Source organism: Citrobacter sp. Cpo090 (genome assembly GCF_030332665.1).
GTDB lineage: Bacteria > Pseudomonadota > Gammaproteobacteria > Enterobacterales > Enterobacteriaceae > Citrobacter > Citrobacter portucalensis.
Window position 1 is genome coordinate 229,707 of record NZ_JAOWHK010000030.1, and the last position, 57,671, is coordinate 287,377.

The following is a 57,671-nucleotide window of genomic DNA, read 5'->3' on the forward strand; positions in this document are numbered from 1 at the left end:
ATGGGGCTGTACCCGGCGGCATTCTTTGTGTGTTTACTGGGGCAAGTGTTACTGCAGCGTTCGTCTGAAAACGCGCTGTCTGGAGAATCCTAACTCACCAGCCTGCGCGTATCGATATGCTGCAACAATATAGACAACAGCAAACTTCCAGCCAGTGTGGCGCTGAAAATCCACAACATATCGAGCGGTGGCCAGTTTTTGAGTTCAATTCCGTTGGTGCGTAGTGCGTGAATGATCAGCGCATGAAAACCATAAATGCCCAATGAATGGCGAGAAATAAGGCCCAGTAGCGGCAGAGTACGTGTGCTGAGCGTATTTTTGACCAGCGTCAGGAGTGAAACGGCGCAAATAAATACCACCGGGCCGCAGTAAAGGTACCAGGTGTCGGCAAAATTGCCTCGCCAGCGCAGTTCATGCAATGTGCCACGAGAAATAATAAATACCGCGGTAATGAACAACGCCGCACAGAGCCAACTGAGCGCACGTTTTTGCGTATCCATCATGCCAATCGCCCGGCCCAGCATGCCGTACAGGATGTAATAGAAGGTGTCGCCGCTGATGTACAGGTTGATGGGCAGCCACTCAAAGCCGCCGATTTTTTGCGAGACGGTATTGGGATTGGCAATCACGCCAATCACCACCATGAGCGCCAGCAGCATCTTGCCGCTGATATTTTTCACCTGTATCAGTGGTGAAACCAGGTAGATGACGGCGATCGCGAAGAAAAACCACAGGTGATAGAACACCGGCTTTTGCAGCAGGTTCTTCAGCGACAGCTCAGCGTTGATCGAGGTAAACATCAGTATATAGGCCAGCGCCACGCTGCTGTAAAACAGAATGCAGAGCGCGATGCGCAGGAAATGGCGCGGTTTGGCGCTACGCTCACCAAAGAACAGATAGCCCGAAATCATAAAGAACAGCGGAACGCTGACGCGAGAGGCTGAATTGAGCACGTTAGCCAGATCCCAATTCAACGGGCTGACGCTTTGCGCATTGGTGATGTACCAGGTTGTGGTGTGGATCATCACGACCATTAAACAGGCTATCCCGCGCAGGTTATCAATCCAGAAAATTTTGGGCTGCATCAGTTCCTCTGTGTCCATTAAAAAAAGTCTGACCGATATTTTGCGAACGTAGCTCACTGGAATAATCCGAGTTCTTACGCTAAAGCTTGAGATGGTCTGATGAGATTCTCAAAATAGGATCTGTTTCCAGACACTAATAATAAGACTGACCAGCAAACCAGGCGGTAATAAAATGATGATGAAGTATTTCTTTCCCGCGATCGCTGCCCTTTTGCTGGTAGCGTGCGCTGACACACAACCGTCTGCACCTGCGCAGAAAGCGCAAAAGGTTAAGGTCAGTGCCACACGTTCGCTGGATATGGAGTCATTGTGCAAAAATGAGGCGGCGCAACGCTATAACACTGGCGCACAGAAAATTGATATCTCCGGCCTGGAACAATTCCAGGGCAGCTATGAGATGCGTGGTTCTACCTTCCGTAAAGAGAGTTTTGTCTGTTCTTTTGATGCAGACGGGCAGTTTTTGCACCTTTCCATGCGCTAAGTTCCCCCTTTTTCCCGTTTCGTACTGTATATCTTGCAGCCAGCGGGTATACTGATCGCTTCCTTTAAATCCACACGTATCCAGCACGAAATAATATGCAAAAGTTTGATACCAGGACCTTCCAGGGCTTGATCCTGACCTTACAGGATTACTGGGCTCGCCAGGGCTGCACCATTGTTCAACCATTGGACATGGAAGTCGGCGCGGGAACATCTCACCCAATGACCTGCCTGCGTGCGCTGGGGCCGGAACCGATGGCGACTGCTTATGTGCAGCCTTCTCGTCGTCCGACCGATGGCCGCTATGGCGAAAACCCGAACCGCTTACAGCACTACTATCAGTTCCAGGTAGTGATTAAGCCTTCTCCGGACAACATTCAGGAGCTGTACCTGGGTTCTCTGAAAGAGCTGGGTATGGACCCGACCATTCACGATATCCGTTTCGTGGAAGATAACTGGGAAAACCCGACGCTGGGTGCCTGGGGTCTGGGTTGGGAAGTGTGGCTGAACGGTATGGAAGTGACGCAGTTCACCTACTTCCAGCAGGTTGGTGGTCTGGAATGTAAACCAGTAACCGGGGAAATTACCTACGGTCTGGAACGTCTGGCCATGTACATTCAGGGCGTAGACAGCGTTTACGACCTGGTCTGGAGCGACGGCCCGCTGGGTAAAACCACGTACGGCGACGTGTTCCATCAGAACGAAGTGGAGCAATCCACCTACAACTTCGAATACGCCGACGTGGACTTCCTGTTCACCTGCTTCGAGCAGTACGAGAAAGAAGCGCAGCAGTTGCTGGCGCTGGAAAATCCGCTGCCGCTGCCTGCGTATGAACGTATTCTGAAAGCCGCCCATAGCTTCAACCTGCTGGATGCGCGTAAAGCCATCTCCGTCACCGAGCGTCAGCGCTATATCCTGCGCATTCGCACTCTGACCAAAGCAGTGGCAGAAGCTTACTACGCTTCCCGTGAAGCCCTTGGCTTCCCGATGTGCAACAAAGACAAATAAGAGGCGGCCATGTCTGAGAAAACTTTTCTGGTGGAAATCGGCACTGAAGAGCTGCCACCAAAAGCACTGCGCAGCCTGGCTGAGTCCTTTGCTGCAAACTTTACCGCGGAGCTGGATAACGCTGGCATCGCGCACGGCAACGTTGAGTGGTTCGCCGCGCCGCGTCGTCTGGCGCTGAAAGTCGCGAATCTGGCGGAATCTCAACCCGATCGCGAAGTTGAAAAACGCGGTCCGGCCATTGCCCAGGCGTTTGACGCTGAAGGCAAACCGAGCAAAGCGGCAGAAGGTTGGGCACGTGGCTGCGGCATCACGGTTGATCAGGCTGAGCGTCTGACTACCGACAAAGGCGAATGGTTGCTGTACCGTGCGCATGTGAAAGGCGAAAGCGCTGAAGCACTGCTGCCGAACATGATTGCCACGTCACTGGCGAAGCTGCCGATCCCGAAACTGATGCGCTGGGGCGCGTCTGACGTCCACTTCGTGCGTCCGGTTCACACCGTGACCCTGCTGCTGGGCGACAAAGTGATCCCGGCAACGATTCTGGGCATTCAGTCCGATCGCGTGATCCGTGGACACCGCTTCATGGGCGAGCCGGAATTCACCATCGATTCTGCCGATCAGTACCCGGAAATCCTGCGTGAGCGCGGCAAAGTAATTGCGGATTACGCTGAGCGTAAAGCGAAAATCAAAGCCGATGCTGAAGAAGCGGCGCGTAAGATTGGCGGTAACGCTGACCTGAGCGAAAGCCTGCTGGAAGAAGTCACCTCGCTGGTGGAATGGCCGGTAGTGCTGACTGCGAAGTTCGAAGAGAAATTCCTCGCAGTTCCGTCTGAAGCGCTGGTACACACCATGAAAGGTGACCAGAAGTACTTCCCGGTTTACGCGAACGACGGCAAACTGCTGCCGAACTTTATCTTCGTTGCCAACATCGAATCGAAAGATCCGATCCAGATTATCTCCGGTAACGAGAAAGTCGTTCGTCCGCGTCTGGCGGATGCCGAATTCTTCTTCAATACCGACCGTAAAAAACGTCTGGAAGACCATTTGCCGCGTCTGCAAACCGTGCTGTTCCAACAGCAACTGGGTACGCTGCGCGACAAGACTGACCGTATCCAGGCGCTGGCGGGCTGGATTGCTGGTCAGATTGGCGCTGATGTTAACCACGCGACGCGTGCTGGCCTGCTGTCCAAGTGCGATCTGATGACCAACATGGTCTTCGAGTTCACCGACACCCAGGGTGTGATGGGCATGCACTACGCGCGTCACGATGGTGAAGCGGAAGATGTAGCCGTGGCGCTGAACGAACAGTATCAGCCGCGTTTTGCCGGTGATGACCTGCCGTCGAACCCGGTAGCTTGTGCCGTGGCGATTGCCGACAAGATGGACACCCTGGCGGGTATCTTCGGTATTGGTCAGCATCCGAAAGGCGACAAAGACCCGTTTGCGCTGCGTCGTGCTGCGCTGGGTGTGCTGCGTATTATCGTTGAGAAGAACCTGAATCTGGATCTGCAAACTCTGACCGAAGAAGCGGTTCGTCTGTATGGTGACAAGCTGACCAACGCGAATGTGGTGGATGACGTTATCGACTTTATGCTCGGCCGCTTCCGTGCCTGGTATCAGGACGAAGGTTACACCGTCGACACCATTCAGGCCGTACTGGCGCGTCGTCCGACTCGTCCGGCTGATTTTGACGCACGTATGAAGGCGGTTTCGCACTTCCGTACGCTGGAAGCCGCGTCCGCGCTGGCTGCTGCGAACAAACGTGTATCGAACATCCTGGCGAAGTCTGAAGAGACGCTGAATGACCGCGTGAATGCGGCGACGCTGAAAGAGCCGGAAGAAATTGCGCTGGCAATGCAGGTTGTCGTGCTGCGCGATAAGCTGGAGCCTGTCTTCGCTGCCGGTCATTACCAGGAAGCGCTGGTTGAGCTATCGGCGCTACGTGAACCGGTCGATGCGTTCTTCGAGAAAGTGATGGTTAACGTGGAAGATAAAGATCTGCGTATTAATCGCCTGTCTATGCTCGAAAAACTGCGTGAGCTGTTCCTGCGCGTAGCGGATATTTCTCTGCTGCAGTAACGGCCCTGAGCTGACTTAGAAAATGCCGGATGGCGGCTTCGCCTTATCCGGCATTTTTTTATGTTATTAGCGCAACTGCAATTTTGTCAGACAGGTCTGACTGTCTTCCATCGTCTTAATAGGATACTCCGCCGTTTTACCGTTGTAGCTCACTGCGATGGTGCCTTCCATATTGCGCGGTAGCCATACCCCGACAAAGCCATTACGGCCGCTCTTCATCGCTTTTTGTACCACCACATCACCCTTGTTATCCGTCACTTTGACATTGAATGTCTTCTCCGGCATTTCGCCCTGGCAGCCAGAAAGGCTGTGGTTGAAGCAAGGATGTGTTTGCCATTCATACGGGGCAAACGACAGATAGAACTTGTCACCGAGCGGCAGGGTATAAACCTGATCGCCCGAAGAGAGCTTCAGCTCGGTGCTGGTGATGGACGCTGAGTACGGCAGCGGGCGGCTCTGCGGCGACCGATCAATCGTCTCTACGATTTGTTCGACGGATTTCCCGCTGAGCCCGTGTTCGGCCAGGAAAGTGGCTTCTGGGGTAGCCGCGAACGCAGTACCGGTGGTGAGCAAACCTAAAATCAGTAGCAGTGAGGATTTCGACATAGCTTCAATTCCTTGTGAAAGTTGTGGAATATAGACTGGCTCACTATAAAGCTTGCCCTTAGGGAAAGGTCAAAGGGACGACGGGTAAAGTAATGCAAAGAAGCGTTTGGGTGGGGAGTCTTACGAAGTACGGATAAAAAAAATCCCCGCCGTTTGGCAGGGATTCAGAATTTTGAGCTTTTTAAGCTTACAGGCTGGTTACGTTGCCAGCTGCCGGGCCTTTAGCGCCGCTTTCGATGGTGAAGGAAACTTTCTGACCTTCGTCCAGAGATTTGTAGCCATCGTTCTGGATAGCAGAGAAGTGTACGAACACGTCTTTAGAACCATCGTCAGGAGTGATGAAGCCGAAACCTTTGTCAGCGTTGAACCATTTTACGATACCAGTCATTTTACCGGACATAGTGTATTACCTTTTAAAAAATAAGTGTGCCTTTCGGCGATATGGCGTGCTTTACAGATTTTTTAACAGTAAAGGAAATGCTCACTACGAAGGGTATCAACGATAACTCTTGAAGGGACTTGCCTTACTAACTGCTGTAATGGTCTGTACGTCAAACCGTTGAGGGCATTAACTCATTTTACGCATGTGGATGCAACTACTATTTTCTTTTTTGTGGATAACCTTCGTAAAGGAACGGCCCTGTTACAGGGCCGTTCTTAAGAAGAATTGAAAAATAGTTCAATCCATCAGTTGCTTACTTAATCTTGGATCTGCCTGAATCAGGCGCATTAACTTCAATTCAGTAGTGGAAGGCTTTACGCGTTTAGACTCCCATTCATGAACCATCGCGACTGTCACACCCATCACTCGGGCAAAATCATCTGTTTTTAAACCTGTCCCTCGTCGTAACTGTTCAAATTCGGTGAAAGGGTTGGTTTTTTGCGGCAGAGTGACCGTCTGCGATACATCTTTAAAAACAATCTGCTCCAGACTGCTTAGCAGTTCAAACATAGGATCTTTGTATTCCATTGAGAACTCCTACAAATCACACAGCGGGATCGTGAATTTCTTCGAAGCTCATTAAGAGTAGTCGGAAAAAATGAAGCCGGATTTAAGGTTTGTGTGATGGATTCGTTTCAGCGGATCGCAGGTGATAATCTTTTGCTGGCTAACGAACTGATAAAGGTCGGGATCTCCGAACGATCGATTCCGATTGTAAAGATGACTAAAATATGACGCCGAGTGGAAAATGCAGCATTGTTTAGCAAAACGAACGGTGGCGGGAACGGTTATTTTCCCCCACAAGATTACGCGGAAAGGGTATCTTGCGGGGCTGACCTGGACTATCCTTGTCAACGTCAGGCACGCGGGTGTCGTTGTGCGCATTTTTGGGTGAAAGGAGTATTAAAATGGCGACAGGTAAGTCCTGCTCTCGCTGGTTTGCGCCTGTTTTGGCGCTTTTAATGGTAGTTGGCCTGAGTGGGTGTTTTGATAAAGAAGGCGATCAACGCAAAGCGTTTATCGATTTTCTGCAGAATACTGCAATGCGTAGCGGAGAGCGTTTACCAACGCTGACCGCCGATCAGAAAAAACAGTTTGGCCCGTTTGTGTCCGATTACGCGATTCTGTATGGCTATTCGCAGCAGGTTAATCAGGCGATGGACTCCGGTCTGCGTCCGGTGGTTGATAGCGTAAATGCGATTCGTGTTCCTCAGGATTATGTGACTCAGCGTGAACCGCTGCGTCAGGCAAATGGTGCGCTGGGCGTGTTAGGGCAACAGTTGCAGAATGCGAAACTGCAGGCGGATGCTGCACATGGCGCGCTGAAGCAGGGCGAAGATCTGAAGCCGGTCTTTGATCAGGTGTACAACAAAGTTGTTACTGCCCCAGCAGAAGCCTTACAGCCGCTGATCCCTGCCGCGCAAATTTTCACGCAGCAGTTGGTGCAGGTCGGTGATTTTGTGGCGCAGCAGGATACGCAGGTGAGCTTTGTCGCCAACGGTATCCAGTTCCCAACGTCACAGCAGGCAAGTCAGTACAATACGCTGATTGGCCCGTTGGCTGCTCAGCATCAGGCATTTAATCAGGCCTGGACTGCTGCGGTGAATGCCGCTCAGTAATGAAGGTGCTGTAATACATGGAAGGCCGGGTGAGCATAAGCGCTACCCGGCCTTTTGTTTATGATGCGACCTGCGGGTTTACGCAGTTCTTCTCAACGCGTCCTTGCAGCGCATCGATTAAGTTATCCACCGCACAGGCCGCCATGTTGTAGCGCGTTTCGTGCGTGGCTGAACCAATGTGCGGTACGGCTACCACGTTGGGCAGTGACAGCAACGGTGAGTCTACCGATAATGGCTCTTGCTCAAACACATCCAGACCTGCGGCATGAATTTCGCCGTTTTGCAGGGCGGCAATCAACGCTTTTTCATCGACCACCGGGCCACGTCCGGCGTTAATGAAAATGGCGGAAGACTTCATTTTGGCAAACTGCTCGGTACTGAACAGATGATGCGTTTCGTCGGTTAACGGCAGGATCAGGCAGACAAAATCAGACTCCTGCAACAGCGTATCGAGGTCGCAGTAACGTGCATTGAAGCGTTCTTCTGCTTCCTGATGATGACGGCGCGCATTATAGAGAATCGGCATGCTAAAGCCGAAATGCGCACGTTGTGCCAGCGCCAGCCCAATGCGGCCCATACCGACAATCCCCAGCGTTTTGTGGTGTACATCGGTACCAAACCAGTCCGGTCCGATACTTTTGGTCCATTCGCCGACCTTTACCCGTTCGGCAACTTCCACTACGCGGCGAGCGGTACTTAACACCAGCGCCATTACCGTATCGGCGACGGTTTCCGTCAGTACGGTTGGCGTGTGCATCAGCAGCACCTTACGTGCGTTGAGGGCATCGACGTCGAAGTTGTCATAGCCTACGGAAATCGTGGAGGTCGCACGCAGCCTGGGCATTTTCTCCAGCAGAGCGGTATTGACGGCTTCACTGGAGCCCAGTAGACCTTCTGCATTGGCAAAAGCGTCGGCGTGCTGTGTGACCGTTTCCGGGCGCAGGTTAGGCACCTGAGTCACAGTAAAATGCTCTTCCAGGCGATGCAGTAAATCGTCAGGTAACGCTTTATAGAGAATAATGGACGGCTTCATGCGAATCTCCGTAAGTTAAAATTTAAGCGTGGCGTGCGCCAACCGGAATTTGGGAATTATTAGCAGGCTTAACAATCAAAGTTAGCCACACTGAGACAAAAAGCGCTACCCCCATAAAAATGTACGAGGCGGACGGGCTGCCGGTTGCGCCATTGAGGTAGCCGACAAACCATGAACCAAAGAATGAGCCCAGCGCGCCCATGCTGTTGATCAGCGCCATTGCTCCACCGGCGACGTTGCGCGGCAGCATTTCCGGGATGATGGCGAAGAAGGGACCGTAGGGGGCGTACATTGCCGCGCCTGCAATAACCAACAGCGTGTAAGAAATCCAGAAGTGGTCTGCGCCCACGGCCCAGGAGCCGATAAACGCGAACGCCGCGATCAGTAACAGTGGCCAGACAAACAGCTTACGATTTTGTAGTTTATCGGAGGCCCAGGAAACGAGGATCATCGCCGCCGTTGCCGCCAGATACGGTACGGATGACAGCCAACCAACTTCCACCATCCCCAGGTTTGCGCCGCCGTTGCGGATAATCGACGGCAGCCACAGGACAAAACCATAGACGCCAATACTCCAGGCGAAATACTGCATACACAGCAGGATGACGTTTCGTGAGCGGAAAGCCTCGCTGTAGTTACGTACGGCTTTGATGCCTTGCTGCTCTTTTTCCAGTTGTGCCTGAAGGGCGGCTTTTTCAGATTCTGACAGCCAACCGACCTGAGATGGTTTGTCTTTTACCAGCACCCACCAGCAGAACGCCCAGATGATGGCCGGGAAGCCCTCGATGATGAACATTTCTCGCCAGCCCAGCGCCTGAATCAGGTAACCGGAAACCACGGACATCCACAGGACGGTGACCGGATTACCGAGGATCAAGAAAGTGTTTGCGCGCGAGCGTTCAGATTTCGTAAACCAGTTGCTGATGTAAATCAGCATTGCCGGCATCACGGCGGCTTCAACGACGCCAAGAATAAAGCGGATGGCGGCAAGCATTGGAATATTGCTGACCATCCCGGTTAATGACGCACATGCGCCCCAGAGGATCAGACAGACAAAAATCAGTTTTCGTACGCTGCGGCGTTCAGCGTAAATTGCGCCCGGGATCTGAAAGAAGAAATAGCCGAGGAAAAACAGCGCGCCCAGCAGGGAAGAGATCCCTTTGGTAATGCCGAGGTCCTCGTTGATACCGGCGGCGGAGGCGAAGCTGAAGTTCGCGCGGTCAAGGTACGCCAGGCTATACGTGATAAACACGATTGGCATGATGTACCACCAGCGTTTTGCTGCATTAGTTGAGCTATTCATAGACTGCCCTCTGGTTATGCTGATACGCCGCCTCTGTATGTAGGGTACAGAGTTGGCCGGGAGTTTATTCCCCTAATTGTTCACGTGTGGGTAATCCTTCGCTGTCGCCCTGAACCTGAATGGCCAGTGCGCCAATTTTATTGCCGCGGGTCACCGCCTGATGCAACGAGCGGCCTTCCAGCAGGGCGCTAATAACGCCCACGGCAAAGCCATCGCCTGCGCCGACCGTATCGACCACGTTGTCGACTTTTACCGGTGCAACACAGCCTTGTTCGCCGCTGGCGGTTTTGTACCAGGCGCCATCAGCCCCGGTTTTCACGATCACGGCCTTCACTCCGTGGCGCAGATAAAAGTCGGCGATAGCTTCAGGCGTTTGCTGACCGGTTAAAATCATGCCCTCTTTTAACCCTGGTAAAACCCAGTCCGCCTGGAATGCCAGTCGGTTCAGTTTTTCCACCATCTCGGCTTCACTTTTCCACAGCACGGGGCGCAAATTCGGGTCGAACGAGATGGTCTTCCCCTGGGCCTTCATGGTGCGGGCGGTATGCGCCAGAAGCTCATAGGAGCTGGCGGAAAGCGCTGCTGCTACGCCGCTCAGGTGCAGGTGGCGCGCGCTGGCGAAATAGGCCTCGTGATAATCCTCAACGCTGAGGCGGCTGGCAGCGGAACCTTTGCGGAAGTATTCCACTATGGGATCGGTTCCATTTCCGACCTTAGATTTAAGCTGAAAGCCGGTAGCGTAACGCCCATCCCGGGTGACTCCCTGCGCATCTATCCCTTCTTTTTCCAGCGACTTAACGATAAAACGTCCAAAACTGTCGTTGCCTACACGGCTCACCCAACCAACCTTCAGGCCCAGACGGGCAAGACCGGTCGCCACGTTGAGCTCCGCGCCTGCAACGCGCTTGATAAACTGCTCCACATCCGCCAGTTCGCCGGTTTGCGTGGCGACAAACATCGCCATCGCTTCACCAATAGTGACCACATCCAGTGAATTTTTCATGCGTTACTCCTCGCGTAACAGCTCGACGTAGCGGCGGGTAACCGCCGCCAAATCCTGCCCTTCCAGGGGAAACTCAATGCCGCGCGGGACATCGTTGGGTAGCGTTTTTAGCAGCGCCAGCCAGCGCGGTTCGGCGGCATCAGGCGGTACGGCGCGGTAGCTGTTGCGATGTGCAACGGCGGCTTTAACATGGATATAGCCAACGGTTGACGCCAGGTTCTGCGCCGCCTGCTCCGGGGAGTCACCCACCCACAGCCAGTTGCCCATATCGAAGGTTAAGGATATCGGAAGGTTTTGCATCTGACAGGCTTCGTTAAAGCGCTGCATCGGCTGCAGGCGTCCGCAGGTGGTCTGATCGTTCTCGACAACCAGCTCCATTCCGCTGTTGTCCAGCCATTGGCGTAGAACGTCGAACTGTTCGGTATGGGAAAAATGGCCGAGGGAGACTTTTAACCACAGCGCCTGCAAGGCCTGCGCTTCCTCAAGTAGTTCTGGAAGACGGGGGTTGAGGTTACCGTCCTCAAGGAACAACGGTTCAGGCGCTGAGTAACAGGCCAGCAGGCCGAAGATTTCGATCGCAGAGGCCATCGTTGACAGCGTTTTCAGCTCGGCCTCGGTTAATAGCTCGCGGCGGATTTCGACGCCGTCAGCACCGGCTTCAGCGATAATGGGCAGCATTGCCGTTTGCCCACCTGCGGCCCGTACCTCGTCGTGGCCGTAAGCGGCGGTGACCACCATAATTTTTCTTTTCATGGAAACTCCAGACTAGCGTTCTTGTTATAACGCTAGATGGAACCGGTTCCAAAGAAAAGCCCATGATGTCGAATTTATGATCACCATCACGAAGGTAATTTAACGGGCGGTAGAGCCGCGCACGATCAGCTCGCCGGAGAAAACCTGTTCCTGAACGGCAGCGGAGCCGCCATCGATCCGGCGCACAACCTGCTCAACGGCGGTGTAACCAATCTGCCAGGTGGGTTGTTTCAACGTGGTAATACCTACGCCCGCCAGCTCTGCCCATTCCAGTTCGTCAAAGCCGAGCAAGCCAATGTCGCTCCCCCAGTTAAGGCCAATGCGTTTCAGTGCGCGGGCAACCTGCAATGTGAGGGCTCCGTTGGCAGAGATAACGGCTTTACGCATTCCCCGATGCTGCTGGTGAAACTGTCGCAGGGTGTCGTCCAGTTGCTTATTGTCCGTGAGCGGAACTTCGGCATTTTGCGCGATAACGCCGGGGTATTGCGCGAGCGTTGTGCGAAAAGCGCTCAGGCGTTCGCGGCGAGTATTCACCATGCCGAGTGGTTCGCTGAGGAACAGGATGGCTTCAAAACCTTGCTCGACCAGATGTTCCGTGGCAACCGTTGCCGCCTGGGTGTTATCCAGCCCGACCATATCACAGGCGAAATCGGGAATTTTACGGTCAATCAGCACCATCGGCAGCGCAGACTGTTGCAGGCGATTCAGCCCCTCTTCGCGCATCCCGACGGCGTTGACCACAATCCCTTCGACCTGGTAGCTGCGCAGCAGGTCGAGATAATGCAGTTCCTGATCCACTTCGTTGTTGGTGTTACACACCAGCGGGGTAAAGCCTTTATCGCGACAGGCGGCTTCAATGCCGCTTAGCACGTTGACAGAGTAGGGATTGGTAATATCGGCGATGATCAGGCCAATCAGTCGGGTACGACCGTGTTTCAGGCCTCTTGCCATCAGGCTGGGACGGTAGTCGAGATCGGCAATGGCTTGTTCAATGCGGGCCAGCAGCGCGTCGGAAAGCAGGTGCTTTTCACCGTTGAGATAACGTGAAATGCTGGTCTTGCCGGTTTTTGCGGCTTTCGCCACATCGCTGATGGTTGCCCGTGTTGATTTGCTCATCGCTGATTTCCCTGAATTTGGTGACAACACCTTAACGCGAAAATCAACGATGGCAAGTGCTTCATGCCGGATGGATACGGTCTACCTCCATCCGGCACAAAACGTTACTGGATCGGGCTTAAGGTAATCTCTACGCGACGGTTTTGCGCTTTACCTTCCGTCGTGCTGTTGCTGGCGATCGGATTTGCCGGGCCCATACCCTGAGTACGGATACGGTTAGCAGCGACCCCTTGAGTGATCAAGGCGCTGGCAACGGAGTCTGCGCGTTGCTGCGACAGACGCATATTCAGATCCTGGCTGCCGGTGCTGTCGGTGAAGCCCAGCACGTTGACGGCGGTTTTATTGTACTCTTTCAGTACCATCGCCACGCCGGTCAGGGTGTTGGCACCCGCAGGTTTCAGGTTGGCGCTACTGCTGTCGAAGGTGACGTTGTTTGGCATGTTCAGAATGATGTTATCGCCACTGCGCGTCACACTGACGCCCGTTCCCTGCATTTTTTCGCGCAGTTTTGCTTCCTGCACATCCATGTAATAGCCGATACCACCGCCAACGGCTGCGCCAGCCGCTGCGCCAATCAGTGCGCCTTTGCCGCGATCTTTCTTCGAAGAAGAGAGTGCGCCAATGCCCGCGCCGACCAGAGAGCCAATACCTGCGCCAATGCCGGATTTACCCGCTTCGCGTTCGCCGGTGTAAGGGTTTGTTGTGCAGCCAGAAACCGCCAGAGCGCCGCTCACGATGGCAGCAATAACAAATACACGTTTCTTCATCTTAATTCCTTAATGACTTTTTCTTCTTTGCCACAGCGACCGTGGCGGTTGATTATGACGTGTGAACATGAAGAAAATTCCAGGGAAGACTCTTAAATTTGTAAGTAACATTGAACGGCATAATAAATAAGCCGTCACATCGCATTCAGGAGCGCCATCTTGGCTAATTCACCCGCACATTACTCGGTATTAACCGCCGCCCACTGGGGACCAATCCTCGTCGACACCGATGGTGAGACGGTTTTCTCCTCGCGTGGCGCGCTGCCCACCGCTCATCCCAACTCTTTGCAAACCGTGGTGCGCGACCAGGTTCACAGTAAAACTCGGGTACGTTTTCCGATGGTGCGTAAAGGGTTTCTCGCCTCGCCGGAGAACCCACAGGGCGTACGTGGGCAGGATGAATTTGTTCGCGTCAGTTGGGACGACGCGCTGAATCTTATCCATACGCAGCATAAACGCATCCGTGACAGCTACGGTCCGGCCTCGATTTTTGCCGGTTCGTACGGCTGGCGCTCCAACGGCGTGTTACACAAAGCGGCGACCCTGCTACAGCGTTATATGGCGCTGGCGGGCGGTTATACCGGGCATCTGGGGGATTATTCGACGGGGGCTGCGCAGGCGATCATGCCGTACGTGGTGGGCGGTAACGAAGTTTACCAGCAGCAAACCAGCTGGCCGGTGGTGCTGGAGAACAGCGAGGTGGTGGTGTTATGGAGCGCCAATCCGCTGAATACCCTGAAGATTGCCTGGAACGCGTCCGATGAGCAGGGCCTCGCGTACTTTGAGGCATTGCGCGACAGCGGTAAACGGTTGATCTGTATCGATCCGATGCGATCGGAAAGCGTCGATTTCTTTGGCGATAAGATGGAATGGATTGCCCCGCATATGGGGACCGACGTGGCGCTGATGCTGGGCATCGCGCATACGCTGGTGGAAAACGGCTGGCATGACGAGGACTTTCTCGCCCGGTGTACCACCGGATATGACCGTTTTGCCGACTATCTGCTGGGTAAATCTGACGATGTTGCAAAAACGGCAGAGTGGGCGGCTGATATTTGTGGCATTCCGGCGGAGAAGATACGCGAACTTGCGGCGATATTTCACCAAAACACCACCATGCTGATGGCAGGATGGGGGATGCAGCGCCAACAGTATGGCGAGCAGAAACACTGGATGATCGTCACCCTGGCCGCCATGCTCGGACAAATCGGGACGCCAGGCGGCGGTTTTGGACTGTCGTACCATTTTGCCAACGGCGGTAACCCAACGCGCCGGGCTGCGGTGCTGGCTTCAATGCAGGGTAGCGTTAAAGGCGGCACCGACGCGGTAGATAAAATCCCGGTGGCGCGAATTATCGAAGCGCTGGAGAACCCCGGCGGTTTTTACCAGCACAACGGCATGGACCGCCATTTCCCGGACATCCGCATGTTGTGGTGGGCGGGCGGGGCTAACTTCACCCATCATCAGGACACTAACCGTTTAATTCGCGCCTGGCAGAAACCGGAGCTGGTGGTCATCTCGGAGTGTTTCTGGACCGCCGCAGCAAAGCATGCCGATATTGTGCTGCCAGCAACCACCTCTTTTGAGCGTAATGATTTGACCATGACCGGCGACTACAGCAACCAGCACCTGGTGCCGATGAAGCAGGTTGTGCCGCCGCAGGACGAAGCACGAAATGATTTTGATGTTTTTGCCGAGCTGAGTGAGCGCTGGGAAAAGGGCGGATATGACCGGTTCACCGAAGGTAAAAGTGAACTGGCGTGGCTGGAGACTTTTTACAATATTGCCGGGCAACGTGGGGCCAGTCAGCAGGTGACATTGCCGCCTTTCGCCGAGTTTTGGCAGCGCAACGCCCTGATCGAAATGCCGGAAAATGCTGCCAGCGCGCAGTTTATCCGTTTTGCGGATTTTCGCCGCGACCCGCAGACGCATCCGCTGAAAACGGACAGCGGCAAAATTGAAATCTACTCCGCGAGGATTGCCGGTTACGGCTACGCGGACTGTGCGGGGCACCCGATGTGGCTGGAGCCGGATGAGTGGTTCGGTAACGCCAAACCGGACCAGCTACAGCTGCTTTCCGCCCATCCGGCGCACCGTTTGCATAGTCAGCTTAACTACAGTGCGCTACGTGAACAGTACGCGGTAGCGGATCGTGAGCCGATAACGATCCATCCGCAGGATGCCCACGCGCGCGGCATTGCGGATGGCGATACGGTCAGGGTGTGGAACCTGCGTGGGCAAGTTCTGGCGGGCGCGGTGGTGACGGCGGGTATTAAACCCGGCGTCATCTGTATTCATGAAGGCGCCTGGCCTGATTTGGATCTCGCAGCGAATGGTATTTGTAAAAATGGCGCCGTCAACGTGCTGACCAAAGATCTCCCCAGCTCGAAGCTGGGGAATGGCTGCGCGGGTAACACCGCGCTGGCGTGGCTTGAAAAATACAGCGGACCCACGTTGACGCTTACGGCGTTTGATCCGCCTGCCAGCCCATAATCCACGTGGGATGGTGAGTCTCTTCCTGCCATGCGCTGTCTTCAATGCGAAAACCCAGCGCATGGTAGAAGTTCACCGCTGATTGATTCTTCTGGTAGACCTCCAGGCTGAGTATCGAAAAGCGCTGCTGGACATGCTGCACCAGCGCTTTGCCGATCCCGCTTCTGATGGCGGCTGGCGCGACAAATAGCGCGCCGAGAAAGCGGTCGTCAATGACGCTGGCAAAGCCTTTAAGCTCGCCTTCTTCTTCCCACACCCAGGTTTGCGCGGCTGGCAGATAAACATCCCGCACGATGGATTCACTTTCGCGCCAGTAGCGCTCTTCGATAAACGGATGGGCATGGATTGTGCTTTCCATCCACAGCGTCAGAATCGCCGGTAGATCTTCAGCCTTTGATTCACGAATCATGTTGTTCTCCCGGATAACAGATGCAGCTGGTGACATGGTCGTTGACCAGGCCGCATGCCTGCATAAAGGAGTAACAAATGGTGGTGCCGACAAACTTAAATCCGCGTTTTTTTAACGCTTTAGACAGCGCGTCTGACGCAGGCGTGGAGGTGGGAATATCGCTCAGGTTGGCAGCGCGGGTCACTTGTGGTTGGTTATCAACAAATGACCAGACGAATTCGCTAAACGATTCTCCGTTTTGCGCCATCGTCAGAAAGGCGCGAGCGTTGCCGATAATGGCCTGAATTTTTCCGCGATGACGAATAATGCCGGCATCCAGTACCAGCCTTTCCACATCCTCTTCGGTCATGGCCGCCACTTTTTCCGGGTCAAAATGGTGGAAAGCGTGGCGATAATTTTCCCGTTTCTTTAGCACGGTAATCCACGATAAACCGGCCTGCTGGCCCTCAAGGCAGATCATTTCGAACAGCTTTTTACCATCGGTTTCGGGGACGCCCCATTCCTTGTCGTGGTAGGCAATGTAAAGTGGGTCCTGGCTGACCCATCCGCAACGCTGCATATTCTTCCTCGCTGTTTTTACTGGCGTAAAAATTTCATTCGGCCCGCCTTGACGCGCCAGCTAAAAAGACAATATTTAATACAGGGCCTGATGGGCCCGATATCCTTCACACAATGACAATAATATCGCCGAATTCGGCTCTTTTCTGGAGTCGCGTTGATGATTATAAGAAACAGTAGTGGTCGCCAAAGGTTAACTCTGGCGAGCGTCGTAGTTTGTGCGCTGTCCACCAATACAGCATATGGCTGGCAACAAGAATATATCGTTGATGCTATGTCAGGGCATACGGCTGAACGTTATACATGGGACAGCGATCACCAACCACGTTATAACGACATTCTGGAAGAACGTATTCGCTCTACTCAAAACGTGGCGGGGCCCGTGGTGAATCTGGCGGATGAGACGCCTATGGATGCGACCAGCGGCATGAGTATGGGCTGGAACTTCCCGCTTTCAAGGCAGGTGACAACTGGTCCGGTTGCCGCGCTGCATTATGACGGTTCAACCACATCTTCTTACAACGAATTTGGCGATAGCGCGACGACGGTAACGCAGAACGATCCGCTGTGGCATGCCAGCGTGAGCTCGTTGGGCTGGCGAGTCAATTCGCAGTTCGGTGATGTGCGACCGTGGGCGCAAATCAGCTATAACCAGCAGTTTGGAGAAAATATCTGGAAGGCGCAGTCGGGTCTCAGCCGCATGTCGGCAGCGGGTCAGGACGGTAACTGGGTGGATGTCACCGTCGGTGCGGATATGCTGTTGAACCCGCACATGGCGGCTTACGCAGCACTTTCGCAGGCGGAAAACAGTATCAACAACAGCGACTATATGTACACCATGGGAGTGAGCGCCAAATTTTAACGTAAGCAATCATCAAATAAACATCTTGATTACATGTTGAGATCAACAATCACACGCACTCCAGCGATAGCGTGTACTAACTCATGCGATAAAATTCAGTAGCCCAACTTTTTGTCTCGTCATTCATTCCGCATTCCAGGCATTTCATTCCGTCCTGGCGGCATTTCATGCCGTTTTCCCCTGGTCATAAAAGCGCTTCGGTATGGTTGTTGGCAGAGAATTTCCCATTTTGTTTATGCAGGAAGACTGCCATGAAAACTTCTGATTATCAGCGTACCCGCTGGCTGACACTGATCGGCACCATCATTACCCAATTTGCCTTAGGTTCTGTTTATACCTGGAGCCTGTTTAACGGTGCGCTCTCTTCTAAGCTTGATGCGCCGGTGAGTCAGGTTGCCTTTTCCTTTGGCCTGTTGAGCCTCGGGCTGGCGATTTCTTCTTCCGTAGCCGGGAAACTGCAGGAACGTTTTGGCGTGAAACGCGTCACCATGGCCTCCGGTATTTTACTCGGTGTGGGCTTCTTCTTAACAGCCCACTCTGACAGCCTGATTATGCTGTGGCTGAGCGCCGGTGTGTTAGTCGGTCTGGCGGATGGCGCAGGCTACCTGTTAACACTTTCCAACTGCGTAAAATGGTTCCCGGAGCGTAAAGGGCTGATTTCTGCCTTCGCTATCGGTTCTTACGGTCTTGGCAGCCTCGGTTTTAAATTCATCGACAGCCAACTGTTGAGCACCGTGGGTCTGGAAAAAACCTTCATGATCTGGGGCGCGATTGTGCTGGTCATGATCGTCTTTGGTTCCACGCTGATGAAAGACGCGCCGAATCAGGAAGTGAAAACGAAAAATGGCGTGGTTGAGAATGACTACACCCTGGCGCAGTCCATGCGTAAACCGCAGTACTGGATGCTGGCGGTTATGTTCCTGACGGCGTGTATGAGTGGGCTGTATGTGATTGGCGTGGCGAAAGATATCGCACAAAGCCTGGCGCATATGGATGTGGCAACGGCGGCAAATGCGGTTACCGTCATTTCTATCGCTAACCTGTCCGGTCGTCTGGTTCTGGGGATTCTGTCCGATAAAATCTCTCGTATTCGCGTTATCACCATTGGGCAGGTCGTTTCGCTGGTGGGTATGGCGGCACTGCTGTTTGCTCCGCTGAATGATGTGACCTTCTTTACGGCGATTGCCTGTGTAGCATTTAACTTTGGCGGTACCATCACAGTGTTCCCGTCACTGGTGAGCGAGTTCTTCGGTTTGAACAACCTGGCTAAAAACTACGGTGTCATTTACTTAGGTTTCGGTATCGGCAGTATTTGTGGTTCCATCATCGCCTCGCTGTTCGGCGGTTTCTATGTGACCTTCTGCGTTATCTTTGCGCTGTTAATTATCTCGCTGGCACTCTCCACCACCATCCGCCAGCCACAGCGTAGCGTATATACCGAGGCGCACGCCTAAACCTATTAGTAGTCTGATTAATATCTGGCGCATATATTTACAAAAATATATGCGCCATTTGCATTCTCCATAAGCACTTTTTCACCCTCCTGTGGTCTACTTACCCGCGCCCGTAGACATTTCACCTCTGCTGTTGTCGCATTTTCCCCTGCCTGGTCTGTTTGACTACTGCACAGGGTGTTTTTATCCCGATTCCCAGGGTTTGTTTGCATGAGATACATTAAGTCGATGACGCAGCAGAAACTCAGTTTCCTGCTGGCAATCTATATCGGTTTGTTTATGAACTGTGCTGTATTTTTCCGTCGCTTTAGCGGATATGCACACGAGTTTACCGTCTGGAAAGGACTCTCTGCGGTTGTTGAATTAGCCGGCACTGTGCTGGTGACCTTCTTTTTACTACGGCTTCTCTCTTTATTTGGTCGGCGTGCCTGGCGTGTCCTGACAACCTTAGTGGTACTGTGCTCTGCCGGTGCCAGCTATTACATGACCTTCCTGAATGTGGTAATTGGTTACGGTATTATTGCCTCCGTAATGACCACGGATATTGATTTATCGAAAGAAGTTGTTGGCTGGCATTTTATCGTGTGGCTGGTTTCGGTCAGCATTTTACCGTTGGTTCTGATTTGGAGTAATCGCTGCCGCTATACCCTGATGAAACAGATCCGTACGCCCGGCATGAGATGGCGTAGCGTAGCGGTAGTTTTACTGGCCGGTCTGATGGTATGGGCGCCGATTCGCCTGCTGAGCATGCAACAGAAAAGCGTTGAGCGGGAAACGGGGATCGATTTACCCAGCTATGGCGGCGTGGTGGCGAACTCTTATTTGCCGTCAAACTGGCTTTCCGCGCTGGGTCTGTACGCCTGGGCACAGGTGGATGAATCTTCAGACAATAAATCGTTGATGAACCCGGCGAAGAAGTTTACCTATGTTGCCCCCAAGAACCTCGATGACACCTATGTGGTCTTTATAATCGGCGAAACGACCCGCTGGGATCATATGGGGATTTTTGGCTATGAACGCAATACCACGCCAAGGCTTGCCCAGGAGAAAAATCTGGCCGCCTTCCGTGGATATTCCTGTGATACGGCAACCAAACTTTCGCTGCGTTGCATGTTTGTGCGTGAGGGTGGGGCAGAAGAAAACCCGCAGCGTACCCTGAAAGAGCAAAACGTCTTTTCCGTGCTCGGCCAGTTAGGGTTCAAGACAGATCTCTACGCGATGCAAAGCGAGATGTGGTTCTACAGTAACACCATGGCGGAGAACATCGCCTATCGTGAGCAGATTGGCGCAGAGCCGCGTAACCGCGGCAAGAACGTTGACGATATGCTGTTGATTACCGAGATGCAGCAGTCTCTGCAAAATAATGAAGATGGTGGCAAGCATCTGATTATTCTGCATACCAAGGGCTCGCATTTTAACTACACCCAGCGCTATACCCGTGAATATGCACAGTGGAAGCCGGAGTGTGTCAATGTTGATAGCGGCTGCTCGAAGGCTCAGATGATCAACTCATTCGATAACTCGGTAACCTATGTTGATCACTTTATTACCAAAGTGTTTGATCAATTGCGCGATAAGAAAGCGATTGTGTTCTACGCTGCCGATCACGGTGAGTCGATTAACGAACGTGAGCACCTGCACGGTACGCCGCGTAAAATGGCGCCGCCTGAGCAGTTCCGCGTTCCTATGCTGGTGTGGATGTCTGACAAGTATCTGGAAGACCCAGACCATGCGAAGGCGTTTGCACACCTGAAGCAAGAAGCTGATATGAAAGTGCCGCGTCGTCATGTGGAACTGTACGACACCATTTTGGGTTGCCTCGGTTATACCTCGCCAAATGGCGGTATTAACGAGAATAACAACTGGTGCCGTATCCCGGACGCGAATAAGGCTTCAGCCCAGTAACTGAGCTGCTGACTTTCTCGCCGATCAAATGGCATTTTGATACTAAGGGATTGACGGGCGCGCAGCTGAGCAGTAAGATGCGCCCCGCATTCGGTGATTGGCGCAGCCTGGTAGCGCACTTCGTTCGGGACGAAGGGGTCGGAGGTTCGAATCCTCTATCACCGACCAAATTAAAAAAGCCCGCTCTCTGAGCGGGCTTTTTGCGTTTGTGGCTTTTGTAGGCCTGATAAGCGAAGCGCCATCAGGCAAAACATTACGCTATAACAGACATTGCCGGATGCGGCGCAAGCGCCTTATCCGGCCTACAGGCGAAGCGCTGGCAGGGCGTATTTTGTGTTTTTCTGACCCCACGTTTGGTCTTCATTTTATCTGCAAAAATTGTGCACCACTTCCCACTGACTGTTAACGATTTTGTGACATATTCCATTGCCTTTTTTTATATTTGCTTGAAACTTTTTTTGCGCTACTTATGGCTGAAGCTGGCATTTTACGCTGTGCGCTTTAACGTTCATGGTATTAATCGCTCAGATATGCAGCATTAATTTAGAAAGTTTGAATAAATTGCATAAATGTTAATCACCAAATGTTGCGAAATATGAAGATGTTTATTCTGGCATAGTACGCGTAGCACAAATTTCCCTGCTGAAAATGTCCTTCCGCACTTTTTTTAATCTTTGTTTGTGAATTCTCACCGTTGGCGTAAATCACGGTGACCTGTATTGACGTTTTCACATTCTGTTGACAGATTGTAGGGTATGAGGGGCATTTCATGGAGAATCCGCACTGCAACTCAGTCGCTTATGTGAACGGAATCCCCATCCTCTTAACGCCGACCCGGCCGGGTAAAAAACAAAAAAGGCCAGGCGGTGCAAACCCACTGCAAAGGGTAAAACAACAAACATCACATTTGGAGCAGAAGAATGAGTATTTCCTTGAAGAAGTCAGGGATGCTGAAGCTTGGTCTGAGCCTGGTGGCTATGACCGTCGCAGCAAGCGTACAGGCTAAAACTCTGGTTTATTGTTCAGAAGGATCTCCTGAAGGCTTTAACCCGCAGCTTTTCACCTCTGGCACTACCTATGATGCCAGCTCCGTACCGATCTATAACCGCCTGGTCGAGTTCAAAACCGGTACGACTGAAGTGATCCCGGGCCTTGCTGAGAAGTGGGAAATCAGCGAAGACGGCAAAACCTACACCTTCCACCTGCGTCAGGGCGTGAAGTGGCAGGACAACAAAGAATTTAAACCGACGCGCGATTTTAACGCCGATGACGTGGTGTTCTCTTTCGATCGTCAGAAAAATGCCCAGAACCCGTACCACAAAGTGTCCGGCGGCAGCTATGAATACTTCGAAGGGATGGGTCTGCCGGATCTGATCTCCGAAGTGAAAAAAGTGGACGATAAAACCGTTCAGTTCGTGCTGACTCGCCCGGAAGCACCGTTCCTGGCTGACCTGGCGATGGACTTCGCTTCTATTCTTTCCAAAGAATATGCTGACAACATGCTGAAAGCCGGTTCTCCGGAGAAAGTGGATCTGAACCCAATCGGGACCGGTCCGTTCCAGCTGCAGCAGTACCAGAAAGACTCCCGTATTCTGTATAAAGCATTCGAAGGTTACTGGGGCACCAAGCCGCAGATCGACCGTCTGGTCTTCTCCATTACGCCTGACGCTTCCGTGCGTTACGCCAAACTGCAGAAGAACGAGTGCCAGGTGATGCCGTACCCGAACCCGGCAGACATCGCGCGCATGAAGCAGGATAAAAACATCAACCTGATGGAGCAGGCGGGTCTGAACGTTGGCTACCTCTCTTTCAACACCGAGAAGAAACCGTTTGATGACGTGAAAGTCCGCCAGGCGCTGACCTACGCGGTGAACAAAGAAGCCATCATTAAGGCGGTTTATCAGGGCGCTGGCGTGGCCGCGAAAAACCTGATCCCACCGACCATGTGGGGCTATAACGATGATATTAAAGACTACACCTACGATCCTGAGAAGGCCAAAGCGCTACTGAAGGAAGCCGGTCAGGACAAAGGCTTTACCGTTGAGCTGTGGGCTATGCCAGTACAGCGTCCGTATAACCCGAACGCACGCCGTATGGCGGAAATGGTTCAGGCTGACTGGGCGAAAATTGGCGTTCAGGCCAAGATTGTGACCTACGAGTGGGGCGAGTATCTGAAGCGCGCCAAAGCGGGTGAGCATCAGGCGGTGATGATGGGTTGGACCGGTGACAACGGGGATCCGGACAACTTCTTCGCTACCCTGTTCAGCTGTGCGGCAGCGAAAGACGGTTCCAACTACTCTCGCTGGTGCTACAAGCCGTTTGAAGACCTGATCCAGCCGGCGCGTGCGACCGACGATCACAACAAACGTATTGAACTGTACAAGCAAGCGCAGGTTGTTATGCACGACCAGGCTCCGGCTCTGATTGTTGCTCACTCCACCGTGTACGAACCAGTGCGTAAAGAAGTGAAAGGCTATGTGGTTGATCCATTAGGTAAACACCACTTCGAAAACGTCTCTGTCGAATAATTAAAAGCAATTAAGGAAGCGCTGCGCCCCGGTATTGTGTAGACCGGATAAGCGCAGCGCCCTCCGGCGTAATGCTTTACCCGCGATGCAGTTTGCGTGGGATAAGATTTGTGAGCAATACAGACACACGGTTCCAGGCCGTGCGTCATTAGAGAGAATCCGGGTTATGTTGCAGTTCATTCTCCGACGTTTGGGACTCGTCATCCCCACGTTTATCGGTATCACTCTTCTCACCTTTGCCTTCGTCCATATGATCCCCGGCGATCCGGTTATGATCATGGCGGGTGAACGTGGGATCTCCCCTGAGCGTCATGCTCAACTGCTGGCTGAACTCGGTCTGGATAAGCCGATGTGGCAGCAGTACCTCCACTATATCTGGGGGGTTATGCATGGTGATTTAGGCATTTCACTGAAAAGCCGCTTACCGGTGTGGGAAGAGTTCGTACCTCGCTTCAAAGCAACGCTGGAACTCGGCGTCTGCGCGATGATTTTCGCCGTCGCAGTGGGTATCCCGGTGGGTGTACTTGCTGCCGTTAAGCGCGGCTCCATTTTCGATCATACCGCCGTTGGCCTGGCGCTGACCGGTTATTCCATGCCGATTTTCTGGTGGGGCATGATGCTGATCATGCTGGTTTCCGTGCAGTGGAACCTGACGCCAGTTTCCGGGCGGGTGAGCGACATGGTTTTCCTTGATGATTCCAATCCGCTAACCGGTTTTATGTTGATAGACACCGCCATCTGGGGTGAAGAGGGCAACTTTATCGATGCGTTGGCGCATATGGTCCTGCCTGCGATGGTGCTGGGTACCATTCCTCTGGCGGTCATTGTGCGTATGACCCGTTCATCGATGCTGGAAGTGCTGGGTGAAGATTACATCCGTACCGCGCGCGCAAAGGGCCTGACCCGTATGCGCGTCATCATCATTCACGCTCTGCGTAACGCGATGCTGCCTGTAGTCACCGTTATCGGCCTGCAGGTTGGTACGTTGCTGGCTGGGGCGATCCTGACCGAGACCATCTTCTCGTGGCCGGGACTGGGGCGCTGGCTGATCGATGCGCTGCAACGCCGCGATTATCCGGTGGTGCAGGGCGGGGTGCTGCTGGTCGCGACGATGATTATCCTCGTCAACCTGCTGGTAGACCTGCTGTACGGCGTGGTGAACCCGCGTATTCGGCATAAGAAGTAAGGGGCCATCATGTCACAGGTTACTGAAAATAAAGTTATTGCTGCACCGGTGCCGATGACTCCGCTGCAGGAGTTTTGGCACTATTTTAAACGCAACAAAGGTGCGGTTGTTGGGCTGCTGTACGTGGTGGTGATGATCCTGATTGCGGTCTTTGCCAACGTCCTTGCCCCCTACAACCCGGCAGACCAGTTCCGCGATACGCTGCTGGCTCCTCCTGCGTGGCAGGAAGGCGGTACCATGGCGCATCTGTTTGGTACTGATGATGTGGGCCGCGACGTGTTGTCCCGCCTGATGTACGGTGCGCGTCTGTCGCTGTTGGTCGGCTGTCTGGTAGTCGTACTCTCCCTGCTGATGGGCGTGGTTCTTGGGCTGATCGCCGGTTACTTTGGCGGAGTTGTTGATAACGTCATCATGCGTGTGGTCGATATCATGCTGGCATTGCCGAGCCTGTTGCTGGCGCTGGTGCTGGTGGCGGTATTTGGCCCCTCGATTGGCAACGCCGCGCTGGCGCTGACGTTCGTGGCATTGCCGCACTATGTCCGTCTGACGCGTGCCGCCGTGCTGGTGGAGGTTAACCGCGACTACGTCACCGCATCTCGCGTGGCGGGAGCCGGTGCGATGCGTCAGATGTTCGTCAACATTCTTCCTAACTGTCTTGCGCCGCTGATTGTTCAGGCGTCGCTTGGTTTCTCTAACGCCATTCTCGATATGGCTGCCCTCGGCTTCCTGGGGATGGGCGCACAGCCGCCTACGCCGGAATGGGGCACCATGCTCTCTGACGTTCTGCAGTTTGCCCAAAGCGCCTGGTGGGTCGTGACCTTCCCGGGGCTGGCGATCCTGTTGACGGTGCTGGCATTTAACCTGATGGGTGACGGTCTGCGTGACGCGCTCGATCCCAAACTGAAGCAGTAAGAGGTTCGAGATGGCGTTATTAAATGTAGATAAATTATCGGTGCATTTCGGCGACGTAGGTTCCGAATTCCGCGCCGTAGACCGCATTAGCTACAGTGTGAATCAGGGTGAAGTGGTTGGCATTGTAGGAGAGTCCGGCTCTGGTAAGTCCGTCAGCTCGCTGGCGATTATGGGACTGATTGACTACCCAGGCCGCGTTATGGCCGAAAATCTGGAGTTTAATGGTCGTGACCTGAAGCGCATTTCTGAGAAAGAGCGTCGCCAGTTAGTGGGCGCGGAAGTGGCGATGATCTTCCAGGACCCGATGACCAGCCTTAATCCCTGCTATACCGTCGGCTACCAGATTATGGAAGCCATCAAGGTGCACCAGGGCGGCAACAAAAAAACGCGTATTCAGCGGGCAATTGACCTGCTGACGCTGGTGGGGATCCCCGATCCGGCCTCGCGTCTGGATGTCTATCCGCACCAGTTGTCCGGTGGGATGAGCCAGCGCGTGATGATTGCGATGGCGATTGCCTGTCGTCCGAAACTGCTGATTGCCGACGAACCGACAACGGCGCTGGATGTGACTATTCAGGCGCAGATCATCGAGCTACTGCTGGAATTGCAGCAAAAAGAGAACATGGCGCTGGTCTTAATCACGCACGATCTGGCGCTGGTGGCTGAAGCGGCACACAAAATCATCGTGATGTACGCCGGTCAGGTAGTGGAAACCGGGGCCGCGCAGGATATCTTCCGCGCGCCGCGTCATCCTTACACCCAGGCGCTGCTGCGCGCGCTGCCGGAGTTTGCTCAGGACAAAGCGCGTCTGGCCTCACTGCCGGGCGTGGTTCCCGGTAAATATGACCGCCCGAGCGGTTGTTTGCTGAACCCACGCTGCCCCTATGCGACCGACAAATGCCGCGCTGAAGAACCTGAACTGAACCTGCTGGAAGGCGGTCGTCAGTCGAAATGCCACTACCCACTTGATGATGCCGGGAGGCCTGGGCTATGAGTACGCAAAAGGCCGCTTTGCCACAGCCGCTGTTGCAGGCTATTGATCTGAAGAAACACTACCCGGTGAAAAAGGGCATGTTCGCCCCGGAGCGTCTGGTGAAAGCGCTGGACGGTGTCTCCTTTACCTTAGAGCGCGGTAAAACGCTGGCAGTGGTAGGCGAGTCAGGCTGTGGGAAATCCACCCTTGGCCGCCTGCTGACAATGATTGAAGTCCCGACCGGCGGTGAGCTGTATTACCAGGGGCAGGACCTGCTTAAGCACGACCCGCAGGCGCAAAAGCTGCGTCGGCAGAAAATCCAGATTGTGTTCCAGAACCCGTACGGTTCCCTGAATCCGCGTAAGAAAGTCGGACAAATTCTGGAAGAGCCGCTGCTGATCAACTCCACGCTCAGCAAAGAAGAGCGTCGTGAAAAAGCGTTGGCGATGATGGCGAAAGTGGGGCTGAAAACCGAGCACTACGACCGCTACCCACATATGTTCTCTGGCGGTCAGCGTCAGCGTATTGCCATCGCTCGCGGTCTGATGCTTGACCCGGACGTGGTGATTGCCGATGAGCCGGTATCAGCGCTGGACGTTTCGGTGCGTGCGCAGGTGCTGAACCTGATGATGGACTTGCAGCAGGAACTGGGGCTGTCATACGTCTTTATCTCGCACGACCTGTCGGTGGTAGAGCACATTGCCGATGAAGTAATGGTGATGTATTTAGGCCGCTGCGTGGAGAAAGGGACGAAGGATCAAATCTTTAATAATCCGCGTCATCCGTACACGCAAGCGCTGCTCTCCGCGACGCCGCGCCTGAATCCGGACGATCGCCGTGAGCGTATCAAGCTGACCGGTGAACTGCCAAGCCCACTGAATCCGCCGCCGGGCTGTGCGTTTAACGCCCGCTGCCGTCGTCGCTTTGGTCCGTGTACCCAGCTTCAGCCACAGCTGAAAGATTACGGCGGTCAACTGGTGGCTTGTTTTGCCGTTGACCAGGATGAGAACCCACAGCAATAAACCTGGGTTATGACCCGATAACCGGAGCCTTGTGCTCCGGTTTTTTTATATTTTCTCTTTACGTCCACAATGTGAGTCCTTTGGCAGAACATTATTCCACAGTGTCTAGAATGTAGTCAGATTTCCTCTAGTCACAGAAATATCTATTTCGCAGTTGCTAACTACCTGGAGCAAATGTGGTCACGATACGCTGGGATATTAAAACAATTGATCGTCTGTCGATGGTGGAGGATGTCCTGAAGGAATTTTCCTGCTGTGATATCAATATCATCTCCATGAAAGTCACGCCTGGGCGGATCCTGATTAAATCCTGGTGCCGCCAGCTACAGGATATTTCCTGTGTGCAATCCTGTTTAAGCCAGCGCGCCGATATTATTAATGTTGCTTACCTCTGTGAGGAGATAAGCGAGCTGTCAACGCCGGAGCTGGAACGCCCGCGCTATTTCTCTGACATTATTTGCAGCAGCCAGAGCATGCACGCGCTTATCGAAAAGGCGATAAAAATTGCCGACAGCAAATATACCGTTCTGATCCGTGGCGATACGGGGACCGGTAAAGAGCTGCTGGCCCGGGCTATCCATAATTCCGGGCAGCGACGTTTTTATCCGTTTATTCCGGTCAACTGCTCTGCGCTACCTGAGTCGCTAATGGAGAGTGAATTCTTTGGCTATGAGAAAGGGGCTTTCAGCGGCGCGGATTGTAAAGGCAAAAAAGGGCTGTTTGAAATGGCCGATAAAGGAACCCTTTTTCTCGATGAGTTTGGCGAAATGTCGCTGAGCCTACAGGCTAAACTCCTGCGCGTGCTTCAGGATGGCGGGATCCGTCGTGTTGGTGGGGCGCAAATTATTCCGGTCAATGTGCGCATTATTGTGGCAACTAATGCCAATCTGGAAGAGATGGTGGAACAGCGTCTGCTGCGCGCCGATCTTTATTATCGCATCAACGTGCTTTCACTCACTATTCCGCCATTGCGAGAGCGCCCACAGGATATCAGCCTGCTGATTCGCCACTTTGTGCAGAAATACGCGAAGGAATTTCAGCGGCGGATCATTCTGGATAAAGCCTGTTTTGATGCCCTGCACCATCACACCTGGCCGGGAAACGTGCGCGAACTGGAAAATACCATTATTCGCCTGATGCTGATGGCGGAATCCGATGTCATTACGCGGGAAGAATTAGGGATGGTGAATTTGCCTGCCGTTGAGCGGGGCCCGACAGAACGTCCTTTTAAAGAGCAGGTTCTGTGTGCTGAACGCCAGCTCATTGAACAGATGGTGGAAGATAATGTGTCGTCACGGCATATCGCCAAAGCGCTGGGCGTGTCGCACACCACGGTGCTGAATAAAATTCGCGGCTATCAGCTGGAGAGTGTGAGTTAAGCGCCGCCAGCGTCTGACGGCGCGATATACGTGGGTTATTCAATCAGCTTCAATAAGGGCGACAGGCACAGCAGAATTCCGTACAGCAGGATCAACCAGGTTTTCAGCCCGCGTAGTTTTTCCAGTTGCGTGACTTTATAGATCAGGAAGAACGGAATAATACACGACACAATTCCGTATAGCGGACTACCTAACTGGAAGAACACCAGTACCGATACGCGAAATGACACCCAAATGACCAGGGTGATAACAATAAAGGTGCAAATACCCAGCGTGAGTACTAGCGGATTAATTTTCTCAACGTCAATGACGCGGCCCAGGACGTTGAGAATAATACCTTTGATCGCCTCGTGGAATCCCAGATAAATACCAAAGAACGCGGTTAATACGGCGAAGATATTTAATACTGTTGAGGTGATATGAATAATCTGCCCAGGAATGACCTGAGCCGCCAGTGCCAGTGCGGAAATATTTTGTTCGAAAGCCGAAACGGCCTCTTCATGGCTAATGGAAAAGGTAAAAGAGAAGGAGAAAAACAGAATGACAGCAATCAGAGTAATGTAACTGATGCGATGCGTACGGATTGCCATACGCGTAGCCAGCACCCGGTCCGCCACCCGTTTGCGGTAGGCGATGTTCATAGGGTTCAACACCTGAATAAACACCGCTGAGAAGAAGCAGAACGGGATGGTTAGCAATACATCACGAAAGAAGACCGATGCTTCAGGGAAGGCGCTGATATTAGCGAAGTTCCAGTGCGGAACCATTGCAAAACCAAATACGATGATGATACCCACTTTGACCACCACCATCGGGCCGGAGATTTTGAACAGCAGCTTTTCTCCCCCGGAAGCAATGGCGACCAGCACGGCAAAAATGGCCACTTTGTAGATTATCGATTGTGAAAGATCGGCCTCGGTCAGGCCGAAAGTTTTGATATATGAGGCGCTGTCAAAAACCACGGATAATGAATAGATAAATATGCCGTGAATAATCATCAGAAAATAGATGACGCCAAGAAATACGCCCCAGTTTTTTCCCAGATAATGACTTATAATATCCGTGTAGTCATTGCAGGTTTCGCTTTCTGATAATGTTTTTAAATAAATATCCTGCACAATATAAGTTGCAGGATAAGCAATAATAAAGGCGACGATAAATACCCAAATGCCTGTTAAGCCAATTTGTACCGGCATCAGTACCGTTCCGGCGCCAATGGCCATGCCGATGCACAGTAATACCCAGCCAAAATCGTATTTCGTAAACGGTATTTTTTTTGAGAATGGTACGGCGGTTGCTGTATTGTTGCTTAATTGTAATGTGTTGTCCTGCATAGAACCCCCTGCCCAAAATACACGTTCTCCCCGAAAGAGGATTGCGTGTATTGCCAGACTGTTGTGCCTTGATTCTCAACAACCTGAACCGAACGGCGTCGGTTCAGGCCATATGGGTCAGAATGTTGCCTTTCTGATGGCGTGTTCAAGGTCGTTAATAATATCTTCTGGATCTTCAAGACCCACAGAAAGACGGATAAGCCCGTCGGTAATACCTGCTTTAAGCCGTTCCTCTGGCGCAACGGGCGAATGTGTCATAGACGCTGGGTGCTGAATGAGGGTTTCGGTATCACCGAGACTGACCGCGAGGAGGCACAATTCTACAGAATTGATCATCCGTCTGCCAGCCTCGAGGCCGCCGGCGATTTCGAAGCTGATAATTCCACCTGGCAGGCTCATTTGCCGCTGGCCCAGCTCATACTGCGGATGCGAAGTCAGGCCAGGATAATACACCCGAGTAATGGACGGATGCCCTTCGAGGAAGCGGGCGATTTTCAACGCGTTTTCACAGTGGCGTTCCATACGAATGCCCAGCGTTTTAACGCCGCGCAGCGTCAACCACGCATTGAAAGGACTCATGCAGCCGCCGGTGATATCTTTCAGGCCTACAAACCGCGCCTGGTCGATAAACTCCTGCTTACCAACAATGATGCCGCCAATCACATCCCCGTGACCGTTGATATATTTGGTGACGCTGTGCACCACAATATCCGCGCCCAGTTGCAAAGGCTGCTGACAGTACGGCGACATAAAGGTGTTATCCACTACCAGCAATGCGCCTTGCTGATGAGCGATACCGGCCACGGTTTCAATGTCGACCAGCGACAGCGTCGGGTTAGCGGGTGTTTCGATATACACAACTTTGGTTTCCGGACGCATGGCGGCGCGGATTTCTTCAGGTTTTGCCGCGTCGACAAAGCTGACGTTTATCCCAAACTTCGGCATGCTGTGCGACAAAAACGCGTGGGTACAACCGTAAATCGCGCTGGCGGAAACGATGTGGTCACCCTGCTGACACAGCGTCAACAGTGTTGTGGTGATAGCAGAAATACCGGACGCGGTTGCCAGTCCGGCTTCACCTCGTTCCAGTACCGCCAGCTTTTTCTCCAGCGCATCGGTGGTGGGGTTACCCAAACGGGTGTAAATGTACCCGGACTCTTCGAGCGCAAAGCGGGCGGCACCTTGTTCGGCGCTGTCAAAAACAAACGTTGAAGTCTGGAAAATAGGCGTACTGAGCGCGCCAGTTGAAGGGTCGGGTTGTTGCCCCGCGTGAACGATCTGGGTGTTGAATCCGTAAGTACGACAGTCAGACATGATATCTCCTTTAATTCGGAACAGAACAGCTCACAGTCAAATAGCAATCACTGTGCCAGAAAATTAAGTGATAGATATCAATGTGTTATTTTTTAAACTGAATTAATGGCTGGCAGGAATGTTGCCAACTGGCAAGAATCTTTCCAGCGTGCTGGTGAGAAAACGGGTGAAATGCGAGGCGCTACGCAGAGCGCAATATTGCGCAGTGAAATGGCAAGTGGGCTACCGTAGAATCAGCGGCAAGCCGGGAATTCCCGGTGAGGCGCAATGTTGCGGGGGCTTGATCCCCGGCGGCATCGGTTGCTGGAAAGAGAAAACCCCCGCACGTTGTTCGGTATAAACCTGGCAACAAAACGGGGGCTGACTTGAACCTGAACAACTCAAGGATAGCCGTGAACAGTTGCCATTGCAACACAGGCGGCTATATGACGCTCGCACAGTTAGGCGTGGCCTTCTGGCACGATTTAGCGGCTCCAATCATCGCTGGCATTATTGCCAGCCTGATTGTGAGCTGGCTGCGTAACAGGAAGTAATGCGCCTTGTGGGCGTCTGCCTGCCGTGATGGCAACATGCGCCCGAACCAGGCCGCAGGGGGCAACCTTGCGGCCTTTTTCGGCTTAAATGCAGATAAATCTCGTCGCCAGGTGCCTATCCTGTCGCGATAATGCACGCTGGGAAGTTTTCAGATACCGCCTCTCTTAATACCGCTACGATCGGGTATACTCTGACGGCAGTTTCGTCTATCCGTGGAGAGTCAGTTTGCGTGTCAGTCGCTCGTTAACAATTAAGCAGATGGCAATGGTTGCGGCCGTTGTTATGGTGTTCGTTTTTATTTTTTGCACCGTTTTGTTGTTCCATTTGGTTCAGCAAAACCGCTATAACACGGCTACGCAACTGGAAAGTATCGCCCGCTCCGTCCGTGAGCCTCTGTCGGACACTATCCTGAAAGGGGATATTCCCGAAGCGGAAGCTATTTTAAGAAGTATTCGGCCAGCAGGCGTGGTAAGTCGCGCCGATGTGGTGCTGCCCAATCAGTTTCAGGCGCTGCGGATGAGCTTTATACCTGAACGCCCGGTTCCAGTTACGGTGACCCGCCTGTTTGAGCTTCCGGTTCAAATTTCGCTGCCGATCTATTCTCTTGAGCGTTCCGCTAACCCGCAGCCGCTGGCGTATCTGGTGCTGCAGGCTGATTCGTACCGCATGTACAAATTCGTGATGAGTACGCTCTCGACGTTAGTGACCATTTACTTACTTTTGTCGTTAATACTGACCGTCGCCATCTCCTGGTGCATTAACCGCTTGATTGTGCACCCCTTACGTAAAATTGCCCGTGAGCTGAACGACATTCAACAGCAGGATCTGATTGGTTATCAACTGGCATTGCCGCGTCTACATCAGGATGATGAGATTGGTATGCTGGTGCGTAGCTACAATCTTAATCAACAGTTGATTCAGCGACATAGCGAAGAGCAAAGCGACTTTGCAATGCGTTTCCCGGTTTCCGAACTGCCCAATAAGTCGTTTTTGATGGGGCTGCTGGAGCAGGTTGTTACCCGCCAGCAGACGACGGCGCTGATGATTGTCACCTGCGAAACCCTACGTGACACCGCGGGTGTGTTAACCGAAACCCAGCGGGAAATCCTGCTGCTTACGCTGGTCGAAAAACTCAAGTCGGTATTGGCCCCCAGGATGGTGCTTTCCCAGGTGAGTGGCTATGACTTTGCCATCATCGCCCATGGTGTAAAAGAACCCTGGCATGCTATTACGCTAGGTCAGCAAGTACTCACTATCATTAACGAGCGATTACCTATTCAGGGTATTCAACTGCGTCCCACCTGCAACATTGGGGTGGCAATGTTCTATGGCGATTTGACTGCAGAACAGCTATATCGCCGCGCCCTCTCGGCCGTGTTAACCTCGCGCCATAAGGGTAAAAATCAGATTCAGTTCTTTGATCCGTTGCAGATGGAAGAGGCACAGCAGCGTTTGACGGAAGAGAACGATATTCTCAGCGCGCTGGATAACCATCAGTTTGCGCTCTGGATGCAGCCGCAGGTGGAGGTGTCCAGCGGTAAGGTATTGAGCGCTGAAGCATTATTGCGAATGCAGCAGCCGGACGGAAGCTGGGAGCTGCCCGAAGGGTTAATCGACAGGATTGAGTCCTGCGGTCTGATGGTGACAGTTGGTTACTGGGTGCTGGAAGAGACGTGCCGCCAGCTGTCAGCGTGGCAGGAACGTGGTCTGATGCTGCCGCTATCGGTGAATTTGTCTGCGCTACAGCTGATGCACCCGAGCATGGTCTCGGACCTGCTGGAGTTGTTAAACCGCTATCGTATCAAGCCTGGTACGTTGATCCTGGAAGTGACTGAAAGTCGACATATTGATGATCCCCACGCCGCGGTGGCCATTTTGCGCCCATTGCGTAATGCGGGAGTACGTATCGCACTGGATGACTTTGGCATGGGGTATGCGGGCTTGCGACAGTTGCAGCACATGAAGTCGCTACCGGTGGATGTTCTCAAAATCGATAAGATGTTTGTCGACGGGGTACCTGAAGATTGCAGCATGATCTCCGCCATCATTCAGTTGGCCCACAGCCTCAATTTGCAGATGATCGCCGAAGGTGTCGAAACCGAAGCGCAGCGTGAATGGCTATCACAGGCCGGGGTGGAAGTGGCACAAGGGTTCCTGTTTGCCCGACCGGTTCCGGCAAATATCTTCGAAGAACGTTATCTGGCGCCGGAAAGTGCTGATTACAAAAGTTAAAAAAGGTCTCGCTTGTGCGAGCCAGCTCAAAATTTTTAACATTTCTGTATCAATTATGATCCAGGTACATTTCTGTCAAGTTGTGTGGGTGTTACCTTAAGGCCGCAGGTTAAACAAAACCTTACAAGACCTGTGGTTTTTACTTTAAGGACACCCTATGAAAACCTCTATATTCAAAAGCCTTTACTTTCAGGTCCTGACAGCGATTGCCATAGGTATTCTCCTTGGCCATTTCTACCCTGAATTAGGCGCCCAAATGAAGCCGCTTGGTGATGCTTTCGTTAAGCTCATCAAAATGGTCATCGCACCTGTCATCTTCTGTACTGTCGTTACCGGCATTGCAGGCATGGAAAGTATGAAAGCCGTAGGCCGCACCGGCGCGGTTGCACTGCTCTATTTTGAAATTGTTAGTACCATTGCGCTGATCATCGGTCTTATCATCGTCAACGTGGTGCAACCCGGTGCCGGGATGAACGTCGATCCGGCGACACTGGATGCCAAAGCGGTTGCGATGTACGCCGAACAGGCAAAAGACCAGGGGATCGTAGGTTTCCTGATGGATATTATCCCAGCGAGCGTTATTGGTGCGTTTGCCAGCGGTAACATCCTGCAGGTATTGCTGTTTGCGGTAATGTTTGGTTTTGCGCTGCATCGTCTGGGCAGCAAGGGCCAGATGATTTTCAACGTTATTGAAAGTTTCTCGCAGGTTATTTTCGGCATCATTAATATGATCATGCGCCTGGCGCCGATCGGTGCTTTCGGTGCTATGGCCTTTACCATCGGTAAATATGGCGTCGGAACGCTGGTGCAACTGGGCCAGCTAATCATCTGCTTCTACATCACCTGTATTCTGTTTGTGGTGCTGGTGCTGGGTTCAATTGCGCGCGCAACCGGCTTCAGTATCTTTAAATTCATCCGCTATATCCGTGAAGAACTGCTGATCGTTCTGGGGACTTCTTCTTCCGAGTCTGCGCTGCCGCGTATGCTCGATAAGATGGAAAAACTGGGCTGTCGGAAGTCGGTTGTCGGATTGGTTATACCCACGGGCTACTCGTTTAACCTTGATGGGACATCAATCTATCTGACTATGGCGGCGGTGTTTATCGCTCAGGCTACCAACAGCCACATGGATATCTTCCATCAGATAACCCTGTTGGTGGTGCTCCTGCTCTCCTCAAAAGGTGCTGCGGGTGTGACCGGGAGTGGCTTTATTGTTCTGGCCGCGACTATCTCTGCGGTGGGGCATTTGCCGGTTGCTGGCCTGGCACTGATTCTTGGTATTGACCGCTTCATGTCTGAAGCCCGTGCGCTGACCAACCTGATTGGTAACGGTGTTGCAACTGTCGTTGTGGCTAAATGGGTGAAAGAATTAGACAGTAAAAAGCTGGATGACACGTTGAATAATCGTGCGCCGGATGGCAAAACGCACGATTTATCCTCTTAATCTCGTCACTTATGCCCGTAGTCCCTTCCAGGACTGCGGGCGTTTGCGCATAATTACCCCCTGTGCCTGAAACCGTCGATTCGGCGGCTCGGGATTTTTTCACTTCTTCCGTGACATTTTTATGTTCTCGCGGTCTAACACGAAGTGTTTTTAACGTCATATTCAGAGAGTCCTTTCGAGGGCTGTCTTTTTATTTCCAGGATAGTTGATCAGGGGTTCACATGCAGGGCACAAAAATTCGACTTTTAGCGGGCGGCTTGCTGATGATGGCCACTGCCGGCTATGTGCAGGCAGATGCGCTCCAGCCTGATCCAGCATGGCAACAGGGCACGCTGGCAAATGGTTTACAGTGGCAAGTGTTAGCCACTCCCCAGCGCCCGAGCGACCGTATTGAGGTTCGCCTGCTGGTTAATACCGGTTCACTCACCGAAAGTGCGCAACAGAGTGGTTTCAGCCATGCGATTCCGCGTATCGCGCTGACGCAAAGCGGTGGCCTCGATGCCTCGCAGGCCCGTTCACTGTGGCAGCAGGGGTTCGATCCCAAACGTCCCATGCCGCCGGTTATCGTTTCCTATGATTCCACGTTGTATAGCCTCAGTCTGCCTAACAGCCGTAACGATCTACTGAAAGAGTCACTTTCTTATCTGGCGAATATCTCCGGTAAACTGAGCATCACCTCTGAAACGGTCAATCATGCGCTGAGCAGCGAAGATATGGTGGCAACCTGGCCGTCAGATACCAAAGAAGGGTGGTGGCGTTACCGTCTGAAGGGATCGACCCTGCTGGGGCACGATCCCGCCGATCCGCTGAAAACGCCTGTAGACGCGTCGAAACTTCAGTCTTTCTACCAGAAATGGTATACCCCGGACGCGATGACGCTGATCATCGTCGGTAACGTTGATGCACGCAGCGTAGCTGAGCAAATCAATAAAACCTTTGGTGAGTTAAAAGGAAAGCGCGAAACGCCTGCACCGGTTCCCACGCTCTCGCCGCTGCGAGCAGAAGCCGTGAGCATTATGACTGACGCGGTACGCCAGGATCGCCTGTCTATTATGTGGGATACGCCGTGGCAGCCGATCCGTGAATCTGCCGCGCTGTTACGTTACTGGCGCGCTGATTTAGCGCGTGAGGCGCTGTTCTGGCACATTCAGCAAGAGCTAACCAAAAACAATGCCAAAGACATTGGCCTCGGATTTGACTGCCGGGTGCTGTTCCTGCGCGCGCAGTGCGCGATTAACGTTGAGTCGCCGAACGATAAGCTGAACGCCAATCTGGGTACGGTTGCGCGTGAGCTGGCGAAAGTGCGTGATAAGGGACTTCCGGAGGAAGAATTCAATGCGCTGGTAGCGCAAAAGAATCTGGAACTGCAGAAGCTGTTTGCCACCTATGGTCGTACCGATACCGATATTTTGATCAGCCAGCGTTTGCGCTCGCTGCAAAATCAGGTGGTGGATATTGCGCCTGAACAGTACCAGCGTTTGCGCCAAAGCTTCCTCAACAGCCTGAGCGTTGAGATGCTGAATCAGGACCTGCGTCAGCAGTTGTCGCAAGATATGGCGTTAATTCTGCTGCAGCCGAAGGGTGAACCTGAATTCAATATGAAGGATCTGCAGGCGACGTGGGATAGCATTATGGCGCCCGTTACCGCAGCGGCAACGTCTGTTGAAACGGATGAATCACACCCTGAAGTGACGGATATCCCGCCTGTACAGTAAAGAGTACCGTAACCTGTAGGCCGGGCAAGCGAAGCGCCCCCGGCGTACCCAATGCCGGATGCGGCGTAAACGCCTTATCCGGCCTACAAGAACAACGCGTTATTGCGGCATAGCGTCGCGTGGGATAATCGCCCCGCGATGCTGAATCACGGTGCTTGCCGTCAGGTGGCCGCGTTTTGCGGCTTCGGTGGCATCGCCACCGGTCAGACGTACCGCCAGATACCCGGCGCTGAAGGAATCTCCGGCCGCAGTGGTATCGATCACTTTCTCTTTCGGCAATTTAACGGCCGGAACGTTGATCAGTTCTTCGCCTGCGATAGACACCAGGCATGAATCTGCGCCGCGCTTCACTACCACTTCCTGAACGCCAGCCGCGTGAGTACGGGCAATCACCTCAGCAACGGGTTTTTCACCCCACAGCGCGTCTTCATCGTCCAGCGTCAGGAATGCGATATTGGTACATTCCAGCATCTGCTGATACACCTGCTGGGTTTCTTCTTTACTGCTCCACAGACGCGGACGGTAGTTATTGTCAAAAATGACCTTTCCACCGTTGGCACGGCATTCACGCAGCAACGACAGCAGCTTGTCACGACTTGCCGGGCTTAAAATTGCCAGGCTGATTCCGCTCAGATACAAGTAGTCAAATGTCGCCAGCTCTTCGCAAATCGCGGCGGACTGCTCGCTCTCCAGCCAGAATTTAGCGGCGGCTTCATTACGCCAGTAATAGAAGGTGCGCTCGCCAGTGCTGTCGGTCTCAATGTAGTAGAGACCTGGCAGGCGGTTTTCCATGCGCTGGGTTAATGAGGTATCCACGTTTTCACCCTGCCAGGACTCCAGCATTTGTTGGCTAAAACTGTCGGTACCCAGTGCAGTCACATAGTGTACGGAAAGTGCCGCAGCATCGACCTGACGGGCGATATAAACGGATGTATTCAACGTGTCGCCACCGAATCCGCGCTGAACGTCAGCGCCTTTCTGTGACAGCTCAATCATGCATTCGCCAATCACGGCAATCTTTCTGGACATAGTCGTAACCTGCTTTGAAAAAAATTAGCGTTAGTGTGCGCTGTGGGTGTTAAGTGGTCAACTATATTAAAACATCGTTCCATTATTTTTTTGAGCCAGCACGTGTTCTGCGTTGTTTTTGCCGCTTAGTTTTTATTTTTGCGCACAGCTGAACGTAAAGTTCTGCGTCTGAGCGCCGATAACCTTTGACGAGTCCGGTCAGTCACACTCTTATTTACAGGACATCTCAGATGATAAAGCAGGTTACCCAGCAGCTCATTACGCCCGATGCGAGTATTGAAAGCTTGCAGGAAAGACGCTATTGGCTGCAGTGCGAGCGTGCTTACACCTACCAGCCAATTTACCAGACCAACGGACGGCTGATGGCCGTTGAACTGCTGACTGTCGTGAGCCATCCTGATAATCCATCCCAACGTATTGCGCCAGACCGCTATTTTGCTGAAGTAACCGTCCGACATCGTGTTGATGTGGTGAAAGAGCAACTTCTTCAACTTGAGCTGAAAGGGGACTTTTTCAGAGCCAACAACCTGCTGGCTTCTGTGAACGTCGACGGACCAACGCTTATTGCGATGCGCCAGGATCCCGAAATCCTGAAAATCATTGAAGGCCTGCCGTGGCTGCGTTTTGAGCTGGTGGAACATATCCGCTTACCGAAGGGGTCGTCCTTCGCCTCAATGTGCGAGTTCGGCCCGCTCTGGCTGGATGATTTTGGTACCGGAATGGCGAACTTCTCGGCGCTTAGTGAAGTGAGTTATGACTATATCAAAGTGGCGCGAGACCTGTTCGTCATGCTGCGCAAGACGCCGGAGGGACGTAATCTCTTCACACTGCTATTACAGCTCATGAACCGCTATTGCCGCGGTGTCATTGTCGAAGGCGTTGAAACGCTGGAAGAGTGGCGTGATGTGCAAAACTCACCGGCTTTCGCTGCGCAAGGCTATTTTCTCTCTCGTCCAGTGCCCCTGGATACCCTCGAAGACGTAATTCTGTCGCTTTGATGAGTGCGTAGCGCACCTCCTTTTCATCCTGCTGGACTATCTTTAGGACAGGCAAGGAAGGAAGTAAGGAGGTTAGACATGACGAAAACAGGTAAAATAACCACTTCAGCAATAGGGGTTTTCTTGTTGTTGATCGTCGTACTCATCATTGTGATTGCGACATTTGACTGGAACCGGCTCAAACCGACCATCAACCAGAAAGTCTCTACAGAACTCAACCGTCCCTTTGCTATACGGGGTGACCTGGGCGTGGTTTGGCAACGTCAGAAGCAGGAAACCGGCTGGCGTAGTTGGGTTCCGTGGCCGCACGTTCATGCTGAAGATATCATCCTCGGCAACCCGCCAGACATTCCTGACGTCACCATGGTGCATCTCCCGCGTGTTGAAGCTACGCTCGCCCCGCTGGCACTGCTGACAAAAACCGTCTGGCTCCCGTGGGTCAAGCTGGTCAAACCGGATGCGCGGCTGATCCGCCTGTCGGAGAAAAACAATAACTGGACCTTTAACTTAGCTGGGGACGAAAACCGCGATCCTGATGCGCCGCCATCCGCATGGTCTTTCCGGCTGGATAACATTCTGTTCGACCAGGGACGTATCGCCATTAACGATAAGGTGACGAAGTCGGAGATTGAGATCCTGGTCGATCCGCTGGGTAAACCGTTGCCCTTTAGCGAAGTGACCGGCGCAAAAGGTAAAGAGCGCAACGCCCGCGTCGAGGACTACGTGTTTGGGCTGAAAGTGCAAGGGCGATATAACGGCGAACCGCTAAGCGGTAGCGGAAAAATAGGCGGGATGCTGGCGCTGCGTGGCGAAGGAACACCTTTCCCGATTCAGGCTGATTTCCGTTCGGGCAATACGCGCGTAGCGTTTATCGGCACGATAAACGATCCGATGAACATGGGTGGGGCGGATCTGCGGCTTAAATTCTCGGGAGATTCGCTAGGAGATTTGTACGATTTGACCGGCGTACTGCTGCCGGATACGCCGCCGTTTGAAACCGACGGACGTCTGGTGGCGAAAATTGACCCGGAAAAATCCTCTGTTTTTGATTATCGCGATTTCAATGGCCGCATTGGCGACAGCGATATTCACGGAACGCTGGCCTACACCACCGGTAAGCCGCGACCCATGCTGAAGGGCGATGTGGAATCACGCCAGCTGAGGCTGGCCGATTTAGGGCCGCTGATCGGGGTGGATTCAGGCAAAGGGGCGGAACGGGCAAAACAATCTGAACAGCGCAAAGGTGAGAAGAGCGTTCAGCCTGCGGACAAGGTCTTGCCGTATGACCGTTTTGAAACCGACAAATGGAACATGATGGACGCTGACGTGCGTTTCAAAGGACGGCGTATTGAGCATGGTAGTAGCCTGCCGATCAGCGATCTCTCCACTCATATCATCCTGAAAAATGCCGACCTGCGCCTGCAACCGCTGAAATTTGGTCTTGCGGGAGGCAGCATTGTCTCCAGCATTCATCTGGAAGGGGATAAAAAGCCGATGCGGGGGCAGGCGGATATTCAGGCGCGGCGGCTGAAGCTAAAAGCGCTGATGCCCGATGTGGAACTGATGCAGAAAACGCTCGGTGAAATGAACGGGGACGCCCGGTTTAGCGGCAGTGGAAACTCGGTAGCGGCGCTGCTGGGTAACAGCAATGGCAACCTGAAACTGCTGATGAATGACGGCTTGATCAGCCGGAATCTGATGGAAATCGTGGGCTTGAATCTGGGTAACTATATCGTCGGGCAGATATTTGGCGATGACGAAGTGCGGGTGAACTGCGCGGCGGCGAATCTGGATATTGTTAACGGCGTGGCGCGTCCGCAGATTTTTGCTTTCGACACGGAAAACGCAGTCATTAATGTCACTGGTACGGCAAGCTTTGCGTCGGAGCAACTGGATTTAACCATCGATCCGGAGAGTAAAGGGATTCGTATTATTACTCTGCGTTCGCCGCTGTATGTTCGCGGCACCTTTAAGAATCCGCAGGCGGGCGTGAAGGCCGGACCGCTAATTGCGCGCGGTGCGGTTGCTGCCGCATTAGCTACGTTAGTCACTCCTGCGGCGGCCCTGCTGGCGCTGATTTCGCCATCAGAGGGTGACGCGAATCAGTGCCGGACAATTCTGTCGCAGATGAAGAAGTGATGTTTAGCCGGATGTTTATCCGGCCTGGATTTCATGCTCAACCCAGGCCGGATAAGGTGGTTACACCGCATCCGGCAAAAGAATTACAACGACTGATGGCGGGTTTCGTGGGTTAACAGCAGCGCAATAAGCGTTAACGCCGCCATCGATGCCAGATACGTACCAACCGCCGCCAGACCATAATTCGCCTGCAACCATGCAGCGATGTATGGGGCAACCGATGCGCCGAGAATTGACGAAACGTTGTACGAGAACGACGCCCCCGTATAGCGCACTTCAGTCGGGAACAGCTCCGGCAGCAGTGCGCCCATCGGGCCAAATGTCAGACCCATCAGGCTTAAGCCCAGCAACAGGAAGGCGAACACCAGCACCGGATTGCCAGAGCCGAGCAGCGGTTTAAAGGCAAACAGCGCAAACAAAATGATCAGCGTAGTGATGATGAGCATGCTCTTGCGGCGACCAAACGCATCGGCCAGCAGGCCCGCCACCGGCACCATGACGCCAAAACCAATGACCGCCATCATCAGCATCCACAACACTTCATTACGCGGCAGGCCAAGCCCTACAGGCGCTGCGGCGGTACTGAACGTCATCGAATAGACGGTCATGATATAGAACAGCGTATAGGTCGCCAGCATGATGAACGTGCCGAGGATCGTCACGCGGACATGTTTTGTCAGCAGGGTACCCAGCGGGATTTTCACCTGTTTTTTCGCCGCGGCGACTTTGGCGAAGACCGGGGATTCATGCAGCGAAACGCGAACGTACAGACCGATAATCACCAGTACCGCAGAGAAGATGAACGGTACGCGCCAACCCCAGCTCATGAACTGCTCGTCGGTTAACAGCCAGGAGAGCAGCAGGAAGGTGCCGTTGGCGAAGAAGAAGCCGATAGGCGCGCCCAGCTGTGGAAAGGAGCCGTACAGCGCGCGTTTGCGCGGTGGTGCGTTTTCCGTCGCCAGCAACGCCGCGCCGCCCCATTCACCGCCCAGACCTAAACCCTGGCCAAAACGCGCCAGCGCCAGCAGCAGTGGGGCGAAAATGCCGATAGTTTCATAGCCCGGCAGCAGGCCAATGACGACCGTCGAAATCCCCATGGTAAGCAGTGAAGCAACCAGCGTGACTTTACGGCCGACGCGATCGCCGAAATGCCCGAATACCGCAGAACCGATCGGTCGGGCCACAAAGGCGATAGCAAAAGTGGCGAGGGACTGCAGCGTAGCCGCGGTCGGATCCCCCTGCGGGAAAAAGATATGCGGGAACACGATTACCGCAGCGGTGGCGTAGATATAGAAGTCGAAGAACTCAATGGCGGTGCCAATGAGCGAGGCGACGACGACTTTATTGCGCGAGTTGACCGGGGTGTGTTCCTGTTCGTTGTCGAGTGTTGTGGCTGTTGCTTGCATAATATTTTCTTATTTTTGGCCGAACGAAAGGTCATATTACGCACAGCAAAAGAGACATTTCAATCTGTAACAAACTTTGAGGTCGGTCAAAAATGGAGCAAAAAGGGGATAATTTTTAGGCTTGAGATTTCACTTCTATGAAATGCTTCACACAATTTAAAACTTGGATGATAAAACTGGTTTTTGGTTAAATAAAAGTTACGGGTTGGATTTATATTCTGCAAACGGCGGCGGTTAAGGTGTCGTCACCTGCCGGGGTGCTGCGCTTGCCCGACCTACAACTAAACCTCCTGTAGGCCGGATAAGCGTAGCGCCATCCGGCATGAATGATGAATTAGCGGTGTGTTTTCCCCGGCATACGCGGGTCGTCTTTGTATTCCGCCGTGGCAATCCAGGCTGCGCAAAACAGGGTCAGACGAGCGAAGAAGTAGAAGAACGCCATCAGTCCAAGCACGGAACCAAATGCCGCGCCTGACGGCGACTGCACCAGTGACGGCAGGGTATACGTCATGATCATTTTGATGACTTCAAACCCCAGCGCCGCGATAAATGTACCGCGGATGAGCGCTTTCTTACGCGGTCGGTGACGCGGTAGCCGCCAGAAAATCCAGAAGAACAGCAAGTAGTTGGCAAAAATAGAGATGGTCAGGCCGATCAGTCGCCAGGCGGGCTTCAGCCATTCGATGCCGTCGAGATACAGCGCAGAGATAATCATCTGCTGGGCGGAACCGGCGATAGAGGTAATGGACAGGGTAACAATCAGCGCAACCAGTAAACCAATCAAGGAAACAAAATCACGCAGATATTTGACCCAAATTTTTTCCTGATCCTGCGGCGTACGTTCCCAAACATCCCGCGACTGGGCACGAATCGCTTCGCGCAGGTTCCCCATCCAGTTAATTCCGGAATAGAGCGCGATGCCCAGCCCTACCAAACCTACGGTAGTACGCTGCTGAACGGCGGTATTGATGGTGTTTTTCAGCGTAGAGGCGAGCGTCGGATCGCTGACGTTCAGCAGAATCTTGCTGAAGATGTCCTGCAACAGCGTAGGGTGCGAAGCGAGAATAAAACCCGCGGCGGCAAACGACACCATCAGGATTGGGATCATCGACAGAAACGAGAAGTAGGTAATGGCGGCGCCAAACTGATTTCCCATACGATCGTTAAACCGCTCTGCGGCACGAATAAGATGGGCGATGATGGGCTGACGTTGAATTTTATCGGCGAAGGTCAGAGCGGTTTTCAGCGCCTGGTTCGCTTTAGCGTTTTTCTCCGGCGCGGCGGAGGCTGGTTTATGTTCTGGCGTAGGGTGCTTTGCGTCTTGTTCCTGCGTCATCCGATCGGTTGTCCTTATTTTGTTCACTCATGACATTATAGCCTGCTCAGGGGCGCATCCTGAAAAATGGACTAATCCACATAGTCTTTCATTACGCCAGTCAGCCATTCCATAAACAGATGTACCCGGCGGGAGAGGTTGCGCCGATGCGGATAAAGCAAAGAGACCGGCATTGGCTCGGCGCGATATTGCGGTAACACTTCGACCAGCGTACCGGCGCGCAGGGCATCACGCACGCCCACACGCGGCACCTGAATAATGCCCAGACCGGCAAGGCATGCCGCGTGATAGGTTTCGGTACTGTTTACCGTTAGCATGCCGCCGGTTTTAACCCATTGCGTGCCGTTTTCTGTCGCCACTTCGAAACCTTGCGCACGCGTTCCCAAATTGACCGAGTAGTGCACCACTGCATGTGAAGCTAAATCCTCCAGGCTTTCCGGATAACCAAAGCGGGCGAGGTACTGCGGGCTGGCGCAGTTAATCTGCGTGAGTTTTCCCAGCGGGCGGGCAATCAGCCCTGAATCTTTCAGCGTACCCACGCGTACCACACAGTCGAAACCTTCGCGGACCAGATCCACCAGGCGGTCGCTGCTGCTGAGTTCGAGTTCCAGGCCTGGATACTGATGCAAAAAGCTCGGTAAGCGGGGCATCACCAGGTTTCTTGCGACACCGACCGGCATATCAACGCGCAGTTTGCCGCTGATGCTGGACGGATCGTGATGGAACAGCCCATCCAGTTCATCCAGATTACTCAACAGATCTTTCGCGCGTTCGTAATAGATCATGCCGTCTTGCGTGAGCTGAACGCGGCGGGTGGTGCGGTGTAATAACTGCGTGCCCAGATGATTTTCCAGAGCCTGGATCTGGCGCGATACGCTACCTTTAGGAAGTCCGAGGGTGTCTGCCGCGCGCGAAAAGCTCTCCAGTTCTGCGACGCGGATGAACAACTGCATTGCGTGAATTTTATCCATTCTTATGCCCTATTGTTGTTCTAAATGAAACAGTAATGCGCAGTTAGCAGTATTTATTGTTTTTCTATCACCTAATAAGCTTTGTCTCAATCTTCACAACACCTGAAATGAGGTTTCTTATGACGCAACGTATCGCATTGGTGACCGGTGGCGGTCGTGGACTCGGTAAAAACGCGGCGCTGAAGCTGGCGAAGAAAGGAATTGGTATTATTCTGACGTGGAACAGCAATGAAAAAGAAGCGCAGCAGGTTGTGAATGAAATTCGCCAATCTGGCGGTAAAGCGGCGGCATTACCGTTGAATGTCGGTGATACTTCTACATTCCCTCAGTTTGTTCAACAGCTGCAGGAAACCCTACAAACGTATTGGCAATGTAACTCGTTTGATTATTTATTGAACAATGCCGGAATCGGCATTAACGCGCCGTATCCGGCATTTACCGAAGCGCAATTTGACCAACTTTTGAACATCCATTTTAAGGGCCCCTTTTTCCTGACGCAGAGCCTGCTACCGCTGATGAATAAAGGTGGTCGCATCCTCAATGTCTCGACCGGGCTAGCCCGCTTTGCGCTACCGGGTTACAGCGCATACGCAGCCATGAAAGGTGCGATGGAAGTGTTAACCCGTTATCAGGCCAAAGAGCTGGGAGAGCGCGGTATAACGGCGAATATTATTGCGCCTGGCGCAATAGAGACGGATTTTAGCGGCGGAAACGTGCGGGATAACGCGCAACTGAATGCGTACATTGCATCGCAAACGGCGCTGGGACGCGTTGGTTTGCCGGATGATATCGGCGATGCCATTGCTGCGCTGCTCAGCGATGAACTGGCCTGGATGACGGCACAGCGTATTGAGGTATCCGGCGGCATGTTCCTGTAATCGACAGTCTCTTACTCAGCCTTTGGAGCAATAGAAAACGGGCGCGCCATCATAGTTAAAAACATAGCTGGTGGCGTTTACCGGTATTATCTGAAATCTGATACCGCGATCGCGGTGCTGAAAGAAATCGGGGATGAACGTTCTGAAGAGTTCATTCTTCTTCGGGAGTGGATTTGTTTCATCAGAAACCATGATTACCTCCCCATCCTCATGCCAGTACTTAAATGTCACTTTATTACTAACGGACTGAGACTGAGTACCAACCTCTTTATATTCCCCCACAGCTTCATAGTTACCATTGCCATTATTAAGATTAAAATCCAGGATCATATCCAGTACCGAATTGTCATACACAATGGCGGTATGGATCTCACAGCTAAAATTCGCTCGCTGATGTTGAATATAACCGGCAGTCAATAGCGGCGCAGCAATCGCCAGACCAATCAGCGACCAGATTAAAAAACCCTTATTCATTTTCATTATATTGCTGCTTGTAATAAATGGAATGGCAACGTGTGGCGCTCTTTTGTGGGTTATTATCGCAAATTAACACCGTTACACCACGCTGCGCATGGTTGAGCGTTAAATAAGCATTCTCACCTTCACGACAGCTGAATGAATAGCGACCGGACAATGCTTCAAATGCGCTTTGGCTTTTGTCACGATCGTACCAGGAGGAAAAAACTTTGCATCCGTTCATTTGGCCAACAGGATGATAGCGAACAAAAATGGGTTCATCATATTTCCACGTTTGATAAAGCACGCTACAAGAGAGAATAAACAGCAGGGCAGCTATCCAGTACGGCCACAAACGCTTTGGTGCTGTTTTAACGGTCTCGGAAAATGCTTCTGTTTGTTCAGATGATGGTGCGATTAAAATGGGGTCGGCAGATATTTTCTGCGGTTTAAGAAAATCATCCCGCTCACCCGCGGCAACCCGGGCGATACACTTGAAGCCTGCCTTGGGCAGTGTTTTTACCACATCATCAGCCAGACCAGCCGCTTTCAATGCTTTGCGGATGGATGAAATCGTCTGGTAAAGCGCATTGGTTGTCACTACCGCTCCTTGCTTTTCCCATACGGCAGCGAACAGATAACGTTGTGTAAGCACTTCTCCATTGTGTTCAATCAGTTGTGCCAGGCATTCATTTACCGGGCCATGCAAAGTGACCGCGCGTTCTGGGTAACTCGCTAATGACCCAAGGCGGCGAAGTTCTGGTTCAAATATTACCGTTTCGTTTATCAGAAACACTTTATTCATGACTTGACCATTTGCGGCATCTTGGGCCGGATTGTCCACGATGTTTAACTGGCTTGAGCGCTAAACTTCTGATTCAGATTTTTAATTTTGTAAATCAAATAATTATCGTTATACCTGCCAGTGTGTTTCACGCTTTTCCCCCTCGAGTCGTGCGCTATGATTCATTATAAATCAAAAAATATCACTGCTTCTTGTGGCCGATTGCTCTTATCGTGGCGTTAATGGGAGAAAGGGAGTAGACCATGTAGCGAACCAGGGGATTCAGGGGTTAATTCTTTAAAGTCAGATAAATTCGATATTAAAAGTTGAGTGTTCGATCGCTTATACGAAAACAGGGTACATACGTTGAAAATTTCTCATATGAAGAATAATAAACCATGAATTTAATTTATAACTTCTAATCTACCATAAACGAATGCTAAACGACCGGTTCCTGATAGTACATCGGGTTGTGGATTGGAAAGCATTTATAGCAGCCATATAATCCACCACATAAACGGTATGGATTATCTCAACGCTTATATGTAGAGGTGCATGTTCGTCTTCATTTAACGTGGGTATAAGATATGGGCTATCGTCTATATGGATTTATGATCGGTGATGAAATTCATTTTGACATTTCTAATCGCCGACTGTATCGGCTTACAGGTAGCCATACAGAGAAAAGCCTCGCTTTTGCGTCAATCTATTTTAATGAAACAATGTTAAGGCTTTTCCTGTATTTATTAATGAATGCCAGGAGCCAGCCTGTAACGAAAGAAGAGCTATTTGAAAAAATCTGGGAGGCGCACAGTCTAAGCCCCTCCACGCAAAGATTATGGCAGGTCCTGCACAATCTTAATAATAAACTCGGCCTGCTGGGCTTACCCCCGGATTTTATTCTTAACATAAGAGGGCGGGGGTATGTTATCAATTATCCTGATGTTATCCCCGTTTATTATAGAGTGAGCGAACTCCCGACTCATGCCGTTAGAAAAAGGGAGAAGACAGATAACCTGAGTGAGTGATGTCAACCCAGGTATTTGCCCTAAGCACGCAGGTGTGAGGGGCTTTTTTTTATCGTTATCTTTTCTATGTTTATTTTCTATTAATGTTCGTTAAATAGTATTGTTGTTCGGTATATACCGACTCTGGGGTAATATATGGGCATAATTAATCGCTTTACCAATTTAAAAGTCAGTAAGAAATTATTCTTTGGATTTTCAATTGTCCTGCTCGTTACACTTGCTATTCTGGTTTCGGGCTTGCTTGGTTTGGCGAATATCCAGGACAAAGTGAAAAAAAATGGGCATACCACCGATCTGTTTAACGCGCTGTCCGAGGTACGCCTGGGACGCACGAATTTTCAGTACACGCTGGACCAGAAATACCTGGATCAAATCAATGCCGCCACCAGACGCATGCAGGGTATTGCTAGTGATATGGATACATTGTCCTGGTCCCAGGAAGGGAAAAAGGCGCTGGACGATACGGTAAATGCAGTCAATAGCTACGTAGCGAGCCTTGAACCTTTTACGAAAGCGCTTTCTGAAAAGAAAATCAGCGAACAAAAACTGAATACCCAGGGACTGTGCGATAACTCTGAGCTGGCCTCAAAGCTGAGCCGGAATGGTACGCTGGATGCCCAACACGCGCTTGTTGCGGCCCAAATCGCATTTAATATGAGTGACATTGACTCACAGATGTCGCTGTATAAACAGCACCCGACAGAAGAATTAATGAATGGGATCCGCAAACGTCTGGAGACAGCAAAGTCCGATACCGGGCAGTTGTTACCCATGGCTTCTGAAGAGCAAAAGGTCTGGTTGCAGTCCGGGCTTGAAGACATGCAGAGCGTAGCGGTAGAGCTGGTCAATTACAAAAGCGTTTGGGATCAACAGGCAGCGCTCTCCGATACCTTAACTGACAAAGCGATCACGCTGACTCAGGCGATTCAGACGTTATTTAGCATGCAGCAGAAAAAGGTCACCGATACGGTAGAGAGCGTGCAGTTGCAGATGGGCATCGTTGCCGTTATTGGTATAGCGTTGGGCGTCCTGCTGGCAATGGGGATTACTTTATCCGTTACCCGTCCGCTGAATGAAACCCTGCGCGTGGCTGAGCTTATCGCCAGGGGTGATTTAACCAGCACTCTAACCAGTACGCGTCGTGATGAGCCGGGTCTGCTCATGCAGGCGGTTTCCACCATGAACAGCAACCTGAAAAACATCATTAACGATGTGCGTGACGGCGTGGATAGTGTTGCCAGATCGTCCTCTGAAATTGCGGCGGGGAATATGGATTTATCGGCCCGCACTGAGCAACAGTCTGCCGCTGTGGTGGAAACTGCCGCCAGTATGGAAGAGCTTACCTCGACCGTCGCGCTGAACGCTGAAAATGCTAACCATGCGCGGCTGCTGGCGGATGAAGCCTCACAGAATGCGACGGAAGGAAGCACGATCTCACTGAAGGTGATCGAGACCATGAAGAGCGTGCGCGACAGTTCGCACCGTATTTCTGAAATCACCACCGTCATTAACAGTATTGCTTTCCAGACCAACATTCTGGCGCTCAATGCCGCGGTAGAAGCAGCCCGTGCGGGCGATCAGGGGAAAGGTTTCGCCGTGGTTGCGGCCGAAGTGCGTACTCTTGCCCAGCGCAGCGCTCAGTCAGCAAAAGAGATTGAAAACCTGATCAATGAGTCCGTGGTGTATGTGGATAACGGTTTTCACCTGGTGGAGAGCGCGGGCGTTGCGATGAACAGGATTGAGACTTCCGTGTCTCAGGTGCGCGACATCATGAATGAAATTGCCGCTGCGACCGATGAACAAAGCCGCGGGATCTCACAAATTGCGCAGGCTATGGCGGAGATGGATACCACCACCCAACAAAACGCCGCTCTGGTTGAAGAGTCTTCAGCGGCGGCCAGTTCGTTGGAGGATCAGGCCGTACAACTTGAAAAAGTAGTATCGATCTTTCGCGTGTCGAACGATCAAACCGCCATTGCGCAAAACCATAAGGTAAAGGGTGTGAACACCGTCAGGGCGACCTCAATGGCACGTCCTTCCTCTAACGACCAGGATGACTGGGTCAAGTTCTGATGATTGCCGTGCGGCTGTTCTGGACAGGCTGCCGCACGCTTGAGGCTCGTGATGATTACCACAACCAGGCAACTCCCGACATTATTCTCTGACACAAGTATCTTGCTGACCCGCTGCCTTACCTGCGCACCGGTAACAGTGTTAAAGACAGCCATCGCCCAACGCCAGTTCAGACCGGTGTATCAACCCATTTTTAACAGCCAGACGGGTAAAATCGCAGGTATTGAGGTGCTTGCCAGATGGACGCATCCCCAATATGGCACTATTCCTCCTGATGTCTTTATTCCCCTGGCGGAGGAGCATGGCCTTATCGTCTCGCTGACGCATCAACTTATCCAGCAAGTCATTGCCGACCTGCAGCCGCGGCTCCCTCTCTTCCCTAATGGACTTTACCTTAACCTAAATCTGAGTCCTGAAAACTGCCTCGATCCGGGCTTTGAGTCGGACGCTGTGGCGCTCATGCAAAAGCTTGCCCCGGGTCAGGTTCAACTGGTTATCGAAATTACCGAAAGACGCCCTCTACACTTTACCCCCCAGCTAAGTGAGTGGTTTGCCTCGTTGAGAAAATCCAATATCGCCGTGGCGTTAGATGATTTCGGGACGGGATACTCGAATCTGTGTTACCTGCACGCGCTGGAACCGGAGTTTATTAAGATAGACAAACTGTTTGTCGGCCAGATTGGTGAGGGGGGTGATACCAGGATTGTCGATACGCTTATTGAGCTGGCGCAGAAGATGGGTCTGCGAATGATTGCCGAGGGCGTTGAGACTCAGGCTCAGGCCGATTATCTGCGCGTAAAACGCTGTGATTTTTTACAAGGGTATTATTTATGCAGACCCGTTCCACTTGAAGATCTGATCGGAGTGATGCAATCGCCCGCAATCTTTAGTGTCGATTGATACAGCAATACTGCCTGGGGAAACCACAGGTGATGATCAATTGATGCGACATTTCATTTTGTAACATATTTGTCTGTTACTGTGCATTCCTTATTTTTGGCTAAGAATATAGACTTCAAAAAAAATAATATTAACATTCTAATTTCGAACATCAAATATTAAGACTTTCCCTAATATCCGAACCTGTTTTTGTTCCTTTGTGTGATCCTTCGGGTTGAGCTGTAACTATTCAAAACTTCTGCTTCTTTCTTCCCCGCCTATCGGTAAAATGGCCCCCGCCAAATGGTGACTTCTTATTTTATCCTATGGGTAATACCCTTCCGCATGTTAAGGCTAATATCCTATTCGGATGGAGATAAATAATGCAGGTAGTAATGTTTGACAGGCAGTCAATATTTATTCATGGAATGAATGTAAGTTTGCAGCAACGTATTCCAGGAGTGGATGTTCAGGGTGTCAGTCAGACAGATGAGCTTTGGCTGACGCTGGAAGATAAACCCGAGGCATTAGTTATGTTGGATGGCGACCTTGATGCTGAGTTCTGCTGTAGCTTGCTGCAACAGATAGCAGAACGCTTTGCGACGGTGAAAGTGCTGGTAACCGCAACGGATTGCCGTAAAAAATGGCTGCAAGAGGTCACTAAACTGAACGTGCTGGCCATTGTTCCACGCGATTCTGACGCGGAAACCTTTACGCTGGCCCTCAATAGCGTCGCGATGGGGATGATGTTTATCCCCAGAGATTGCATAACCGCTACCGAAAGCGGTGGGCAAAATATCAGATTACTCAGTGCGCGTCAGCGGGAGATATTGACCATGCTGGCCGCCGGAGAATCTAATAAACAAATTGGTCGACTGTTAAATATCAGTACCGGAACGGTAAAAGCCCATCTTGAATCGTTGTACCAGCGCCTGGAGGTAAAAAATCGTACACAGGCGGCAATGATGTTAAACAACACTATTTACTAGGAATATATTTCACAGTCAGGATGTTTCTGGCTGTGAAATAGACTCCGGCCAGATCTTTTTAGCGCAAAATCGGGTAATTCCCACGCTGAATATCCACGTAATTAATGCTTCCAGCTGAAACCTGTCTTTTATTTGCGGCATTTCCTTATGGATGAATGCCTCGCAGATACTCATATCTGTAAGCAGCAATGCTTCTGCCTGCATCACTGTAATTGGAGTATCAAAGGATTCATTGGCGGAGATTTCATGCCCGTAGCCAATGACCCAGATGCCCTTTTTGTCCTGATACTTTTCCAGTGACAGGCCCTGCCATTGCTTAATAAATGCAATACAAGCGGGCGTGAAATACGTCGAACGCAGCGACATAATAATCTCTGTGCAAAGAGACCTATTCTAAAAAAAACACGCCGTTACGCTAGTTGCCTTACAGCCAGTATTTACCGCAAAACGACCTATGCCGTGGGCGGCTGATATTCCTGTTTTAACAGTCCAAAAATCCAGTCATCGTGCCAGGTTTGATGTAGCCAGTAGCTTGCGCGTAGCGTGCCTTCGTGAATGAACCCGACCTTTTCCAACAGACGTCGTGAGGCTTCGTTTCCTGCGGTGACACAGGCTGTCAGTCGCCGCAGACCGCCGCTGGCAAATGCGTATTCACACACGGCATGCAGAGATTCAGCGCCATAACCTTTACCTTGCGCCTCTGGGGCGAGCAGAAAACCAACTTCGGCACATCCATTGCTATCCTGAATGTATCCGGTCACGCCAAGTGGTGCTCCAGATGTCTTATCGCACAGGACCAGACATAGCCAGTGCGGACTGCCGGGAAACCATTCAGGCAGGCGAGAGTCGAAGGCTGTCCGTATCTCCTCTTCAGTACGTGGGTCAGCGACAAAGCGCATCACATCTGGGTTCTGCTGTAGCGTTAAGAAGAACGTCCAGTCATTTTCTGTCAGTGGGCGGCAGAGCAGACGTGATGTTTGCAGTACAGGCACAGGCTTATCTCCAGAATAAATTTCAATGATTGTGCGGAAGTCACTGTAAAACTTATTTATTTGCTATATGAATGTGTTCTAGTCTACATCGGCACAGCGTAGCGTTTAAAAAAGATAATTACATACCATAGTGAGGCCGCACGTTTTGGGTCCTTTTAGGGAAGATGATGACCAATAGCGCGTTACAAGCGACATGTACACCCTTTGAACATTGTCTGGGGATTATCCGCCAGGCGTCGGTAGAAATATTACTGCTGTTAGGCGTACATGTCGCAGAAGGCAAGGACCCACGGTGGTTTCTCGAACAACTGGATCAGGCTCGACTGAATCTGGGCGGCTGGGGAGCTGTCGCCAGACGGTTGCAGATGAATGATGCGCAATTGAGCCAGTTCACTCTGCGGCTACGTCATCTTCAACAGAGTGTACCCCAATATGAAAATGGTCAGGACGTCAGTGAAAACCAGCTGATTTCAGCGCTGCGCTTTGTGGCCTCTCTGGAACAATTACGCCAGCAACAGCCCATCCTGAAGTATCAAACCGAAATTGCACCTGTGGAGCCGGATGCTCAGATGCGGGCGCAGCGTCAACTTCGCGCAATCGAATTAACCCTCAAATCACTGATTGCGCGGGTATGGCCGGATCAACATCCTCTCAACAGCTTTCTGAAACAGCACTTTGGCGGTGAACGCTTGCGTCGCTGGTTAAAGCTGGGGGAAAGTCGGGATGCGCTGGACGGCATGATGTTTAGCGAGCTGGCGCTGATGGTCGTCGATAAGAAGTTATTCGTTCGCCACTTTACGCAGATTTATAACGATACCTCGGTGCTCATGTCATTTGTTGAGCCGCGCATCACGCTACGCATGTTTTTGGATGATTGCCGCCTGGCTCGTAACTGCGTTATCGCGCAGCAGCCGCTGACGTCGGTACAACTGCTGTTGCTGGACTACCAGTACCGACAGATAACTCATCCTGTGCAACGGGCATTTGAAGAACGGCGTACGCGCATTAATCCTGCGTCGTATCTGGAATCTGATGAGGCCATGGTCCGCCAGTTTTGGGAAACGGCAAAGCAAAAAGACGAGCAAGCGGGAGGCGATAAGCATGAAATCGCAGACAGTATTGATCCGCCGGAAAAGCGGGCCAAGCGCACGGCGGAAGAACGTGAACAGTTGATTTCCGGCATGTTGTGGGTAGCGGTCGGCGTGATGGTGCTGGCGATTTCGCTGGGTGCGTTCTGGTTATTCACTTCGCCAGCGCCACAGGCGTCATCCGGGCAATCCGTTGAAATTGTGCAGGAGGAACCGCGACGTGACGCCCCCAGCGCACGGGAGGCGGTAACCCGAATGGGCATCACCTGGGATGCCTTTAACATGCGGGCGGCTATCGATCGCAATGACACCCGCGTGACGTCACTGTTCCTGCAGGGGGGGATGGACTGGAAGCTGGCGTGGACGGAACAGGCGTTTTCGGCGGGCAATACTGAGGTGTTGAGACTGCTGCTGCGTTACCCTTCGCAGATGGATGAAAGCAAACCATGCAGACAGTTTATGACTACGCTCAGCCATGCGATGTCGAATGGGGCATCGCTCACTTCGCTGCATAAAAGTTATCTGCAAAGTTTTTGTTCCGTGCCTGCGGTTGTTGCGCGTCAGCAATATGATCTTGAGCAGGCCGAGCTGCGTGTTCGCGCCCAGCCAAGCCCTGAGAACAAGAAATGGCAGAAGATTCACGCCGAGCTGTACGATGCGATTAACTGACAACCTGATGACTCAGACCGTCAGCCGCTAGGGTTCGCCATACAAACCGATAAGTCGGCGCACCACGCCATTTGTCCAGCCAAAGCCGTCCTGCAACGGATATTCCCCGCCGCCGCCTTCGCGCGGCGCTGCGTCGGCTATGTGGTATTTTTCGATAAGCTTGTGGTGTTCCTGATAAAAGAGATTCACCGTTTTCAACCAGTTACGGGCGATTTCATCCCCGAGATGGTCGTCACCGTACAGTTTGAATCCCTGGATCGCCATCCACTGCAGCGGCGCCCAGCCGTTGGGCTTATCCCACTGTTCCCCGGTTTCATGCTCCGTGGCTAAAATGCCACCGGGCGTTAGCAGGCGACTGCGAACTGCGTTAGCAAGCCGGTCGGCTTGTTCATGCGTTGCCATACCGACATACAGCGGCACAATACTGGCGGCAGAGAACAGGGCCATTTGTTCGCGCCGCCAGTCGTAATCGCGATAGCAGCCGTTTTCATCGTCCCAGAGATAGCGGTTTACCGCATCGCGACGGTCACTGGCTTTCTGGCGAAACTGCGCTTCCGTTTCTTTGTCACCTTTCAGCGCGGAAATATTGGCGATGGTGCTTTCCAGCTTGTAGAGGAACGCATTCAGGTCAATCGGGATGAACTGCGTGGTGCGTATGCTGGCAAGGCGACCTGCATCGCGTAGCCAGCGCGAGGAATAATCCCAGCCAGAGGCCGCGCCTGCGCGTAAATCCCGATACACTTCATTGGGCGGGCGACCCGAATGCTTGGCGGTCTCGACGTCTTCAAGCCATGATTCATCGCGCGGCGTATCACGATCGTCCCAATAGCGGTTAAGTAGAGAGCCGTCCGACATTCTGATCACGTGGCGGTAGGCCTGGTTGAGCACCAGGGAATCGGCGCCATCCATCCAGAATGCGTACTCCATTTTTAGATGATCAAGGTAACGACGCGCGCCGCGTACGCCATCCTCTTCAAACAGTTCCACCATCAGCGCAAAGACCGGCGGCTGTGAGCGACTCAGATAGTAAGTACGGTTGCCGTTCGGGATGTGACCATAGTTTTCAATCATCCAGGCAAAGTTATCCGCCATACACTTCAGCAGATCTTCGCGGCCGCTCTCTGCCAGACCCAGCATGGTAAAGTAGGAATCCCAGTAGTAGGTTTCGCTAAAGCGTCCGCCAGGCACAATGTATGACTGCGGTAACGCCAGTAGCGAGGACCAGGGAATGTGATCCTGCGGCTCGCGCGTCAGCACTGGCCACAGTTGATCAATATGTTCTTTCAGCGAACTTTCCGGGTCAGAAACGTATTCGCTGGAGGGCGTTTCCGGGAGCCAGAAATGGTTCTCGACGAAGCGTCGCAGATCGAAGTCCCGATGGCGTTTAACCTTGCGATAACGGATTAAAATGTCGAGCGGGTCCATTCTGGGCGCACAGTCAGGGAAGGTTTTGCTATCCGCAAACAGTTTGGATGACTGGACGTGTTCGAACAGTTCGAGATAACGATCGGCAGGGGTTAACGCATCTGAAGCGGGAAGCCCTTCAATCATCTCCGGCTCAGGCTCCGCCTCAATCATTTCATCCAGCTTTAACTCGCACGGATCCATTTCATAAAGCAGATCGATGTCGATCGTCATTTCTTCAGAAGGGGCGTGGGGTAGTTTCTGGTTGAGCATAATGAGAAAGACCTCCGATGGACGTTGAAAGATTAAGGCTATTGCCCGGTCGTCAGTTAAGCGTAGACATTCGCTTCGGTGTCGGGTGAGTAAAGCGTGCGGTTGATCACGTTTTAATGCTGAGCAAAATTTAAAAAATCAGACTATCCCAATGAAAATAATGAATAATTCATAGTTTTGTATGATCTGAATATATTCCATTTTCAGAGCATTCGATTGCAACGAGGTGTGAACAGAGACAGGTAACGTCTTATCTCTATAATAGGCGCAGGCTATTCTATTGATAGTTCTCCCCCATGTAATTGCTTGATACTTATCAAAATAGTAATTCCCTCATTTCCTATGATGGTCAGGTCTGACAAAGACTGTGCATTAATTATTCTAATTTTCTGGGTCACAATAACTCACAACGGTGAGGGTAAAAATAATGAAAATCATTACCCGTCTTACCGCGATAGCCATAGCTGGCATCGCGATTTGTTATTTTGGATTATCCGGTTATGTGTGGTATCACGATAATCAACGTAGCAAACAGGCAGATGTTCAGGCCTCTACGCTGGAAGAAAATAATAAAGTATTAGGTTTTTTACGCGAAAAAGGATGCGATTATTGTCACACGCCTTCAGCTGAATTACCTTTCTATTCTTCTTTCCCTGTCGCTAAGCAGTTGATGAATTACGATATTCAACTGGGATACAAATCATTCAATCTTGAAGCCGTTCGTGCGGCGC

The 57,671-nt window shown here is 52.2% G+C and carries 53 protein-coding genes and 1 tRNA gene (2 of these 54 cut by a window edge); 31 read left to right on the top strand and 23 right to left on the bottom strand.

Features of this window, described 5'->3' with window-relative positions:
• Positions 1 to 93, top strand: the end of a protein-coding gene (gene yiaB, locus OGY83_RS13880) for an inner membrane protein YiaB (protein ID WP_079939659.1). The gene continues 273 nt to the left of window position 1, outside the view; 93 of the gene's 366 nt are visible here — the last part of the coding sequence; its start codon lies off the left edge, out of view; it ends in the stop codon at positions 91 to 93.
• Here the strand turns inward: yiaB and OGY83_RS13885 are convergent.
• Complete coding sequence (locus tag OGY83_RS13885; RefSeq protein WP_286636093.1) at positions 90 to 1,085, bottom strand: acyltransferase; 996 nt, start codon at positions 1,083 to 1,085, stop codon at positions 90 to 92. The genes yiaB and OGY83_RS13885 overlap by 4 nt on opposite strands.
• A 172-nt stretch (positions 1,086 to 1,257) precedes the next feature.
• Here OGY83_RS13885 and OGY83_RS13890 point away from each other — a divergent pair, with 172 nt between their 5' ends.
• The 3 genes from OGY83_RS13890 (at position 1,258) to glyS (ending at position 4,652) form a co-directional block, all read left to right on the top strand.
• On the top strand, positions 1,258 to 1,566 hold the full coding sequence (locus OGY83_RS13890; protein WP_079939658.1) for a YsaB family lipoprotein: 309 nt from the start codon (positions 1,258 to 1,260) through the stop codon (positions 1,564 to 1,566).
• Positions 1,567 to 1,661: 95 nt separating this feature from the next.
• Positions 1,662 to 2,573, top strand: coding sequence for a glycine--tRNA ligase subunit alpha (glyQ, locus tag OGY83_RS13895; protein ID WP_001168551.1), 912 nt, complete (start codon positions 1,662 to 1,664; stop codon positions 2,571 to 2,573).
• A gap of 9 nt (positions 2,574 to 2,582) precedes the next feature.
• On the top strand, positions 2,583 to 4,652 hold the full coding sequence (gene glyS / locus OGY83_RS13900; protein ID WP_079939657.1) for a glycine--tRNA ligase subunit beta: 2,070 nt from the start codon (positions 2,583 to 2,585) through the stop codon (positions 4,650 to 4,652).
• Positions 4,653 to 4,718: 66 nt separating this feature from the next.
• On the opposite strand, the gene cueP is transcribed toward glyS, so the two are convergent.
• From cueP to OGY83_RS13915, 3 genes are all read right to left on the bottom strand, one after another.
• On the bottom strand, positions 4,719 to 5,258 hold the full coding sequence (gene cueP / locus OGY83_RS13905) for a copper-binding periplasmic metallochaperone CueP (RefSeq protein ID WP_286636094.1): 540 nt from the start codon (positions 5,256 to 5,258) through the stop codon (positions 4,719 to 4,721).
• A gap of 187 nt (positions 5,259 to 5,445) precedes the next feature.
• A complete protein-coding gene (cspE, locus tag OGY83_RS13910; protein WP_000014594.1) occupies positions 5,446 to 5,658 on the bottom strand; it encodes a transcription antiterminator/RNA stability regulator CspE in 213 nt (70 codons plus the stop codon).
• A gap of 279 nt (positions 5,659 to 5,937) precedes the next feature.
• Positions 5,938 to 6,228 (bottom strand): HTH-type transcriptional regulator, encoded by a 291-nt coding sequence (locus OGY83_RS13915; RefSeq protein WP_003827383.1) that lies wholly within the window; start codon positions 6,226 to 6,228, stop codon positions 5,938 to 5,940.
• 380 nt (positions 6,229 to 6,608) lie between these two features.
• On the opposite strand from OGY83_RS13915, the gene OGY83_RS13920 reads away from it, so the two are divergent.
• Positions 6,609 to 7,319, top strand: a complete 711-nt coding sequence (locus tag OGY83_RS13920; protein ID WP_003827386.1) for a DUF3053 domain-containing protein — start codon at positions 6,609 to 6,611, stop codon at positions 7,317 to 7,319.
• Positions 7,320 to 7,377: 58 nt separating this feature from the next.
• On the opposite strand, the gene ghrB is transcribed toward OGY83_RS13920, so the two are convergent.
• The 6 genes from ghrB to OGY83_RS13950 all read right to left on the bottom strand — a co-directional run bounded on the left by ghrB (position 7,378) and on the right by OGY83_RS13950 (position 13,294).
• The gene (gene ghrB / locus OGY83_RS13925; RefSeq protein ID WP_123268873.1) at positions 7,378 to 8,352 is read right to left on the bottom strand and encodes a glyoxylate/hydroxypyruvate reductase GhrB; all 975 of its coding nucleotides are present in this window, start codon (positions 8,350 to 8,352) and stop codon (positions 7,378 to 7,380) included.
• 22 nt (positions 8,353 to 8,374) lie between these two features.
• Positions 8,375 to 9,655: an MFS transporter gene (locus tag OGY83_RS13930; RefSeq protein WP_048215328.1), complete on the bottom strand. Its 1,281-nt coding sequence runs from the start codon at positions 9,653 to 9,655 to the stop codon at positions 8,375 to 8,377.
• 64 nt (positions 9,656 to 9,719) lie between these two features.
• On the bottom strand, positions 9,720 to 10,658 hold the full coding sequence (locus tag OGY83_RS13935; protein ID WP_286636095.1) for a sugar kinase: 939 nt from the start codon (positions 10,656 to 10,658) through the stop codon (positions 9,720 to 9,722).
• A gap of 3 nt (positions 10,659 to 10,661) precedes the next feature.
• Positions 10,662 to 11,411, bottom strand: a complete 750-nt coding sequence (locus OGY83_RS13940) for a sugar phosphate isomerase/epimerase family protein (protein WP_286636096.1) — start codon at positions 11,409 to 11,411, stop codon at positions 10,662 to 10,664.
• A 99-nt stretch (positions 11,412 to 11,510) separates the two neighbouring features.
• On the bottom strand, positions 11,511 to 12,527 hold the full coding sequence (locus OGY83_RS13945) for a LacI family DNA-binding transcriptional regulator (RefSeq protein WP_286636097.1): 1,017 nt from the start codon (positions 12,525 to 12,527) through the stop codon (positions 11,511 to 11,513).
• A gap of 104 nt (positions 12,528 to 12,631) precedes the next feature.
• Positions 12,632 to 13,294 (bottom strand): OmpA family lipoprotein, encoded by a 663-nt coding sequence (locus OGY83_RS13950; protein WP_048215332.1) that lies wholly within the window; start codon positions 13,292 to 13,294, stop codon positions 12,632 to 12,634.
• Between the two features lie 159 nt (positions 13,295 to 13,453).
• Between OGY83_RS13950 and OGY83_RS13955 the strand changes: the two genes are divergently transcribed.
• Positions 13,454 to 15,787 (top strand): molybdopterin guanine dinucleotide-containing S/N-oxide reductase, encoded by a 2,334-nt coding sequence (locus tag OGY83_RS13955; protein WP_286636099.1) that lies wholly within the window; start codon positions 13,454 to 13,456, stop codon positions 15,785 to 15,787.
• Here the strand turns inward: OGY83_RS13955 and OGY83_RS13960 are convergent.
• Together OGY83_RS13960 and tag are read right to left on the bottom strand one after the other, a co-directional pair.
• Entirely contained in the window at positions 15,756 to 16,196 is a 441-nt protein-coding gene (locus OGY83_RS13960) for an N-acetyltransferase (RefSeq protein ID WP_286636100.1), read from the bottom strand. The two genes, OGY83_RS13955 and OGY83_RS13960, sit on opposite strands and share 32 nt — an antisense overlap.
• A complete protein-coding gene (gene tag / locus OGY83_RS13965) occupies positions 16,186 to 16,755 on the bottom strand; it encodes a DNA-3-methyladenine glycosylase I (protein WP_003846107.1) in 570 nt (189 codons plus the stop codon). Before tag ends, OGY83_RS13960 begins: the two co-directional genes overlap by 11 nt.
• A gap of 159 nt (positions 16,756 to 16,914) precedes the next feature.
• On the opposite strand from tag, the gene OGY83_RS13970 reads away from it, so the two are divergent.
• From OGY83_RS13970 to OGY83_RS14020, 11 genes are all read left to right on the top strand, one after another.
• Positions 16,915 to 17,616, top strand: a complete 702-nt coding sequence (locus tag OGY83_RS13970; RefSeq protein ID WP_191213743.1) for an autotransporter outer membrane beta-barrel domain-containing protein — start codon at positions 16,915 to 16,917, stop codon at positions 17,614 to 17,616.
• A gap of 251 nt (positions 17,617 to 17,867) precedes the next feature.
• The gene (locus OGY83_RS13975) at positions 17,868 to 19,070 is read left to right on the top strand and encodes an L-lactate MFS transporter (RefSeq protein ID WP_003024301.1); all 1,203 of its coding nucleotides are present in this window, start codon (positions 17,868 to 17,870) and stop codon (positions 19,068 to 19,070) included.
• A 210-nt stretch (positions 19,071 to 19,280) separates the two neighbouring features.
• Positions 19,281 to 20,975 (top strand): kdo(2)-lipid A phosphoethanolamine 7''-transferase, encoded by a 1,695-nt coding sequence (eptB, locus tag OGY83_RS13980; RefSeq protein WP_079938204.1) that lies wholly within the window; start codon positions 19,281 to 19,283, stop codon positions 20,973 to 20,975.
• A gap of 91 nt (positions 20,976 to 21,066) precedes the next feature.
• A tRNA-Pro gene (locus tag OGY83_RS13985) sits at positions 21,067 to 21,143 on the top strand.
• Between the two features lie 601 nt (positions 21,144 to 21,744).
• The gene (locus tag OGY83_RS13990) at positions 21,745 to 21,981 is read left to right on the top strand and encodes a hypothetical protein (protein WP_162604169.1); all 237 of its coding nucleotides are present in this window, start codon (positions 21,745 to 21,747) and stop codon (positions 21,979 to 21,981) included.
• Complete coding sequence (gene dppA / locus OGY83_RS13995) at positions 21,896 to 23,503, top strand: dipeptide ABC transporter periplasmic-binding protein DppA (RefSeq protein ID WP_079938203.1); 1,608 nt, start codon at positions 21,896 to 21,898, stop codon at positions 23,501 to 23,503. Before OGY83_RS13990 ends, dppA begins: the two co-directional genes overlap by 86 nt.
• Before the next feature lie 166 nt (positions 23,504 to 23,669).
• Positions 23,670 to 24,689, top strand: a complete 1,020-nt coding sequence (gene dppB, locus OGY83_RS14000) for a dipeptide ABC transporter permease DppB (RefSeq protein ID WP_003837733.1) — start codon at positions 23,670 to 23,672, stop codon at positions 24,687 to 24,689.
• A 9-nt stretch (positions 24,690 to 24,698) separates the two neighbouring features.
• Positions 24,699 to 25,601: a dipeptide ABC transporter permease DppC gene (dppC, locus tag OGY83_RS14005; protein ID WP_286636103.1), complete on the top strand. Its 903-nt coding sequence runs from the start codon at positions 24,699 to 24,701 to the stop codon at positions 25,599 to 25,601.
• A 10-nt stretch (positions 25,602 to 25,611) separates the two neighbouring features.
• Complete coding sequence (dppD, locus tag OGY83_RS14010; RefSeq protein ID WP_003024317.1) at positions 25,612 to 26,595, top strand: dipeptide ABC transporter ATP-binding protein; 984 nt, start codon at positions 25,612 to 25,614, stop codon at positions 26,593 to 26,595.
• Positions 26,592 to 27,596 (top strand): dipeptide ABC transporter ATP-binding subunit DppF, encoded by a 1,005-nt coding sequence (gene dppF / locus OGY83_RS14015; protein ID WP_003827418.1) that lies wholly within the window; start codon positions 26,592 to 26,594, stop codon positions 27,594 to 27,596. The genes dppD and dppF overlap by 4 nt, the downstream gene beginning before the upstream one ends.
• A 176-nt stretch (positions 27,597 to 27,772) precedes the next feature.
• A complete protein-coding gene (locus tag OGY83_RS14020; protein WP_079938202.1) occupies positions 27,773 to 28,975 on the top strand; it encodes a sigma-54 interaction domain-containing protein in 1,203 nt (400 codons plus the stop codon).
• Between the two features lie 35 nt (positions 28,976 to 29,010).
• Here the strand turns inward: OGY83_RS14020 and OGY83_RS14025 are convergent, their stop codons facing one another.
• Positions 29,011 to 30,309: an SLC5/6 family protein gene (locus tag OGY83_RS14025; RefSeq protein WP_191228030.1), complete on the bottom strand. Its 1,299-nt coding sequence runs from the start codon at positions 30,307 to 30,309 to the stop codon at positions 29,011 to 29,013.
• A 117-nt stretch (positions 30,310 to 30,426) separates the two neighbouring features.
• Positions 30,427 to 31,623: a methionine gamma-lyase gene (megL, locus tag OGY83_RS14030; RefSeq protein WP_008786414.1), complete on the bottom strand. Its 1,197-nt coding sequence runs from the start codon at positions 31,621 to 31,623 to the stop codon at positions 30,427 to 30,429.
• Positions 31,624 to 31,741: 118 nt separating this feature from the next.
• Between megL and OGY83_RS14035 the strand changes: the two genes are divergently transcribed.
• From OGY83_RS14035 to OGY83_RS14055, 5 genes are all read left to right on the top strand, one after another.
• Positions 31,742 to 31,963, top strand: coding sequence for a hypothetical protein (locus OGY83_RS14035; protein ID WP_172313156.1), 222 nt, complete (start codon positions 31,742 to 31,744; stop codon positions 31,961 to 31,963).
• Between the two features lie 85 nt (positions 31,964 to 32,048).
• Positions 32,049 to 32,156 (top strand): type I toxin-antitoxin system toxin Ldr family protein, encoded by a 108-nt coding sequence (locus tag OGY83_RS14040; RefSeq protein ID WP_016154898.1) that lies wholly within the window; start codon positions 32,049 to 32,051, stop codon positions 32,154 to 32,156.
• A 226-nt stretch (positions 32,157 to 32,382) separates the two neighbouring features.
• Positions 32,383 to 34,389, top strand: coding sequence for a biofilm formation regulator HmsP (hmsP, locus tag OGY83_RS14045; protein ID WP_191228031.1), 2,007 nt, complete (start codon positions 32,383 to 32,385; stop codon positions 34,387 to 34,389).
• 157 nt (positions 34,390 to 34,546) lie between these two features.
• Positions 34,547 to 35,833, top strand: a complete 1,287-nt coding sequence (gene dctA / locus OGY83_RS14050) for a C4-dicarboxylate transporter DctC (RefSeq protein WP_123268863.1) — start codon at positions 34,547 to 34,549, stop codon at positions 35,831 to 35,833.
• Positions 35,834 to 36,054: 221 nt separating this feature from the next.
• The gene (locus OGY83_RS14055) at positions 36,055 to 37,548 is read left to right on the top strand and encodes a M16 family metallopeptidase (RefSeq protein WP_286636108.1); all 1,494 of its coding nucleotides are present in this window, start codon (positions 36,055 to 36,057) and stop codon (positions 37,546 to 37,548) included.
• Between the two features lie 99 nt (positions 37,549 to 37,647).
• Here the strand turns inward: OGY83_RS14055 and kdgK are convergent, their stop codons facing one another.
• Positions 37,648 to 38,577 carry a 2-dehydro-3-deoxygluconokinase gene (gene kdgK / locus OGY83_RS14060; protein WP_286636109.1) on the bottom strand — a complete coding sequence of 310 codons (930 nt, stop codon included), beginning with the start codon at positions 38,575 to 38,577 and terminating at the stop codon, positions 37,648 to 37,650.
• A 230-nt stretch (positions 38,578 to 38,807) separates the two neighbouring features.
• On the opposite strand from kdgK, the gene pdeH reads away from it, so the two are divergent.
• Both pdeH and OGY83_RS14070 read left to right on the top strand, forming a co-directional pair.
• Complete coding sequence (pdeH, locus tag OGY83_RS14065; RefSeq protein WP_149280769.1) at positions 38,808 to 39,575, top strand: cyclic-guanylate-specific phosphodiesterase; 768 nt, start codon at positions 38,808 to 38,810, stop codon at positions 39,573 to 39,575.
• A gap of 78 nt (positions 39,576 to 39,653) precedes the next feature.
• Positions 39,654 to 41,714, top strand: coding sequence for an AsmA family protein (locus tag OGY83_RS14070; protein ID WP_286636111.1), 2,061 nt, complete (start codon positions 39,654 to 39,656; stop codon positions 41,712 to 41,714).
• 83 nt (positions 41,715 to 41,797) lie between these two features.
• Here OGY83_RS14070 and OGY83_RS14075 read toward each other — a convergent pair whose 3' ends face one another.
• From OGY83_RS14075 to OGY83_RS14085, 3 genes are all read right to left on the bottom strand, one after another.
• Entirely contained in the window at positions 41,798 to 43,120 is a 1,323-nt protein-coding gene (locus tag OGY83_RS14075; RefSeq protein ID WP_003023312.1) for an MFS transporter, read from the bottom strand.
• Positions 43,121 to 43,454: 334 nt separating this feature from the next.
• Positions 43,455 to 44,456 (bottom strand): inner membrane protein YhjD, encoded by a 1,002-nt coding sequence (gene yhjD / locus OGY83_RS14080; protein ID WP_032945313.1) that lies wholly within the window; start codon positions 44,454 to 44,456, stop codon positions 43,455 to 43,457.
• 71 nt (positions 44,457 to 44,527) lie between these two features.
• Positions 44,528 to 45,427: a LysR family transcriptional regulator gene (locus OGY83_RS14085; protein ID WP_079938192.1), complete on the bottom strand. Its 900-nt coding sequence runs from the start codon at positions 45,425 to 45,427 to the stop codon at positions 44,528 to 44,530.
• Between the two features lie 119 nt (positions 45,428 to 45,546).
• Here OGY83_RS14085 and OGY83_RS14090 point away from each other — a divergent pair, with 119 nt between their 5' ends.
• Positions 45,547 to 46,305: an SDR family NAD(P)-dependent oxidoreductase gene (locus OGY83_RS14090; protein WP_286636113.1), complete on the top strand. Its 759-nt coding sequence runs from the start codon at positions 45,547 to 45,549 to the stop codon at positions 46,303 to 46,305.
• A 15-nt stretch (positions 46,306 to 46,320) separates the two neighbouring features.
• Here the strand turns inward: OGY83_RS14090 and OGY83_RS14095 are convergent, their stop codons facing one another.
• Both OGY83_RS14095 and OGY83_RS14100 read right to left on the bottom strand, forming a co-directional pair.
• On the bottom strand, positions 46,321 to 46,785 hold the full coding sequence (locus tag OGY83_RS14095) for a YqeJ family protein (protein WP_286636115.1): 465 nt from the start codon (positions 46,783 to 46,785) through the stop codon (positions 46,321 to 46,323).
• Positions 46,772 to 47,566, bottom strand: a complete 795-nt coding sequence (locus OGY83_RS14100; protein ID WP_286636117.1) for a winged helix-turn-helix domain-containing protein — start codon at positions 47,564 to 47,566, stop codon at positions 46,772 to 46,774. The genes OGY83_RS14095 and OGY83_RS14100 overlap by 14 nt, the downstream gene beginning before the upstream one ends.
• Before the next feature lie 566 nt (positions 47,567 to 48,132).
• Here OGY83_RS14100 and OGY83_RS14105 point away from each other — a divergent pair.
• The 4 genes from OGY83_RS14105 (at position 48,133) to OGY83_RS14120 (ending at position 52,514) form a co-directional block, all read left to right on the top strand.
• Positions 48,133 to 48,573 (top strand): winged helix-turn-helix domain-containing protein, encoded by a 441-nt coding sequence (locus tag OGY83_RS14105; RefSeq protein WP_079938188.1) that lies wholly within the window; start codon positions 48,133 to 48,135, stop codon positions 48,571 to 48,573.
• 135 nt (positions 48,574 to 48,708) lie between these two features.
• Positions 48,709 to 50,646 (top strand): methyl-accepting chemotaxis protein, encoded by a 1,938-nt coding sequence (locus OGY83_RS14110; protein WP_286636118.1) that lies wholly within the window; start codon positions 48,709 to 48,711, stop codon positions 50,644 to 50,646.
• A 51-nt stretch (positions 50,647 to 50,697) separates the two neighbouring features.
• A complete protein-coding gene (locus OGY83_RS14115; RefSeq protein ID WP_286636119.1) occupies positions 50,698 to 51,546 on the top strand; it encodes an EAL domain-containing protein in 849 nt (282 codons plus the stop codon).
• A gap of 362 nt (positions 51,547 to 51,908) precedes the next feature.
• Positions 51,909 to 52,514, top strand: coding sequence for a helix-turn-helix transcriptional regulator (locus OGY83_RS14120; RefSeq protein WP_123268856.1), 606 nt, complete (start codon positions 51,909 to 51,911; stop codon positions 52,512 to 52,514).
• A 15-nt stretch (positions 52,515 to 52,529) separates the two neighbouring features.
• Here the strand turns inward: OGY83_RS14120 and OGY83_RS14125 are convergent, their stop codons facing one another.
• Together OGY83_RS14125 and OGY83_RS14130 are read right to left on the bottom strand one after the other, a co-directional pair.
• Complete coding sequence (locus OGY83_RS14125; RefSeq protein WP_286636121.1) at positions 52,530 to 52,880, bottom strand: glycoside hydrolase family protein; 351 nt, start codon at positions 52,878 to 52,880, stop codon at positions 52,530 to 52,532.
• Positions 52,881 to 52,966: 86 nt separating this feature from the next.
• Positions 52,967 to 53,506 carry a GNAT family N-acetyltransferase gene (locus OGY83_RS14130; RefSeq protein ID WP_286636123.1) on the bottom strand — a complete coding sequence of 180 codons (540 nt, stop codon included), beginning with the start codon at positions 53,504 to 53,506 and terminating at the stop codon, positions 52,967 to 52,969.
• A gap of 167 nt (positions 53,507 to 53,673) precedes the next feature.
• Between OGY83_RS14130 and OGY83_RS14135 the strand changes: the two genes are divergently transcribed.
• Entirely contained in the window at positions 53,674 to 55,263 is a 1,590-nt protein-coding gene (locus OGY83_RS14135) for an STY4199 family HEPN domain-containing protein (protein ID WP_191214560.1), read from the top strand.
• A gap of 27 nt (positions 55,264 to 55,290) precedes the next feature.
• On the opposite strand, the gene OGY83_RS14140 is transcribed toward OGY83_RS14135, so the two are convergent.
• Positions 55,291 to 56,940, bottom strand: a complete 1,650-nt coding sequence (locus tag OGY83_RS14140) for an alpha,alpha-trehalase (protein WP_079938182.1) — start codon at positions 56,938 to 56,940, stop codon at positions 55,291 to 55,293.
• Between the two features lie 427 nt (positions 56,941 to 57,367).
• Here OGY83_RS14140 and OGY83_RS14145 point away from each other — a divergent pair, with 427 nt between their 5' ends.
• Positions 57,368 to 57,671: the start of a cytochrome-c peroxidase gene (locus OGY83_RS14145; RefSeq protein WP_123268853.1), read on the top strand. 1,091 nt of this gene lie beyond the right edge of the window; 304 of the gene's 1,395 nt are visible here — the first part of the coding sequence; it begins with the start codon at positions 57,368 to 57,370; its stop codon lies off the right edge, out of view.

Coding starts and splice junctions, on each gene's coding strand:
- OGY83_RS13885 (WP_286636093.1), bottom strand. CDS start 1,085: ATGCAGCCCAAAATTTTCTGGATTGATAACCTGCGCGGGATAGCCTGT.
- OGY83_RS13890 (WP_079939658.1), top strand. CDS start 1,258: ATGATGATGAAGTATTTCTTTCCCGCGATCGCTGCCCTTTTGCTGGTA.
- glyQ (WP_001168551.1), top strand. CDS start 1,662: ATGCAAAAGTTTGATACCAGGACCTTCCAGGGCTTGATCCTGACCTTA.
- glyS (WP_079939657.1), top strand. CDS start 2,583: ATGTCTGAGAAAACTTTTCTGGTGGAAATCGGCACTGAAGAGCTGCCA.
- cueP (WP_286636094.1), bottom strand. CDS start 5,258: ATGTCGAAATCCTCACTGCTACTGATTTTAGGTTTGCTCACCACCGGT.
- cspE (WP_000014594.1), bottom strand. CDS start 5,658: ATGTCCGGTAAAATGACTGGTATCGTAAAATGGTTCAACGCTGACAAA.
- OGY83_RS13915 (WP_003827383.1), bottom strand. CDS start 6,228: ATGGAATACAAAGATCCTATGTTTGAACTGCTAAGCAGTCTGGAGCAG.
- OGY83_RS13920 (WP_003827386.1), top strand. CDS start 6,609: ATGGCGACAGGTAAGTCCTGCTCTCGCTGGTTTGCGCCTGTTTTGGCG.
- ghrB (WP_123268873.1), bottom strand. CDS start 8,352: ATGAAGCCGTCCATTATTCTCTATAAAGCGTTACCTGACGATTTACTG.
- OGY83_RS13930 (WP_048215328.1), bottom strand. CDS start 9,655: ATGAATAGCTCAACTAATGCAGCAAAACGCTGGTGGTACATCATGCCA.
- OGY83_RS13935 (WP_286636095.1), bottom strand. CDS start 10,658: ATGAAAAATTCACTGGATGTGGTCACTATTGGTGAAGCGATGGCGATG.
- OGY83_RS13940 (WP_286636096.1), bottom strand. CDS start 11,411: ATGAAAAGAAAAATTATGGTGGTCACCGCCGCTTACGGCCACGACGAG.
- OGY83_RS13945 (WP_286636097.1), bottom strand. CDS start 12,527: ATGAGCAAATCAACACGGGCAACCATCAGCGATGTGGCGAAAGCCGCA.
- OGY83_RS13950 (WP_048215332.1), bottom strand. CDS start 13,294: ATGAAGAAACGTGTATTTGTTATTGCTGCCATCGTGAGCGGCGCTCTG.
- OGY83_RS13960 (WP_286636100.1), bottom strand. CDS start 16,196: ATGATTCGTGAATCAAAGGCTGAAGATCTACCGGCGATTCTGACGCTG.
- tag (WP_003846107.1), bottom strand. CDS start 16,755: ATGCAGCGTTGCGGATGGGTCAGCCAGGACCCACTTTACATTGCCTAC.
- OGY83_RS13970 (WP_191213743.1), top strand. CDS start 16,915: ATGATTATAAGAAACAGTAGTGGTCGCCAAAGGTTAACTCTGGCGAGC.
- OGY83_RS13975 (WP_003024301.1), top strand. CDS start 17,868: ATGAAAACTTCTGATTATCAGCGTACCCGCTGGCTGACACTGATCGGC.
- eptB (WP_079938204.1), top strand. CDS start 19,281: ATGAGATACATTAAGTCGATGACGCAGCAGAAACTCAGTTTCCTGCTG.
- OGY83_RS13990 (WP_162604169.1), top strand. CDS start 21,745: ATGGAGAATCCGCACTGCAACTCAGTCGCTTATGTGAACGGAATCCCC.
- dppA (WP_079938203.1), top strand. CDS start 21,896: ATGAGTATTTCCTTGAAGAAGTCAGGGATGCTGAAGCTTGGTCTGAGC.
- dppB (WP_003837733.1), top strand. CDS start 23,670: ATGTTGCAGTTCATTCTCCGACGTTTGGGACTCGTCATCCCCACGTTT.
- dppC (WP_286636103.1), top strand. CDS start 24,699: ATGTCACAGGTTACTGAAAATAAAGTTATTGCTGCACCGGTGCCGATG.
- dppD (WP_003024317.1), top strand. CDS start 25,612: ATGGCGTTATTAAATGTAGATAAATTATCGGTGCATTTCGGCGACGTA.
- dppF (WP_003827418.1), top strand. CDS start 26,592: ATGAGTACGCAAAAGGCCGCTTTGCCACAGCCGCTGTTGCAGGCTATT.
- OGY83_RS14025 (WP_191228030.1), bottom strand. CDS start 30,309: ATGCAGGACAACACATTACAATTAAGCAACAATACAGCAACCGCCGTA.
- megL (WP_008786414.1), bottom strand. CDS start 31,623: ATGTCTGACTGTCGTACTTACGGATTCAACACCCAGATCGTTCACGCG.
- OGY83_RS14035 (WP_172313156.1), top strand. CDS start 31,742: ATGTTGCCAACTGGCAAGAATCTTTCCAGCGTGCTGGTGAGAAAACGG.
- OGY83_RS14040 (WP_016154898.1), top strand. CDS start 32,049: ATGACGCTCGCACAGTTAGGCGTGGCCTTCTGGCACGATTTAGCGGCT.
- dctA (WP_123268863.1), top strand. CDS start 34,547: ATGAAAACCTCTATATTCAAAAGCCTTTACTTTCAGGTCCTGACAGCG.
- OGY83_RS14055 (WP_286636108.1), top strand. CDS start 36,055: ATGCAGGGCACAAAAATTCGACTTTTAGCGGGCGGCTTGCTGATGATG.
- kdgK (WP_286636109.1), bottom strand. CDS start 38,577: ATGTCCAGAAAGATTGCCGTGATTGGCGAATGCATGATTGAGCTGTCA.
- pdeH (WP_149280769.1), top strand. CDS start 38,808: ATGATAAAGCAGGTTACCCAGCAGCTCATTACGCCCGATGCGAGTATT.
- OGY83_RS14070 (WP_286636111.1), top strand. CDS start 39,654: ATGACGAAAACAGGTAAAATAACCACTTCAGCAATAGGGGTTTTCTTG.
- OGY83_RS14075 (WP_003023312.1), bottom strand. CDS start 43,120: ATGCAAGCAACAGCCACAACACTCGACAACGAACAGGAACACACCCCG.
- yhjD (WP_032945313.1), bottom strand. CDS start 44,456: ATGACGCAGGAACAAGACGCAAAGCACCCTACGCCAGAACATAAACCA.
- OGY83_RS14085 (WP_079938192.1), bottom strand. CDS start 45,427: ATGGATAAAATTCACGCAATGCAGTTGTTCATCCGCGTCGCAGAACTG.
- OGY83_RS14090 (WP_286636113.1), top strand. CDS start 45,547: ATGACGCAACGTATCGCATTGGTGACCGGTGGCGGTCGTGGACTCGGT.
- OGY83_RS14095 (WP_286636115.1), bottom strand. CDS start 46,785: ATGAAAATGAATAAGGGTTTTTTAATCTGGTCGCTGATTGGTCTGGCG.
- OGY83_RS14100 (WP_286636117.1), bottom strand. CDS start 47,566: ATGAATAAAGTGTTTCTGATAAACGAAACGGTAATATTTGAACCAGAA.
- OGY83_RS14105 (WP_079938188.1), top strand. CDS start 48,133: ATGGGCTATCGTCTATATGGATTTATGATCGGTGATGAAATTCATTTT.
- OGY83_RS14110 (WP_286636118.1), top strand. CDS start 48,709: ATGGGCATAATTAATCGCTTTACCAATTTAAAAGTCAGTAAGAAATTA.
- OGY83_RS14115 (WP_286636119.1), top strand. CDS start 50,698: ATGATTACCACAACCAGGCAACTCCCGACATTATTCTCTGACACAAGT.
- OGY83_RS14120 (WP_123268856.1), top strand. CDS start 51,909: ATGCAGGTAGTAATGTTTGACAGGCAGTCAATATTTATTCATGGAATG.
- OGY83_RS14125 (WP_286636121.1), bottom strand. CDS start 52,880: ATGTCGCTGCGTTCGACGTATTTCACGCCCGCTTGTATTGCATTTATT.
- OGY83_RS14135 (WP_191214560.1), top strand. CDS start 53,674: ATGACCAATAGCGCGTTACAAGCGACATGTACACCCTTTGAACATTGT.
- OGY83_RS14140 (WP_079938182.1), bottom strand. CDS start 56,940: ATGCTCAACCAGAAACTACCCCACGCCCCTTCTGAAGAAATGACGATC.